Source organism: Streptomyces sp. NPDC059895 (genome assembly GCF_042731035.1).
GTDB lineage: Bacteria > Actinomycetota > Actinomycetes > Streptomycetales > Streptomycetaceae > Streptomyces.
Window position 1 is genome coordinate 146,809 of the sequence record NZ_JBHWKO010000005.1, and the last position, 57,671, is coordinate 204,479.

Below are 57,671 nucleotides of genomic sequence, written 5' to 3' on the forward strand. Positions count from 1 at the left end.
GGATGGCGTAGTTGAGGGCGGCCAGACTTGCCTCGTCCGTCTTGGCGACGGGTTCCGTGCCCAACAGCTCGTCGAGCGTGAGCCCCATGGCCTGCGCGAGGGAGGCGGCGATGCCCTGCGTGAGGGCGCGGTCGCCGATCTCGATCTTACTGAGCAGGGAAACCGACACACCCGCCCGCCGGGCAAGGGCGACCTGGCTGAGGCCGCGCGCCTTGCGGCAGACGGCCACGTTCGTACCGGGTCCGGGAATCCTGATCGCGCTCATCCTGTGCGTCTTCCCCGCTCGACGTCCGTTGTGTCCCATCGTCTCACCCCACCCCTCTGGCATCCGGCCCTTGTGCAAGAGCTGTGCAAGTTGGCTTCCCTCGGCGGCAGTTGTCTTGGGTGACATACCTATGCCCAGCTGGGACGAGGGAGCATGACACAGATCGAGAAGCCCGCAACGATGCTCAGTCACGGCGAGCTGCCCTATCCGCAGGGCACGCTCGTCGAAGACAGGATCTCGGGACGCACCGGTGAACTCCAGGATGTGATCGAGGAACGCCTGAAGGACACCGGACGGGTCATCAGCCGGACCGCGTACATCCGTCCCAAAGGGGGTGGCATCGAATGGGACACCCCTTTGAAGCACGTCCACCTCGTAGAGCTCGACTGAGCGTCCCGACGAAGCGCGCCGCCCTCATCGCCCCCGGTGACGTGGTCGGTTACGAGGGCAAGTGGCGCACGGTCGAGACCACGAAGTCCGATCGGGGACCGATGGGTGGATTGGCCATCGTGGTCACCTGGGAGGAGGGCGGCTCTGCCCGCTTCCCCGCAGGCGACGACCTCCTTGTGGGCGAGCCGGACTCCGGCTGACGCAGCCTTTCGTCGGTGAGCGGTGCACGTGGGCACGTCGCCGGCCGAAGAGACTTTGGGCAGTAGCTGCCATGGGGCGAGTGAACAGGGGGCCTTACGCTCGCCCGGCGAATCGGGCAGGTACTGGACCTGCCCGCTGGTGTGCCCGATCGGCCCCCTGTTCTTCGAGGCTCGCCCCATGGGAGCTGCGTAAAGTCTCGGAGGCCGTCGACCCCCAGCCCACCCGCCTCGGGCCCGCTGCGGCCCGGGGTCATCCGGCGCCCGGACGGGACCGGCGGTCACGCCGCACGCCCGGCCGGGGCGGCCGGGTGGCCCGGCGCGCCGCAGGCGCGCCCTTGAGTAAGTGAAGACTGTTTCGACCGATGCGGCTTGCCGCGCTGCGGCACCGTGGACTGTCAGACCCCGCTGCCATCATGTAAGGACGAGTGACAACCACACGGAAAGGAGCACGCCCATGGACTGCCGCGACCCACCAGCACCCCTGACTTCGGAGGCTTACACAGGTTGCGCGCACAGCGTTCCCAAGATGATCAACGCACACGTGCCGTCAGACGACAGGCGGCAAAGTTCCCCACACGGATAGGGCCGAAGAGCGCGGCACGGCTGGCCCGGCCCCTCGGCCCTCACAGCGACGACTAGCCGAGCCGGATAGGCTCGCGGAATGCCGGACACCGCACTGCTCATCATCGACATGCAGAGTGCCTTGTTGACCGATGCCTACGACGTCGAGGCTTGCTTAGGCAGGGTCGCTAACCTTGCCGAGCAAGCTCGCTCCGCTGGCATGCCGATCATCTACCTGCGACAACGGCTCCATGACGTGCCCACTGACCTGGTCGACGTCCATCCAGCGGTGGCGCCTCGGCCAGGCGATGTCGTACTGGACAAGGACAGCGCTGACTCCTTCCTCGATACCGGGCTCGGTGATCTGCTGCACGAGCTGACGGTTCGCCATGTGATCGTCACCGGATTTGCCACCGAGTACTGCGTTGACTCCACCAGCCGCAGCGCGCTCTCACGCGGCTACGACCTCGTGCTTGTTTCAGACGCACATACCACGCCGGAACGCCCGCCTGGTGCTGCGCCGTCCGCCGCTCAGGTCATCGCCCACCACAACACGACCTTGTCAGCCATCCAGTATGCCGGGCGCTCAATCACGGTCACACCGGCTGCGCAGATCCGCTTCGACACCGTACTGGCGAGTTGAGGAACCCTCCCCCTAGTCCAGCGGATTGGGCTCGATGTCGATGCGGTCGTAGTCCACCCCCGGCCCCCGCCTCTGAGCGGGATGGATGATCACGGCCGCGAACAGGAAGCGGAAGACAGCGTTCATGCGGGCGTGGTCCTTCTCCTCCTCCAGCTTCCGCCAGCGCTCCTGGGCGTCCAGCCCTGCGATGCCCTCCAGCACCGCCACAGGGCGCTGTATGGTCCTGCGCTGCCGCTCCTTCATCCGGTCCTCGATCCTGCGCCGCATCGCCCGGTACTCGGCCGTGGGCATCTCCTTGGCGAGCCACATCTCGTTCAGCTCCGCCAACTGCGCCGCGTCGTCCACGTCGGCCTGGATGTCGGCCTCCGGGCGGGCGGTGGCTGCGGGTGGACGGCCGGAGATGTCCAGGTTGACCAAGACATTCAGGGCGACGTCCCTGGCGAACTCCTCCAGCGGCTCAGCAGCGATCGTGCTCCCGCACCTGCGGCCGTTCCGCTGCGCTCTGGTGCACTGGTAGTAGGGCCTGCGACCACTGCCCATGGCACCCGCCATCCGGGTACCGCACCTGCACGTCACGACGCCGCGCAGCAAGTAGAACCTGCCGCTCCGCCCCACCTTGTACTGGACCGAACGGTAGGCGCGCATCTGCTGCACCTCCTCCCACTGGCCCACGTCGATGATCGCGGGCCAGTCCCCGGTACCCACCCGCTCGCCCTTGTGCATCTGGAGCGCGGCCACATGCGTGCTCGCGAGAAGCTTGCGCACGGTGTGCACCTCCCAGGACGCGTCTTCGGCCGTCGTGAGCCCCCGCCCGTGCGGGTCCTTCACTATGGCGCTCGGTGACTCGCCGTCCAGGAACCGCCGAAACACCTCCCTGACGATCTCCGCCTCTGCCTCGACGATCGTCCGCCCGTCCGGGCCGTACCCGAACCGGCGCCTCCCTCCATGCGGCTGACCCGCCCGGCGCCTGTCCTCCAGGGCGGAGACGACCCGCCGCGACGTGTCGTCGGAGGAGCGGCAGGCGTGCGCCACCTCTATCCGCAGGATGAACCGGTCGTCGGGGTCGGAAAGATCCTTCCGGTTGGCCTGACCGTGCAGGACCACTCGGTGATCGTCAGCAATGGTCAGCAGTTCACCTGCCCGTTCACCTCAGTCCGCGTCATGGGCATGACTGTATGAGCAACCGATGACATTCCCGGTCGGCACCTGTGTGACCGGCGCCGCCGCCCTGGCCCGGCACACCGGCCTGGTCGCCTACGAGGCGCTCGCGACGGGGCTGTACGTCGTCCTGGTCGCCGCCTGGGCGGTCGTCGCCGCGCTGACCCTGCGGGGGGTGGTCGGCGGCACGCTGCTCGCGGCGCCCCGGCCGGTGCTGCCGGCGCCCCGGCCGACGGCCGATGCGCCCCGGCACGCGGCGGAGCGGACCACGTCCGGCGCCGTCCGCTGACCGACGCGCGGGCCGGCCGGGGAAGGCCTGCGGGCCGCCGTCCCCCGCGAAGGTGTTCCCGCCCGGGCCGCCGCCAGGTCCGCGCTACCGCCTGCGGTCCCGGACCGCCTCGATGTGCTCGGCGACCGCGACGACGACCACCCGGGTGTCCGGGACGGTCGCCCGCCAGCGGTGGCGCACCCCGCCGGTCAGGTACAGCGTGTCGCCGCGGCCGAGGCGGTAGGCGCGGCCCTCCGCCTCGATCTCCACGGCGCCGTCGGCGACGTACATCAACTGGTCGTTGCGGTACTGGAACTCGCGGCCCGCCTCGTGGTCGCCGGTGAACTCCGAGGCGTGCATCTGGTGGTGGCCGCGGACCAGGGAGCGGGAACGGGGTCCGGGGCCGGGCTCGGCGAGCTCGGCGCGCACGACGTCGACGCTGCACGCCGGGTCGGCGGCGGCGAGGAGCTCGACGGCCGTGGTGCGCAGCGCGTCGGCCACCTTCTCCAGGGAGCTGGTGCTGGGCCGGGCCCGGTCGTTCTCGATCTGGCTCAGGAAGGGCACGGACAGGCCGCTGCGCTCGGCCACGACGGCGAGCGTGAGCTCCAGGGACCGGCGCCGCCGCCGGACGGCCGCGCCCACCCGAAGGGGCTGTTCTTTGTGGTCGCCCATCGCTCCGGCTCCCTCCTTCGCTCGTCGCTCCGACTCACCGAGTGCCCCGCTCGGACGCCCGTCCTCTGATGAGTTCTCTGCACCCTACGCATGTTCGGCAAACCGTTTCATGTGCCCGTCACATCGAGGACACACGGCGTCATCAGCGACCTCACGGATCGCGCCAGTCGATCATCCCCGGGGAATCACCGGGCGGGGACGTCGCGCCCGTTCTCCTCTTCAATGCCCGGGCGGGCCGTGGTGTTCCCGTGTCGTCGGGGTCCACGATCGCCGCTGGTGGAGCGGTCGGCACGCCCGGTCGGCACATGGCCGAGTCCGGGCATGGGCGTGGCTCTGCGTGGTTGGCCGGATCGTTGCCGTGCCCAACGGCGCGAGGGGCGGGCCCCTCCGTACGCGTCGGACGTGTACGGCGGGCCCGCCCCTCGCCGGGCGGTCGCGGGGCTGTCAGGTCACCCGGCCGCCCTGCTCTCAGCCCCGGCGCCGGCCACCGGCGCCCACTGGTCCAGCAGACCGGGGTTGTCCTTCAGCCAGGTGCGGACGGCGTCCTGCTCCTTGCCCTTGCCGGACTTCTGGATCTGCGCCTCCAGCTCGGTGAGCTGCTCCTCGGTCATCGAGAAGTCCTCGAGCCACTTGCCCACCTCGGGGTTGTCCCCGGCGAAACCCTTGCGGGCCAGGGTGTGCACGCCGTCGCCCTCGCCCCAGGCGCCCTCGGGGTCCTCCAGCTTCTTCAGGTCGTACTCGCTGTACGCCCAGTGCGGGGACCACAGGGTGACGAGGATCGGCTCCTTCTTGGCGTAAGCGCGCTTGAGCTCGGCGAGCATGGCCGGGGTGGAGCCGTCGACGACCTCGTAGGTGCCGTCGAGACCGTACTGCTTGAGGACCTTGTCCTTGAGCAGGCCCGTCATCCCGGCGCTGGGCTCGATGCCGGTGATCTTCCCGTCGAACCGGGAGGCCTTGCTCTTGAGGTCCGCCAGCGAGTTCACGTCCTTCACGTACGAGGGGACGGTGAGCTCGAGGGAGGTGGGGCCGTACCACTGCCCGAGGTCGTCGAGCTGCTTGCCGTACTTCTTCCAGTACTCGGCGTGGGTGGTAGGCAGCCAGGAGTCGGTCTGGAAGTCGATCTGCCCGGTGGCCAGGCCCGTGTAGAGGGGGCCGGCGGCGTACTGGGTGGTCTTCACCTCGAAGCCGCGCTGCTCCAGCAGTTCCTTCCAGAGGAAGGTGGAGGCGATGCCCTCGTCCCAGGGGATGTAGCCGATGGTGATCTCCTTGCCCCGGCCGACGTTCGTGGCCGAGGCCTCGGCGGTGCCGGAGCCGGAGCCGAAGACGCCCATGCCGCCGGCGACGAGGGCGAGGACGACCACGCCGACTGCGGCGACGGAGGCGCGCGGGCGGTACGACCACACCGTGGTGCGGGCCTTCGCGGCGGCCCGGCGGCCGAGCGGGGAGATACGGGTGCCCAGGGCGCCGGTCATCCGGTCCAGGTAGATGGCGAGGACGACGATGCCCAGGCCCGCCTCGAAGCCGAGGCCGATGTCGAGCTGGCCGATGGCCTCGTTGACGGCGCCGCCGAGACCGCCGGTGCCGACCATGCCGGCGATGACGACCATCGACAGGCCGAGCATGATCACCTGGTTGACGCCCGCCATGATCGTCGGCAGGGCGAGGGGCAGCTGGACCCGCAGGAGCGTGTCGCGCGGTGTCGTGCCGAAGGCCTCGGCCGCCTCGACGAGCTCGGCGTCGACCTGGCGGATGCCGAGTTCGGTCATGCGCACGCCGGGTGCGAGGGCGAAGATCAGGGTGGCGACGACACCGGCGGGCACGCCCATGCCGAAGAACAGGATCGCCGGGATCAGCAGGACCATCGACGGCATCGTCTGAAGCAGGTCCAGGACCGGCCGCACGGCCGCGCTGACGGTCTTGGAGCGGGCCGCCCAGATGCCCAGCGGCACCGAGATCACCAGGGCGATCACCGTGGCCACGAGCACCAGGGACAGCGTCGACATGGCCTCCTCCCACAGATCGAGGGAGACGATGAGGGCGAACCCGGCGAAGCCGAGGACACCCGCGACCAGGCCGCGCAGCCACCAGGCGAACACCGCGAGGATGCCCGCGAGCAGCAGGGGCTCGGGGGCGGTCAGGAGGCCGTCGAGACCGTCGTACATGCCTTCGACGACCGCCTTGAGCGCGTCGAAGAGCCAGGACATGTGGGTGACGAGCCAGTCGACGCCGGAGTCGACCCAGTCACCGAGGTGCAGCCTAGGCACGGGCCGCCTCCTTCCCGCGGGGGCGCGGACTGTCGCAGCGGGCCTCCGCGGCCCGCTCGTCGCCGAGGAAGCCGACCAGACGGCGGCGGGGGACGACGCCGACGAGGCCGCGGCCGGAGTCGAGCACGGCGACCGGGTGCGGCACCCGGGCGCTGAGCGCGCACAGGACGGTGAACGGCGTGTCGGGGGTGGCGGTCGCGCAGTCGCAGTCGGCCTCGTCGCCGCGGACGCCGGTGTCCATGACCGCGGAGGCGGTCAGCACGCGGGAGCGGTCGACGTCCTGGATGAAGGAGGCGACGTAGTCGTCGGCCGGGCGCACGAGGATGTCCTCGGCGGTGCCGTTCTGCACGACGCGGCCGTCGCGCATGACGGCGATGCGGTCGCCCAGGCGCATGGCCTCGTTGAGGTCGTGGGTGATGAACACGATCGTCTTCTTCAGCGTCTTCTGGAGCGTGAGGAGCTGGTCCTGCATGTCGCGGCGGATCAGCGGGTCCAGCGCGCTGAAGGACTCGTCCATCAGCAGCAGGTCGGCGTCGGTGGCCAGGGCGCGGGCGAGGCCCACGCGCTGCTGCATGCCGCCGGAGAGCTCGTCCGGCCAGGACTTCTCCCAGCCGGCCAGGCCGCACAGCCGCAGCGCCTCGGCGGCCCGCCGCTCGCGCTCGGCCCGCGGCACGCCCTGGACGGCGAGGCCGTAGGCGGCGTTGTCGAGGACGCTGCGGTGCGGGAAGAGGGCGAAGTGCTGGAAGACCATGCTGATCTTCTTCGCGCGGACCTCGCGCAGGTCCCGATCGCTGAGCGCGGTCAGGTCCTGACCGTCGAAGAGGACGCGCCCGGAGGTGGGCTCCAGCAGTCCGTTGAGCATGCGCAGCAGCGTCGACTTGCCGGAGCCGGACAGGCCCATGACGACGAAGATCTGGCCAGGGTCCACGGTGAAGGAGGCGTCGATGACGGCGGCGGTGGTGCCGTCGGCGCGCAGCTCCTCCCGGCCGGCTCCGTCACGGAGCCGTTCGACTGCCTCGTCCGGTCGTCTGCCGAACACCTTGTAAAGATGTTCGGCCTCAAGCCTGGAGGACACACAAACCTTCTCTGGTAGGGGACAGGGACGGAGGGACACCGGGCGTGAAGGCCCTGTGCCACACGGCCGGAACCGCACGAGTCTCGTGAGGACCGCTAACTGTTGAAAGCACAACCGGCACCGCTCCGAGGCGGCGCCTGCCCGGACCGAACCGGGGCAAACGCACGAGTGGGCCAGTTCACACGGCTCTCACAAGGTCCACGGGAGTGAGCACGGACGCCGTTCGGGGGTGCCGGTGCGGCATGATGCGTGACGTGACCGGACGACTGATGCTCCTCGACACCGCCTCGCTCTACTTCCGCGCCTACTTCGGCGTCCCGGACTCCGTGAGGGCACCGGACGGCACACCGGTGAACGCCGTGCGCGGTCTGCTCGACTTCATCGACCGCCTGGTCAAGGACCACCGGCCCGACGAGCTGGTCGCGTGCATGGACGCCGACTGGCGGCCTCGGTGGCGGGTCGACCTGATCCCCTCCTACAAGGCGCACCGGGTCGCGCGGGAGCAGGAGGCGGGCCCCGACGAGGAAGTGGTCCCGGACACGCTCTCGCCGCAGGTGCCGGTCATCGAGGACGTGCTGGACGCCCTCGGCATCGCCCGGGTGGGCGTCGCGGGGTACGAGGCGGACGACGTCATCGGCACGTTCACCGCGCGGGCGAAGGGACCGGTGGACATCGTCACCGGCGACCGCGACCTGTACCAGCTGGTGGACGACGCGCGCGGGGTGCGGGTGCTGTACCCGCTGAAGGGCGTCGGGACGCTCCAGGTGACGGACGAGGCCTGGCTGCGCGAGAAGTACGGCGTCGACGGCCGCGGGTACGCGGATCTGGCGCTGCTGCGCGGCGATCCCAGCGACGGCCTGCCGGGCGTCGCCGGCGTCGGGGAGAAGACCGCGGCCAAGCTGCTGGCCGAGTTCGGCGACCTGGCCGGGATCATGGCGGCGGTCGACGACCCCGCGGCGAAGCTCACACCCACGCAGCGCCGGCGGCTCACCGAGGCGCGGCCGTACCTCGCCGTCGCGCCGAAGGTGGTCCGGGTCGCCGACGACGTGCCACTGCCGGGGGTGGACACCGCGCTGCCCCGCGCGCCACGGGAACCGGCGACACTGGAGGGGCTGGCGGAGCGCTGGGGACTCGGCGGATCGTTGCAGCGCCTGCTGACCACGCTCGCCGCGTAACCATTGTTCTCGCGGGGACGGGTGGTTATTCCTGTGGCCGAAAGTCACCCTCGGTCGGAGGGGCGACGAACACCACCATGAGCACCACCGGGGGGCGGATGCTAACTTAGGTAAACCTAACCAAACGCACTGGGAGGCCGTCATGGCAGAACGTCCGGCACGGAAGCCGCGGAAGCCCCATTCCGCGCAGGTCGTCCGCACCGAACGGCTCACCCCCCACATGCAGCGCGTGGTCCTCGGTGGCGAGGGGCTGTCCGAGTTCACCGCCGGCACCTGCACCGACCACTACGTCAAACTGCTGTTCGCCCCCGAGGGCGTGACCTACCCGGAGCCCTTCGACATGGAGCGCATCCGGGCCGAGTTCCCCCGCGAGCAATGGCCGGTGACCCGGACCTACACCGTGCGCCACTGGGACGCCGAGCACCGCCAGCTCACCCTTGACTTCGTCATCCACGGCGACGAGGGCCTGGCCGGGCCCTGGGCGGCGCGCGTCCAGCCGGGCGAGACCGTCCGCTTCATGGGACCCGGCGGCGCCTACACCCCCGACCCGGCCGCCGACTGGCACCTGCTCGCCGGCGACGAGAGCGCCCTGCCCGCCATCGCGGCGGCGCTGGAGGCCCTGCCCGCCGGTGCCGTGGCCCACGCGTTCGTCGAGGTGTCCGGCCCCGAGGAGGAGCAGAAGATCGACTCCGACGTGGAGGTCGTCTGGCTGCACCGCGGCGACCGGCCCGTCGGCGAGAAGCTCGTCGAGGCCGTCCGGGCGCTCACCTTCCCCGAGGGCCGCCTGCACGCCTTCGTGCACGGCGAGGCGGCGGCGGTGAAGGAGCTGCGCCGGCTGCTCCGCGTCGAGCACCAGGTCCCGCGCGAGGACCTGTCCGTCTCCGGCTACTGGCGGCTCGGCCACAACGAGGACGGCTGGCAGGCCTCCAAGCGCGAGTGGAACGCGAGCGTCGAGCAGGAGCAGGAAGGGTCGGCGCCGGCGGCCTGAGCCGACCGCGAGCGGCCCGCACACGGGAGGCGGGCCGCGCCGTCACCGACGGCCCCGCGCGTGCGGACACCTCGCGTGCCGGCCGACCGGTCGCGGCGGGACGCGCCGGTCGGCGCCCTCCGGGCCGTGGCCGTCCCCGGCGACTCCCGGCCGGTGCACGCCGGCCCCGTGGCGGGCCCGCCGGCCGACGGCGCTCGCGACACGGGCGACCGTGACGCGGCAGCGACCGCTTCCGGCACCGCCCCACCTCACCCGGCTCTGCCCCGAGGCGCCGCGCCGAGGCACCGACCGCTGTCGTACGGCGGTGCCCCTGAACCCGGCCGCCGCCGTCGTCGCACCGACCGCCGCCGTACCCACCGGCCATCGCCGTCGCACCCGGCCGCCGCCGTACGGGCCATCCCCGTCAGCCCGGCCGTCGCGGTCGCACCGGCCGCTGCGGTACCGGCGCCTTCGCACCGGTCACCGCAGCCGTACCGGCGCGCCTTCCCGCCGTCCAACCCGTGGCCTCGCTCGCCGTCCGGCCCGTGGCCTCGCTCGCCGTACGCTTGATCCCGATGAGACGCCGCCGTACCCCTCCCCCGCCTTCCCCCCTCCCCCAGTGCGACGGGGTCGACGCGGTGCGGGTGCGGCTGCCGGGCGTGGGGCAGTGGGCGACGGTGCGGGAGCATCTGCGGGAGCGGTTCGGCGCGGCGCGGGCCGGGCTCGTCGAGGAGATGTTCGCGGCGGGGCGGATCGTCGGGGCCGACGGACGGGCGGTGGCACCGGACGCGGCGTACGTGCCCGGCCTGTTCGTGTGGTTCCACCGGGAGCTGCCCGCCGAGGAGCCGGTGCCGTTCCCCCTGGAGATCGTGTACCGCGACGATCACGTCGTCGTCGCCGACAAGCCGCACTTCCTCGCCACCACCCCGCGCGGCAGCCATGTCACCGAGACCGCGCTGGCACGGCTGCGGCGCGAACTGGATCTGCCGGCGCTCGGCGCCGCCCACCGCCTCGACCGGCTCACCGCCGGGCTGGTGCTGTTCACCGTGCGCCCCGAGGAGCGCGGCGCCTACCAGACCCTGTTCCGCGACCGGCGGGTGCGCAAGGTGTACGAGGCCGTCGCCCCGTACGATCCCGCGCTCGCCCTGCCGGTGACCGTACGCAGCCGGATCGTGAAGGAGCGCGGCACGCTGACCGCCCGCGAGGTGCCGGGCGAGCCGAACGCGGTCAGCCGTGTCGAGCTGGTCGAACACCGGCCGGACGGTCTGGCCCGCTACCGGCTGACACCGCGGACCGGGCAGACCCACCAGCTGCGGGTGCACATGAGCGCGCTGGGCGTCCCGATCCTCGGCGATCCCCTCTACCCCGAGGTGGCCGCCCCCTCACCGGCCGGCGACTTCCGGCGCCCGCTGCAACTGCTGGCGCGGGAGCTGGAGTTCACCGATCCGGTCACGGGGACGGCCCACCGGTTGCGGAGCGGGCGGACGCTGGCCGCCTGGTCGTCGTACGACGGCTGGGACGGCGGTCAGTAGCCGCGCCACCAGGCCAGGAAGCGGCGCCAGACGTTCGGCCCGCGGACCGGTGCCGGTGCCGGTGCCGGTGCGGGCGCGGGCGCGGGCGCGGCGGCGGGCGCCGCCGCCGGGGCGGCCCCGGGGTGGGGTGCGGTGCCCGGCAGGGGCTGGGCGGCGCGCGGCGTACCGGCGGCGGAGCCGAAGGCGGCCGGTGCGGGAGCGGCCGCTCCGTCAGCCACCGGCCGAGGGGCCGGTGTTCCGGCGACGGCCGCCCCGGGCCCCGTCGCCACGGGTCCCGTCGCCACGGGTCCCGCGGGCGCGGGGCCGGCCGGCGCCGGCCGGGGTTCGAGGGTGATCGGGGGCAGGGCGGGGCGCGGCTGCGGCACCAGGCCGTGGCTCGGCTTGGCGACGATGTCCTGCTGGGACTTCGGCTCGAACCGGACCGGCAGCTCCACCAGGTGCCGTGAGGCGATCGACGTCGTCCAGCGCAGGTCCTCCTCCTCGCAGTCGAGCCGGATGTCCGGCAGCCGCATGAGCAGCGCGTCGACGCCGACGTCGGCGATGGCCCGGCCGATGTCCTGGCCGGGGCACTCGTGCGGGCCGCCGCCGAAGGCGAGGTGGGACCGGTTGCCCTGCATGTTGGCCGCGAGGTCGGGGCGCACCCGCGGGTCGACGTTGGCCGGGGCGGGCGCGAAGAGGAGACCGTCGCCCTTGCGGATGCGCTGACCGCCCAGCTCGGTGTCCTGCTTGGCGAAGTAGCCGAGGATCGCGCTGAACGGCGGCTCGTCCCACAGGGACTGCTCGACCGCCTCCGGCACCGTCATCTGCCCGCCGTTGAGCTGGGCGACGAACCGCGGGTCGGTGAGGACCATGCGCAGCGCGTTGGAGAGCAGGTTGACGGAGGCCTCGTAGGCGGCGAACAGCACCAGGCGCAGGTGTTCGCGCACCTCGTCGTCGGTGAGTCCCGCCGGGTCGGTGATGAGGTGGCTGGCGAAGTCCTCGTCGGGCCGGGCGCGGCGGCGGGTGGCGAGGCGGCTCACCGCCTCCATGACGTGGGAGTGGCTGGCGATCGCGGTGTCGGTGCCCTTGAGCGCGTCGCGGGCGGCCTGCACCATCCGGTCGTCGTACTCCTCGGGCATGCCGAGGATGTGGCACATGACGGCCATCGGGAGGTGTTCGGCGAACTGGCCGACCAGCTCGGCCCGGCCCTCCTCGCAGAAGCGGTTGACCAGGCGCTGGCTGGATCGGTAGATGTACCGGCGCAGGCTGCGGTCGTCGATGGTGGCCATGGCCGCGGTGACGGCGCCGCGCAGCCGCTTGTGCTCGTCGCCCTCGGCGTGGGAGCAGATCGGCTGCCAGGCGATGTGCGGCATCAGCGGGTGGTCGGGCTTGACCATGCCCTCCAGCAGCGGGGTCCAGACGCGGCTGTCGCGGGTGAACTGCGAGGGCGCGCGCACCATGTGCAGGTTCTCGGCGTGGCCGAGGACCACCCACACGGGTACGTCGTCGTGCAGGAGCACGGGAGCCACCGGGCCGTGCTGCTCGCGGAGCCGCTCGTAGAGGTCGTTCAGGTCTTCGGCGCCGGGGCCGTAGAGGCGCTGCAGTCCGCCGGGGCCGCTGCCGTGCGCGGGGCAGCCGGGAGGCGGGTCGAGGGCGAGGTCGTGCGGGCCGGTCGTCGGGGGGTGTTCAGGCGTCACAGGGGGTCGCTCCGAAACTGTGGGCGAACGGGGTGGGGGGTGGGTCAGGTCAGGTCAGGCTGCGGGTGAGCGCCAGGGAGTGCAGGAAGCGCATCAGGGTCATCAGCACGTCACGGCTGGAGGCCCGGCGGCGTACGTCGCACTCGACGATCGGGACCTCGGGCGGCAGGTCGAGCGCGGAGCGCAGGTCGTCGACGGGGTAGCGGGGCCCGTCGGGGAAGGTGTTGACGGCGACGACGAACGGCACGCCCCGCTCCTCCAGCCGCCCCATGACCTCGTAGCTGACCTCGAGGCGGCGGGTGTCGACCAGGACGACGGCGCCCAGCGCGCCTTCGAACAGTCCGTGCCACAGGAACCAGAACCGCTCCTGGCCGGGCGTGCCGAACAGGTAGAGCACGACCTGGTCCGTGATCCGGATGCGGCCGAAGTCCATCGCCACGGTGGTGGCGGTCTTGGACTCGGAGCCGTGGTCGTCGTCGACGCCGATGCCGGCCTGCGTCATGGTCTCCTCGGTGGTCAGCGGTCTGATCTCGCTGACGGAACCGACCATGGTCGTCTTGCCGACGCCGAAACCGCCCACGATGACGATCTTGGCTGCCGCCGTGGTGGTGTGCGGCAGGTGATCCTCGGCCCGTGGACCGGGGAGCGTGTCAGAGCCTTTGAAGTCCATGCATCACCGCTTCGAGAAGGGAACGGTCGGCAACCTGCTGCCGGGCGATCGGGGCGCGCGCCTGTACGAGGTCGGCCGCCAGCATCTCGGTGAGCAGTACCGTCACCACGCTGAACGGCAGGCCGAGATAGGCCGATACCTCGGCCACCGACAGCGGGGCCTGGCACATCCTCAGCACCGCCGTCTGTTCCGGGGTGGCGGAGGAGGGCGGTTCGGCGTGCGCCACGACTAACGTGACCAGGTCGAGGGGAGCGCGTTCGCCGTCCGCGCCCGAGATGACGTACAGCCGCTCGACGTTCTTGCGCTCCCCTTCCTGCGAGGCCGGGGCGGGGGGTTCCGGCAGGGGGTGCCGCCGCTGGCGTTGCGGAGGCGTCATACGTTCTGCCCGTTGTACCGGGGCGGGGTGGTCAGATGGGCGCCGATGCGCACCACGAGGTCGCGCATCATGCCGCTCATCCGGCCCGCCTCGCAGCGCACGTCGGCGAGGACGGCGAGGTAGGCGTTGGCGCCGGCGGACATCAGGTAGAAGTAGCCGCCGTTCAGTTCGATGACGACCAGTTGCATCTCGCCGTCGCTGGAGTGGATCTCCTGGCCGACGGCGCCGGCCAGGCTCTGCAGGCCCGCGCAGGCGGCGGCGACGCGGTCGGCGGCGTCGGGGTCGCCGGCGTAGCGGGCGATGCGCAGTCCGTCGGCCGACAGCACGACGATCATCTCGATGCCCGGAACTCCGTCGTAGAGCTCCTTGAGCAGCCAGTCGAAGTTGGCGCGCTGCTGGATCACGTGAGGTCCCCCTCGTCGTCGGCCCCGGTCGTGGCCTGGTCGTCGATCAGGTGCAGGTATGCGGTGGGATTGCGGGTGAAGTCGGTGGGGTGGACGTCCGACGGGATGTCCTTCTTCAGGCCCTCCCAGAACGCCTCGAAATGCACGCCGGGTTCGGCCCCGTCCTTCTTGGCCGCGGGTTCCGGCCGGGCCTGGGCGAAGGGGTCGGGCCTGCCCTCGCGCGCGGCGGCCTCGGCCGCGTCCTTGGCGGCGTACGCCTCGCGGTAGATCTCGCTGATGGGGACCGTGGCCTTGCTGCGGCGCTGGGGCAGGCCCTTGTCGGTCCACTCGGTGATGACCGGGATCTCGTCGTCGTCCAGGGAGACTCCGGCCGGGATGCGCGGGTTGGTGGGGCGGCGCTTCTTGGGCGGCCGCTTGGGGCCCTCGATGTTGCCCAGGTCGATCTGGGGCACGGCGGTGGCGCCGATGCCGTGGGCGAACCCGGGGGCGGGGTCGGTGGTGAGCATCTCGCTGGGCACGACCAGCACGGCGCGGACGCCGCCGTAGGCCGAGGTGCGCAGCGACACCTGCATGTTGAACGACGTGCACAGGCGGCCGACGACGGCCAGGCCCAGGCGCGGGGTGCCGCCGACGTCCTGGATGTCGACGCCGGCCTTGGCCAGTTCCAGCATGCGTTCGGCCTTGGCGCGGGCCTCCTCGCTGAGGCTGACGCCGGCGTCCTCGATCTCGATCGCGATGCCGGTCTGCACCTCGACGGCGTTGACGTGCACCTTGCTCTGCGGGGGCGAGTAGCGGGTGGCGTTGTCGAGGAGTTCGGCGGCCGCGTGGATGAGCGGTTCGACGGAGAGGCCGCGGATGTTGACCTTGGCGATGGAGTCGAGCTGGATGCGCCGGTACTCCAGGATCCGGGACATGGCGCCGCGCAGCACACTGTAGAGGGGTACCGGTCCGGGCCAGTTGCGGCCGGGGCGGCCACCGCCGAGCACGCCGACGGAGTCGGCGAGGCGGCCGATCAGCGCGTTGCCGTGGTCGATGCGCAGGAGGTCGTCGAAGACCTCGGGGTTGCGGCCGTGGTCCTCCTCCATCTCCCTGAGTTCCGCGGCCTGTTGGTGGACGATGGCCTGGACGCGCCGGGCGACGCTGACGAAGGAGCGCTGGGCGGAGTCGCGCAGGGCTTCCTCGTGGTCGACGATGTCGAGGATCTTTTTGATGACCTGGTGCTGGCCGTCGCCGAGTTCGTTGAAGGCGGGGTCGACCTCGGCGAAGTGCAGCATCACCTCTCTGGGAGAACTGCCCTTGCGCAGCCACTCCACCGCCTGCGGCACGAAGTACTGGGCGATGCGGACGTTCTGCTCGTCGTGGGCGGCGGCCCGCCGCTCCAGGTAGGCGACGCGCCGGTCCTTCTCGGCGCGCAGCTCCCGCATGTGCCGGCCCCGGCGGGCCGACTGGGCCCCGGTCGTGATCACCAGGAGGGTCGCGACGGCTCCGCAGACGCCGACGGCGAGCCGGGCCGACGGCGCCACGAGGGCGGCGGCCGCTCCGGTCGCCGCGGCCATCAGTATCGCCGGCAGTACCAGCACACGGGCGGGGGCCGGTTCACGGCGACCGGGTGGGGACTGAACACTCACCATATGGGCACCCTCTGTAGGGACATGTCGGCATCTTCGGAATGATGGGGAACAGGCGCACGAATTCACCCCAACTCGGTGCGCCGCGGGCGAGCTTAGTCCGACAGGATCATCGCCGTGTCATATTCGGCGACCGCCTGAAATCAGGCAGGTGCGTGGAGTAACCTCGACCGTTTCACACGCTCCGATTGCATCCGAACACGCTCGGTGACGGCGAACGGGCGTGCGGAAGGGCTCACCGGGACGGATGAACCGAGTGGTGCGTGGGGCCGTCGAGGGCCGTCGCGAGCGGTCGACGTGCTGGACCGGACCGCCGGTGGAACGGGTGAACTCGGGGACGGATGCTCGACCTCCGGGCGAGGGACGGGGGCGACCGTCTCGACGGGTCGCCCCGCCCGACGGCGGTCCTCACCGCTGCCTGTCACGGCCGGCCATGGGGGTGGGGGTCGCGAGAGCAACGCCGGGTACTGCTGCCCGGCGACCACTCGCCCTGCGCTGCTCCCCCGACTCGCGCTTCCCACCCGAGTCGCGCTGCATGCCCGCCTGAGCCGTCCCCCGACCCGCGCTTCACGCCCGCCCTGCGCTGTTCCCGCCGACCCGCGCTTCACGCCCGAGTCCGCGCTTCACGCCCGCCCCTGCGCTCCCCGCCCGCCCCGCGCTTCCCGCCCGTCCGCACGAGCGCCGGCGTGCAGGCGCGCGCTACCCGGCGCGCCAGCGCTGAGGCGCCGGGCGGCACCCCGCCTCGCTCGGCCCGGCCCTGTCTGTCCGCCCTGCGGGCGCTTGTGCGCCGGTGGTGGGTGCGGACGCGAAGAGGGTGTGACGGACCGGGTCAGCCGGTCCCGGACGCCGCCTCGAAAAGGCGGTCCGGGACCCGGCCTCGATCCGGAACGCTGCGCCGATCCGGGACCCTGCTCCGGTTCGGGACCCGGCCGCAGTCCGGGACCCGGCCGCAGTCAAGACGGCCGGGGTCCGGACGGCCGGGGTCCGGACGGCCGCGGTCCGGACGGCCGCGGTCCGGACGGCCGGGGTTCAGCCCACCGAGGAGTAGGCCACGACCCCGCGCAGCAGCGCGTCGACGGCCTTGCGGGCGGCCTTGGCCACGCCGGAGCCCTCCGCGGGGGCCGCCGCCGCGATCTGTCCCAGCACGTCGATCACCTGCTTGCACCAGCGCACGAAGTCCCCGGCCGGCATCTCAGCCTCCCGCAGCACCTCGTCGAGCCCCTTGCCGGAGGCCCACATGTACGCGGCCCAGGCGAAGCCGAGATCGGGCTCGCGCTGCCCGACGCCCTCCGTCTGGTTGATCCGGAAGTCCTCCTCCAGGGCATCCAGCCGGCCCCAGATCCGCACCATCTCCCCCATCGCGGCCTTCGCCTTGCCGGAGGGCAGCTTGGGGGCCATCGCGTCGTCGCCGACCCGCGCCTCGTACACCAACGCCGAGACACAGGCGGCGAGTTCGGCCGGGGCCAGTCCCTCCCAGACGCCGGCCCGCAGGCATTCGCTCGCCAGGAGGTCCAGCTCGCCGTACAACCGGGCCAGCCGCCTGCCGTGTTCGGTGACGTCGTCGCCGCGCAGGTAGTCCAGTTCGGTCAGCAGTGCCACGATCCGGTCGAAGGTACGGGCGATGGTGTTCGTCCGGCCCTCGATGCGCCGCTCCAGCTGCGAGGTGTCGCGCAGCAGCCGGTGGTAGCGCTCGGCCCAGCGGGCATGGTCCTCGCGGTCGTCGCAGCCATGGCAGGGATGCGCGCGCAGGGTGGTGCGCAGCCGGGCGATCTCCCGGTCGTCCGCGGCCTGGGACCGCTTCTTGCGGGCCCGCTCCGGCGGGATGTGACCGGCCTTGCTGCGCAGCGCGGAGGCCAGGTCCCGGCGGGACTGCGGCGAGCGCGGGTTGAACGTCTTCGGGATCCGCATCCGCTCCAGCGGCTCGACCGGCACCGGGAAGTCTATCGAGGCCAGCCGCTTGACCTGCCGCTCGGCGGTCAGCACCAGCGGGCGCGGCCCGTCGTGGTGGTCGAAGCCGCGGTAGCCGTTGGCCCGCCCGGCGGGCAGGCCGGGGTCGAGGACCAGCGCCAGGCCGGCGTACTTGCCGGTGGGCACGTGGATGACGTCGCCCGGCTTCAGCTTCTCCAGCGCAACGGCCGCCTCGGCCCGCCGCTGGGCGGCGCCCTGCCGGGCCAGCTCCGTCTCGCGGTCCTTGAGTTCGCGGCGCAGCCGGGCGTACTCCTCGAAGTCGCCGAGGTGGCAGGTCATGGAGGCCTTGTAGCCCTCCAGGCCCTCCTCGTTGCGCTGTACCTGCCGGGAGATCCCGACCACCGACCGGTCGGCCTGGAACTGCGCGAACGACGTCTCCAGCAGCTCGCGCGAGCGGTGCCGCCCGAACTGCTCCACGAGGTTGACCGCCATGTTGTACGACGGCTTGAAGCTGGAGCGCAGCGGGTAGGTGCGGGTGCCCGCGAGGCCGGCCACCTGGTCGGGGTTCATGCCGCGCTGCCAGAGCACGACGGCATGGCCCTCGACGTCGATGCCGCGCCGGCCGGCCCGTCCGGTCAACTGGGTGTACTCGCCGGGGGTGATGTCGGCGTGCTGCTCGCCGTTCCACTTGACGAGCTTCTCCAGCACCACCGAGCGGGCGGGCATGTTGATGCCGAGCGCGAGGGTCTCGGTGGCGAAGACGGCCTTGACCAGGCCGCGTACGAAGAGTTCCTCGACGACCTCCTTGAAGGTCGGCAGCATGCCCGCGTGGTGGGCGGCGATGCCCCGCTCCAGGCCTTCGAGCCACTCGTAGTAGCCGAGGACGTGCAGGTCCTCGCGGGGGATGGCGGCGGTGCGCTCCTCGACCAGGGCGCGGACCCTTTCCCGCGCGTCCTCGTCGTTGAGCCGCAGGCCGGCGTAGAGGCACTGCTGGACGGCGGCCTCGCAGGCGGCGCGGCTGAAGATGAAGGTGATGGCGGGCAGCAGCCCCTCGGCGTCGAGGCGTTCGATCACCTCGGGCCGGCCCGGTGTCCACACCCGGGTGCGCTGCCGGCGCTCGCGCTCGCGGTCGGCCTCCCGCATCCGCCCGCGCCGGCGGTCCTGGTACGACGGCCTGCTCGCCTCCATGCGGGCCAGGCGCGCGAGGTCGGGGTTGACGGCCTTGCGGTGCCCCTCGCCCTCCTCGAACAGGTCGTACATCCGCCGCCCGGCGAGCACGTGCTGGAACAGCGGCACGGGCCGGTGCTCGGAGACGATCACCTCGGTGTCGCCGCGGACGGTGTCCAGCCAGTCGCCGAACTCCTCGGCGTTGGACACGGTCGCGGAGAGCGAGACCAGGGTGACCGACTCGGGGAGGTGGATGATCACTTCCTCCCAGACGGCGCCGCGGAAGCGGTCGGAGAGGTAGTGCACCTCGTCCATGACCACGTACCCGAGGCCGTAGAGGGTCTGCGAGCCGGCGTACAGCATGTTGCGCAGCACCTCGGTGGTCATCACGACCACCGGGGCGTCGGAGTTCACGCTGTTGTCGCCGGTGAGCAGGCCGACCTTGGCGGAGCCGTAGCGGCGGCACAGGTCGGAGTACTTCTGGTTGGACAGCGCCTTGATGGGTGTCGTGTAGAAGCACTTCTTGCCCTGCTGGAGGGCGAGGTGGACGGCGAACTCGCCCACGATCGTCTTGCCGGAGCCGGTGGGCGCGGCCACCAGGACGCCCTTGCCCGCCTCGAGCGCCTGACAGGCCTCGATCTGGAAGGGGTCGAGGCCGAAGTCGTACATCTCGCGGAAGGAGGCGAGCGCGGTGGCCTGCTCGGCAGCGCGCCTGCGCGCAGCCGCGTACCGCTCGGCCGGTGAGAGATCCTCTGTCATCGTGCTTTCGAGCGTACCGGGCCACACTGACAACAGGACGATCATTATCCGGATCCGGTGCCGTGAAACATCGATCCGCGCAGTTCAGGGGGTCGTGGGCGACGATCCGTGGCGCCTCTGGCACACAGCGCGCGGTCGGCAGGGGGAGCGGCCCCGGCGGCTCTGCGTCCGCCCGGGCGGGGTGCGGGTTCCCGCCCGGGGCAGGTCCCCGCCCGGTGCGGGTCTCCGCCCGGTGCGCGCCCCCGCCCGGTGCGCGCCCGGGTGCCGTTCGCGACGGCGGCACGCGCGGGTGTCCGGAGCTGGGGAGTCGGGCGCGCCCGGGTGCCGTGCCCGACGGCGGCACGCGCGGGTGTCCGGGGCAGGGGAGCCGCCGGCGGGTCTGCGGTGGCGGTGCGCACCCGGGGGCCGGCCGCCCGCGACGCGGAAGCGGCCGGCGGCGCCGCGCGGGCGCCCCGGCCGCGGCCCGCGGTGGGGTGGCAGGGCGGGTGATCAAGCGGTCACGCAGGTGACCGCACGAGCCCCGCCGTGGTTGTCAGGTCACGTCGTCGTAGCCGTTGACCCGTTCCGTGCTCGTCTGCTCCGGCAGGGCTCGGCTCGCGGCGACCGTCTCCACCTCGCCGATGTCCTCGGGGGTCAGGTCCAGCACCGAGGCCTCGTCGTCGGCGGGAGCCAGGGCGTCGCGGCGTCGCCTGCGGCGGTCGTTCAGCAGCGAGAAGGCGACCGCGCCGAAGTACAGGATCCAGATCGGTCCGGCGAGCGCCAGCATCGAGACGGGGTCGGTGCTGGGCGTGGCGATGGCGGCGAACACCGTGATGCCGATGATCATGGCGCGCCACCAGCCGAGCATGCGCCTGCCGGTGATGACACCGGTCAGGTTGAGCATGATCAGCAGCAGCGGCAGCTCGAAGGAGAGGCCGAAGACCACGACCATGCGCGTGACGAGCTGGAGCAGGTCGTCGAGCGGCAGGAAGTTGTCGACGCCGGACGGCGTGAACTCGATCAGCACCTTCGCGGTGGTCGGCAGCACCATGTAGGCGAAGTAGCCGCCGCCCAGGAAGAGCGGGACGCCGGTGCCGACGAAGCCGTAGGCGTACTTGCGCTCGTGCCGGTGCAGCCCCGGGGCGACGAAGGCCCACAGCTGGTAGAGCCAGACCGGCGAGGCGAAGACGATGCCGGCCATCAGGGAGACCTGGAGGGCCAGGGTGAAGGGGGCGAGCAGACCGTTGATGGTGATCCGCGCGCACTGCTTGCTGGTCTCGCCCGACGAGCTGAGCTCGTTCTGGATCTGCTCGAAGGTCTTCCCGCAGCCGACCGAGTCGAGGATCGGCTTGGTGAGGAAGTTGATGATGTCGTTGTAGTAGAAGGCGGCGACGACCGTCACGAGGACGATGGCGAGCAACGCCTTCGCGAGCCGGTTGCGAAGCTCACGGAGGTGTTCCGCGAGGGGCATCCGCCCCTCGGGATCCTTCTCCTTCTTGCGGGCAGGCTTGAGCAACCCACGTTCCCATCTCGTGCGGCAGGCCGGGGGGCACCGGCCCTGCGTCAGCGCTTGGTGGTGTCCGTCGGCTCGCCGACCGGGCGCGAGCTGGTCACGTCGCCGGGGGCGGCCTGGATGGTGCGCTGAGTGGGGGGCTGCTCACCGGTGTTCGGCGGGCCGGCCGGGGTGGTGTTGCTGCTGCCCTCCTCCTTCATCGCCTTGGCCTCGCTCTTGAGGATGCGCGCGGACTTGCCGAGCGAGCGGGCCATGTCCGGAAGCTTCTTCGCGCCGAACAGCAGGATGATGACGACGAGGATGAGAATGATCTCGGGGGCGCCGAGCCTTCCGAACATAAGTCTTTACCTTCTCACCGAGGCGGCTGGGTGGGATGCTGTCCGACCGGTCGGACATACGTCCGAACGATCGTGTTGGCAGCGATCGTAACGCCGGGGGGTGAACGTGAGGCAATCCCCGTGCGTACTCCCGGTCCGCGATCCGGGCCTCGTTTTCCGGACCGCGACCAGCAGCGTACCCGCCCGAACGGGCGTGACGGGAGGGCGAAGCCGCCCAAAACGCGTTCGGCGCCGGACTCACAGCCCTGCTACAGCAGGACTCACAGCGTGTCCACAGCCCGGCTCGCGCTCACGGCGGACCGCTCCAGTTCCTCGGCGGCCCTGTTGATACGGCGTGCGGAGTCCGCGACCTGCTGTCCCAGGCGCCGCGCCTCCAGGAAGACCCGGACGGCGAACACAGCGAGGACGGCGAGACCCAGGAAACCCACGGCTACCGCGAACATCGGCCAGAACATGACGCCGAGCCTAGACCCTCACGGCTTCGGCCCAGGACGCGTCCCGCGGATCGTCCCGCCCCGCGGCCGCGGCACCTCCTGGCGGCACCGGGCCCACGGCGGTGCGCCGGGGCAGTGGGGCACCGCGACGGCGTCGCGGTCACGTCCGGGCGCACGGAGCCGTCGGCCCCGCCCCCGGCGTCCCTGGGGGGACGATGTGCCGGAGACGTGCTCAGAGCGTCGAGTGCAGCCGCAGGGTCCGGACCCCGCCGCCGGTGAGCAGCTCGACGATCCGTTCACCGGCCGGCTTGCGCACGGCGGCCCCGCAGTCGGGGCAGGTGAACGAGTAGAAGGTGGTGCGGCTGGTGGCTCCGATGGTCAGCCGCAGCGCGCCGGCGGCGAGCTCGAACCGCCCCCGGCAGTCCGGGCACCCGGCCCGGAACACCATGGGAGTCACGCTCCGCATCCCCGCGAACGCGGAGGCCACCGAGACCTCCCGCACACCGGACAGCCCCGACTCGCTCACTGCCTCTGCTCCCGCCCGTCGCCCTGACCGACCCACTGCCCGCCACCGGCCCGCGTCCCGGCCGCCGCGTCGTCCTGCCCACCGCCCACTGCGCCGACCCAGCCGTCGGCCACGCCACCGGCCCGCGCCCGCACGGCCGTGCCGCCCGGCTCACCGGCCACGGCACCGGCCTGCCCGGCGAGCCGCTCACCGGGCCACCCGGCGGACGCTCCCCCGAGATCCCCGGCGGTCGGGCCGCCGGGTCCCGGGGCGGCGTCCCGGCGTACGGCGGGCGGAGCCTCGTCACGGCCTCCGGCGGCGAAAGGGGCGTCGTCCCCGCGTCCGCCGGACGCGACGCCGTCCCGGCGGGCCGCCTCGGCCTCGACCCCGTCGTACGCCGCGAGCGCCTCGCGGGCGGCGCGGCGGGCCCGGTCGGCGAGGTCCGGCGGCGACACGATCCGGCCGTCGGGTCCGAGGCGCAGGGCGAGGCGGCGCAGGGAGGCGGGGTCGGGGGTGCGCAGGGTGATGCGCAGACCGCCGTCGGGGAGCTCGTCGGCCTGGTCGTGCGGGTAGTACTCGGCGACCCAGCGGCCGCCGGGGCCGACCTCGACGACGACCTCCGGATCCTCGGCGGCCGGCTGGACCAGCCCCTCCGACAGGTCCCGCAGTTCGATCTCGGGCGGGGCGGACGGCTCGTCGAGGATCCGGATCTCGGCGACCCGGTCGAGGCGGAAGGTACGGCGCGCCTCGGAGCGGCGGCACCAGGCCTCGACGTAGGTGTGGCCGACGCTGACCAGGCGGATGGGGTCGATCTCCCGCTCGGTGACCTCGTCGCGGGCGGGTGAGTAGTAGCGGATCCACAGCCGGCGCCGCTCGGAGATCGCCCGGTCGACGTCGGCGAAGACGCCGCCCTCGGACTCGAAGGTCACCGACAGGCGTGAGCTGGCGCCCGCCGCCTCACCGGCCGCGGTCTCCACCTTGGCCGTCGCCCGCAGCAGCGCCTGGCGGTCGCTCTCGCGCAGGCCCGGCAGCGTGGCCACGGCCCGCGCGGCCACCAGCAGCGCGGTCGCCTCGTCGGCGGCCAGCCGCAGCGGCTCGGCGGCGTCCGCGCCGAGCGCGGCCGGGTTGTGCCACCAGATGCGCTCACCGTCGGTGTCGATGTCCAGCAGATCGCCGCCGCGGAAGCTGGTGCCGCACATGGGCAGCACGTCGAGGTCGGAGACCAGCTCGTCCTCGGTGATGCCGAAGGCGCGCGCCACGTCCTCGATCCGCGCCCCGGGCCGCTCCCGCAGGTAGGTCACCAGGGAGAGCATCCGCCGCGTCTGGTCGATCGCGTTCGCCGGCCTGACCGGTTTGCCTGCCACTGTGTCGCTCGCTCTCCCTCAGCCCTTGGCCACGGCGCGCAGCCGGTCCACCACGTCGGCCCGCAGCTCCGCGGGCTCCAGGACCACCACGTCCGGCCCGAACTCCACCAGCCAGGCGTCCAGCCCGTGCCCGTACGGAATCTCCAACTCGTCCCACCCGTTCCCGAGTTCCCGCACCGCCGTCGCCTTCGCCCGCAGGGGGTACCCGGCGTCCGTGCGCAGCCGGATCAGGGCGCTGCGGTCGGCGCTCTCCCCCGCCCAGCCCGCGACGGTCTCCCGGACGGTGACCACGTCCGGGACGGCGGCGGTGAAGCGGCCGCCCCGGGAGCGCACCTTGCCGGTGATCCGGGACAGCCGGAAGACGCGTTCGGCGCCCCGGTCGCGGTCCCAGCCCGCGAGGTACCAGTGGCCGCGCCAGCACTCCAGCGCCCACGGCTCGACGTTGCGGGGCTCGGGGCGGGCGGCGGTGGCCTTGCGGTAGTCGAAGGTGACCGCGCGGCGGTCGCGGCAGGCCAGCATCAGCGGCTCGAACGCGGCCTCGTGCACCGGGATGCGCGGCTCGAGGGCGCCGTGCGCCTCGTAGGGGTCGACGCCCTCGGGCAGCCCGGCCGCGCGCAGCTTCTGCAGCGCGCCGCTGGCCGCGCCGGCGAGCCGGGCCTGCTGCCACACCTTGGCGGCCAGCCCCAGCGCGGCGGCTTCCTCGGCGTCGAGCGTGATGGGCGGCAGGCGGTTGCTGTCGCGGCGGGCGAGGTAGCCGATCTCGCCGTCGATGCTCTCCACGGTCTCGATGACCAGGCCGAGCTCGCGCAGATCGTCCTTGTCCCGCTCGAACATGCGGTTGAAGGAGTCGTCGTTGCCCGCTTCCAGGTAGGCCTCGATGGACTCGCGCAGCTCGCGCTTGCTGAGCGGCCGCCGCGTCCCGAGCAGACACAGCGCCAGGTTCATCAGCCGCTCGGCCTTGGCAATGGCCATCGACGCCCTTCGCCTTCCTCATGGTGCTTCCGACGGTTGACCGTACCGCTCCGCGGTGCCCCGGCAAAAGCCGAGGGCCCATGCCCGGACAGGCATGGACCCCAGGTGGTCGGGACCGGTCGCGTCCCGGTCGCCCGAACCGGTCGCACGATGATCGGACGGACCGTTCGTACGGCGATCGGACGGTCTTTCGGACGGCGGCCGGCCGGACGACGATCAGACCCCGAGCAGGTCCACCACGAAGATCAGCGTCTCACCGGGCTTGATCGCCGGGGTGGGGCTCTGGTTGCCGTAGGCGAGGTGGGCCGGGATGGTCAGCTGACGACGGCCGCCGACCTTCATGCCCTGCACGCCCTGGTCCCAGCCCTTGATGACACGGCCGCCACCGAGCGGGAAGCGGAACGGAGTGCCCCGGTTCCAGCTGGCGTCGAACTCCTCACCGGTGCTGAAGGCGACACCGACGTAGTGCACGGTGACGGTCTGGCCCGCCTGCGCCACCTCGCCGTCGCCCTCCCAGATGTCCTTGATCTCGAGGTCCGCCGGGGGCTCGCCGCCCGGGAAGTCGATCTCGGGCTTCTCGATGCTCACGTCTCTAGCTCCAGATTGTTCGCGGAAAGGCAACAAGCACAGTCTTACACCTCGGCGCCGTCACATCTTCGCGAGGATGTCCACCGTGAAGACCATCGTCGAGTCCTTCTCGATACCGCTGCCGGCCGGCGGCTCGTCCCCGTACCCCAGGTCCGGCGGAATGACGATGACGACCCGACTGCCGACCTTCTTGCCGGTCAGCCCCTGCGACCACCCCTTGACGACCTGCTGGAGCCCGAAGGACGTGAGCGCCTTGCGGGAGTACGTCGAGTCGAACTCCTTGCCCGTGTCCCACACGACGCCCTTGTACTGCACCAGGACGCTGTTGTCCGCGGCGACCACCTCACCGTCACCCTCGATGACGTAGTCCGCCACCAGCTTCTTCGGCGGGTCGGCCTTGGGGATCTCGATGGCGGGCGCCTTGCCGTCGGTGTTCGTGCCCACCTTCGGCACAGCCGCGTCGTCCTGCGGGACGTCCGTGCCCTGCGCCGAACTGCTCGCGTTGAACGTGGCCTCCAGATCCACCACGAACACCAGCGTGTCGGTGCCCTCGATACCCGCCTGCGAGTTGCCCTCCGTGCCGTACCCCCAGGTCGGCGGCACGGAGAACTCCACCCGGCTGCCGGTCTTCTTCCCCGACAGGGCGTAGCGCCAGCCGTCGATGATGCTCCCGGTGGCCAGCTGGATGACCAGCGGCGTCTTCCGGTCGTAGGAGTTGTCGAACACCTTCGCGGTGTCCCAGATCTGACCGAGGTAGTTCGCCTGGACGTAGTCGTTCTCCGCCACGGTCCGGCCGCCGCCCGCGATCACCGTCTTCACCGCGAGCTGGTCGGAAGGATCACCGCTGCCCTTGGCGACCGTCGGCTTCTCCCCGAACTTCGCACCGGCCGTGATACCCGGCAGCGGACCGTCCACGATCTTCGGCGCGGGCGCGGCGGACGCCTCCGAGGCGGAGGACGACGCACTGCCGTCCGCCGAGCTCGACGAGCCGGACGAGTCGTCACCGCACCCGGCGAGCGTGACCAGTCCTGCGGGAACGGCGGCGAGAATGAGTGAGCGTCGGCGCACGGTGAAGGCCTCGTAATCGGTCGATCTCGTGAAGGGCGTGCGCGCAACTCTACGGCGTGAGAAGGGCGCCGTACGGAAAACGTACGGCGCCCGCGTTGCGTTCCGAAACGGCACCCTCCCGCCCGGACGGAGCCGGACCCCAGGACACCCGAACGCCTCACTCACATGCCGGCGATCAGCTTCTCCACCCGGTCGTCCACCGAACGGAACGGGTCCTTGCACAGAACGGTGCGCTGCGCCTGGTCGTTCAGCTTCAGATGCACCCAGTCGACGGTGAAGTCCCGCCGCTGCTCCTGCGCCCGGCGGATGAAGTCACCGCGCAACCGGGCCCGAGTCGTCTGCGGCGGCACCGACTTGCCCTCGAAGATCTTCAAGTCGTTGCAGATCCGCGCGGCTTGGCCCTTCTTCTCCAGCAGGTAGTACAGACCACGACGACGGTGGATGTCGTGGTAGGCGAGGTCTATCTGCGCGACACGCGGATGCGACATCGTCATGTTGTGCTTGGCCCGGTACCGCTCGATGAGCTTGTACTTCATCACCCAGTCGATCTCGGTGCCGATACGGTCCAGATCCTCCGCCTCGATCGCGTCCAGCGTCCGGCCCCACAGCTCCAGGACCTGCTCGACGGTACCCGTCCGGATACCCCGGCGCTCGCAGAAGTCCACCGCCTTCTCGTAGTACTCCCGCTGCACCTCCAGCGCGGACGCCTCCCGGCCACTGGCCAGACGCACCTTGCGCCGGCCGGTGATGTCATGGCTGACCTCACGGATCGCCCGGATCGGGTTCTCCAGCGTGAGGTCACGCATCACCGTGCCCGCCTCGATCATGCGCAGCACCAGGTCGGTGGCACCCACCTTGAGCAGCATGGTCGTCTCGGACATGTTCGAGTCGCCCACGATCACATGCAGCCGGCGATACCGCTCCGCATCCGCGTGCGGCTCGTCCCGGGTGTTGATGATGGGCCGGGAACGGGTCGTCGCCGACGAGACGCCCTCCCAGATGTGCTCGGCCCGCTGACTGACGCAGTACACCGCCCCACGCGGCGTCTGGAGCACCTTCCCCGCCCCGCACAGCAACTGCCGGGTCACCAGGAACGGGATCAGGATGTCCGCGAGCCGGGAGAACTCCCCGTGCCGCGCCACCAGGTAGTTCTCGTGGCAACCGTAGGAGTTGCCCGCCGAGTCGGTGTTGTTCTTGAAAAGGTAGACGTCGCCCGCGATTCCCTCCTCGTGCAGGCGTCGCTCCGCGTCCACCAGGAGTCCCTCGAGAATGCGCTCGCCGGCCTTGTCGTGGGTGACCAGTTCGGTCACGTTGTCACATTCGGGTGTCGCGTATTCCGGATGCGATCCCACGTCGAGATACAGGCGGGCGCCGTTCCGCAGAAAGACATTGCTGCTACGGCCCCATGACACGACACGCCGGAAGAGGTACCGCGCCACCTCGTCAGGCGACAGGCGGCGCTGTCCCCTGAACGTGCACGTGACACCGTACTCGTTCTCCAGCCCGAAAATGCGGCGGTCCATGACTGAACATTACGCCCGATCTCCGGAACTGAAACGGGGTTCGACGGCACGGTTCGGATCATTTTCCGATACGGCCGCAACGACCCCGCTCCCCGCGGGAGCTGCGAGTACCCGCCCCGTCGCCAGCAAAACCAGCAAAGACACCCCGCCCGCGGCACCCGGCACCACGAAACCCCACAACGCGCCACCCGCCTCGACCACCGGCCCCGCCAGGCCCGTTCCGACCGACGAACCGACCGTGAACGTCGTCACCAGCCACGAGAACGCCTCCGTCACCGTACCGGCCGGCGCATGCCGGTCCACCAGCACGAACGCACACGCGATGGCCGGCGCGAGGAACACACCGGCGAGCGCCGTCAACGCCACCATCGCCACAGCGCCCGGCATCAGCATCAATGGCAGGTAACACACCGCCAGAAACCCCACCAGCACCCGCAACCGCCGCTCCGGCACCCCCCGCCACCGCCGGGCCCCGTACCCCAGACCCCCGACCAGCGCCCCCAGCCCCAGCGCCGCCATCAGCCACCCGTACACCACGTCCCCACCGTGCTCGTCCGCATACGGCACCGAAGCGACCGTGATCGACCCCAGCGCCACACCGACGAACAGGAACGCCGCCAGCATCACCAGCAACCCCGGCGACCGCAGCGCCCCCAGCCAGTGCGCCTCACGCGGAGCCGACCGCCACGCACGCGACGGCGCCGACACCACCACCGACAGCGCCCCCATCACCCCCACCACGTTCAGCACCAGCAGCGCCGCCTGCGCCGACCACAGCGACACGCACAGCGTCACCAGCAGCGGCCCCACGGTGAACATCACCTCCTGCGCCACCGCGTCCATCGCGTACGCGGTGTGCACCTGGTCCTCCCGGCGCAGCACCGACGGCCACAACGCCCGCAGACCCCCCTCCAGAGGCGGCGTGAACAGCCCGGCCGCCGCCACCGCCACGTACGCCAGCGGCAGCGGACCGACACCCGCGAACGCGAACACCGCCATCGCCACAGCGGAGGCGAGCGCCGCAGGCAACTGGACCCGCGGCTGGCCGTGCAGGTCGACCAGACGCCCGAGCAGCGGCTGACCGACGGCGTTGGCGACCCCGTACACAGCCGCCAGAGCGCCCGCGAGACTGTAGCCGCCGCCCTCCGCCCGCACGAACAGCACGATCGCGATGGCAGCCGTGGCATTGGGCAGCCGGCCGACCAGCGTGCCCGCGAGCAGCCGCGCCACATGCCTCACCCCGAGGATCTCCAGGTATCCCGCGGCCAATGTCCCGCCTCCGTCAGCTCGCCCGGAGCCACCCACCCCTCCGGGTTTTACGTATAACGCATTCCGCCATACGTACCATGACGCTGTTCACCAGTCCAGAGCACACCCCCGCACACCCCCCACACGCCCCCAGCACGACCACACCCGCCAGACCAGAGAGCAGGCCCACGGTGGCACCAGGCAGCACCCGCCCCACCAGCCGTGACGTCGCCCAGGCCGCAGGAGTCTCCCAAGCCGCCGTCTCCCTCGTCCTCGGCGACAAATGGCGCGGCCGCGTCTCCGAAACCACCGCCGAACGCGTCCGCCAAGCCGCACGCCGACTCAACTACCGACCCAACCTCGCCGCCCGCCACCTCCGCCTCGGCCGCACCCGCACCGTCCTCCTCGTCGTCCCCGCCCTCACCACCGAATTCTTCGCCGGCGTCTACACCGGCGCCGCCCGCATCGCCGCCCACCACGGCTTCGGCGTCGTCCTCTACCCCTCCCCCGAAGGCATCGGCCCCGCCCGCGACCCCTTCGCCTCCGCCCCCGCCGCCCTCGACGGCATCATCGCCTCCTCCATGGCCGCCGACGCCCTCACCGCCCTCCACGGCGACCAACTCCCCCTCGTCATGCTCGACAGCGACCCCACCGGCAACCTCGGCACCGCCACCGTCAACCTCGACATCACCGACGGCACCCACCAGACCGCCGACCACCTCCTCACCCTCGGCCACCGCCACTTCCTGCACCTCGCCGCGGACGTCCCCTCCTGGACCTTCGACATCCGCGCCCGCGCACTCGCCGCACGACTGCGCACCGTGCCCGGAACCTCACTCACCACGGCCCACACCCCCCTCACCATCGACGGCGCCCTCACCGCCACCGACACCGCCCTCGCCACACCAGGCCCCCGCCCCACCGCCGTCGTCTGCGACGACGACAAACTCGCAGCCGGCGTCTACAAAGCAGCACGCCGCCGCGGCCTGCGCATCCCCGACGACCTCTCCGTCACCGGCGTCGACGACATCGCCCTCGCCACCGCCCTCGACCCCGAACTCACCACCGTCCGACTGGACGCCGAACTCTTCGGAGAACGAGGCATGCAAGCCCTCCTCGCCGTCCTGGACGGCCAAACACCGGACGACACAGACATCCCCGTCCACCTCGTCGTCCGAGGCTCCACAGCACCCCCAGGCGCCCCCTGAACACACCCGTGCCCCCGACCACCACCACCGGCCGGGGGCACACACAACACCAACCGAGACCTACTCCTCCTCCTCGGAACTCTCCGCCTCCGTAGCCGCACCACCGGCCTCCAACAACCGCGCCAACTGCCGGCCCACGATCCGCTTGAACTTCCGCGACTGCGGCCGCGTACGATCCAGGACCGCCACCTCCAGCCGCTCCGCCGGGATCTCCCGCTGCGTACCGTTCGTGTCACGCGACAAGGCCTGCACGGCCAGCTTCAACGCCTCCGACAGACTCATCCCGTCCTGATGACGCTGATCCAGATAACTACCGATCTGCTCGGCATTACCACCCACCGCCACCGAACCGTGCTCATCCACGATCGACCCGTCATGCGGCAGCCGATAGATCTGGTCACCGTCCGGCGTCTCACCGACCTCGGCCACCACCAGCTCCACCTCGTACGGCTTCTCCCCCGCCGACGAGAAGATCGTCCCGAGCGTCTGGGCATACACATTCGCCAGACCCCGAGCGGTCACATCACCCCGGTCGTACGTGTAACCCCGCAGATCCGCATAGCGCACCCCACCGATGCGCAGGTTCTCGTACTCGTTGTACTTACCCGCCGCCGCGAAACCGATCCGGTCATAGATCTCACTGAACTTGTGCAGCGCACGAGACGGATTCTCGCCGACGAAGACGATCCCATCGGCATACTGCAGCACCACCAGACTGCGACCACGAGCGATACCCTTCCGCGCGTACTCCGCACGATCGGCCATCGCCTGCTGAGGCGAAACATAGAACGGCGTCGACACCGGTTATCCGTCCCTTTCAGTAGAAGTCACTCGATCACCCGCCACACCGACGGCCCACTACAGCAGCGCGGCCCGCGGACCGTCCGGCTGCTCCAGCCGGCGCGCCAGCACCGACCGGGCGACCTCGGACGACTCCTCCTCCGTCAGCCGGCGGAACCCGTCCTCGGTGATCACAGTGACGATGGGGTAGATCCGGCGCGCGACATCGGGACCACCGGTCGCCGAGTCGTCGTCCGCCGCGTCGTACAACGCCTGCACCACCAACGTCGTGGCCTGCTCCTCGGTCAGATCACCACGGAACAACTTCTTCATCGCACCCCGCGCGAAGATCGAACCCGAACCCGTCGCCGCGAAGTTGTGCTCCTCGGAACGACCACCCGTGACGTCGTAGGAGAAGATCCGACCCCTGCCCCGGTCCACATCGAACCCCGCGAACAACGGCACCACCGCCAACCCCTGCATGGCCATGCCCAGATTCGACCGGATCATCGTCGACAACCGGTTTGCCTTGCCCTCCAACGAGAGCTGCGCACCCTCCACCTTCTCGAAGTGCTCCAGCTCCAACTGGAACAGCTTCACCATCTCCACCGCCAGACCGGCGGTACCGGCGATACCGACGGCCGAGTACTCGTCCGCCGGGAACACCTTCTCGATGTCCCGCTGCGCGATGACGTTGCCCATCGTCGCCCGCCGGTCACCGGCGAGCACCACACCACCCGGGAACGTCACGGCCACGATCGTGGTGCCGTGCGGCGCCTCGAGCACCCCCTGGGTCGGGGGCAGCTGACGCTTGCCGGGCAGCAGCTCCGGCTGGTGCTCGGAGAGGAAGTCCATGAAGGACGAGGACCCAGGCGTCAGGAAGGCAGCTGGTAGACGCCCGGTGCTACGAGTGTTGGCTTCCACGTGGTTCCTTCCAGGTAGGCAGCAGCCCGACGGACCGCGTCGGGATCGTCTCCCAACTTGCCGATGGCCGAATTGCAGTTGAAGCACAGTACGCCACGGACCTTACCCGTCTCGTGACAGTGATCCACATGTACCGCCGGAGCTTTCAGGCAGATCACGCAGAGCCCCATCTGTGAGGCGATCATCGTGGCTCGTTCAGCCTCTGTCATGCCGTACTGGCGCATCAGATGCCCCGCGCGCCCCTCGGCCGCCCGGCACGTCTTGCAGCGGGTCGACAAGCCGTCCGAGGCAGTGGCATTTCGATGCCACTCACTCCACGGCTTGATCTCCCCGCACTTCAAGCAGAGCTTGTGCCCCTCAGGGACCTCGACCTTGGGACAGACCTTCTTGCCGAGGCTCTGCTGACGCGCTCTGTGGTAGTCCGACGCGCAGTCGCGGCAATGCCTCTGGAGACCGTCAAGGTTCGATCGCCTGCGAGCGAAGGCCGCGTGCGGCTTGACTTCTCCGCACCGCACGCAGCGCTTCACGCCATCTTCGATTTCCATTCGGCAAGCCCCCCGCAACCTTCAATTCGAAGGCTACTCGCCACCTTTCTGAACGAATGACCTCACGAAGTCCTCTGCGTTCTCCTCCAGGACATCGTCAATCTCGTCAAGAACCGAGTCCACGTCGTCGCTCAGCTTCTCGTGCCGTTCCTTGAGGTCCTCGGAGGCCTGCGTCTCCGCCGCCTGCTCCTCGACCTCCTCGGTGGACCGCGTGGCCTTCTGCTGCCCGCCGCCGGTGTCCTTGGTCGCCATAACCCTCACCCCGCTCTGTTGCCCGACATGGTCGACAGGTCGGCATTCCTGCCGATCGGTGATGATCAGACCCTACAAGCCCGGTCCGACATCGGCCCCGCAGTTGTGGGAACGTACGGGTGCCACTTCGATGATTCCCTGGCGCCGGGGTTTCCACCCCGGCGCCGGGGGCGGTCCGAGTACCCGCTCAGTTGCCCGACAAGACCCTGACCAGGTCTTCTGCCGTGCGACAGCGGTCCAGGAGCTCCTTGACGTGATTTCGCGTTCCGCGAAGCGGTTCGAGGGTTGGGACACGCTGGAGGGAGTCCCGGCCGGGCAGGTCGAAGATGACCGAGTCCCAGGAGGCGGCGGCGACGTCGTCGGCGTACTGCTCCAGGCAGCGGCCGCGGAAGTAGGCGCGGGTGTCCTCCGGGGGCTTGGACCTCGCCCGTTCGACCTCCGCCTCGGTCAGTAGCCGCTGCATGCGGCCGCGGGCCGCCAGGCGGTTGTAGAGGCCCTTCTCGGGGCGTACGTCGGCGTACTGGAGGTCGACGAGGTGGAGGCGGGCGGCGTCCCAGTCGACGCCGTCGCGGCGCCGGTAGCCCTCCATGAGTTCGCGTTTGGCGACCCAGTCGAGTTCGCCGGAGAGGCTCATGGGGTCGTTCTCCAGGCGGGTGAGGGTGTCCTCCCAGCGTGCGAGGACGTCCTTGGTCTGGTCGTCGGCGTCGGCGCCGTAGCGTTCCTCCACGTATTTGCGCGAGAGCTCGTAGTACTCCATCTGGAGTTGGACGGCGGTGAGTGTGCGGCCGCTGCGGAGCGTGATCAGGCGCTTGAGGGTGGGGTCGTGGGAGACCTGGTGGAGGGTGCGTACGGGCTGGTCGACGGCGAGGTCGACGGCGATGAAGCCGTCTTCGATCATGGACAGGACCAGGGCGGTCGTGCCCAGCTTGAGGTAGGTGGAGATCTCGGAGAGGTTCGCGTCGCCGATGATCACGTGGAGGCGGCGGTACTTCTCGGCGTCGGCGTGGGGTTCGTCGCGGGTGTTGATGATGGGCCGTTTGAGGGTTGTCTCCAGGCCGACCTCGACCTCGAAGTAGTCGGCGCGCTGGCTGAGCTGGAAGCCGTGTTCGTGGCCGTCCTGGCCGATGCCCACGCGGCCGGCTCCGGCGAAGACCTGGCGGGAGACGAAGAAGGGCGTGAGGTGGCGCACGATGTCGGAGAAAGCGGTTTCCCGCTTCATGAGGTAGTTCTCGTGCGTGCCGTAGGAGGCGCCCTTGTTGTCGGTGTTGTTCTTGTAGAGGTGGATGGGCTGGGCGCCGGGGAGTGCGGCGGCCCGTTCGGCGGCTTCGGCCATGATGCGTTCGCCGGCCTTGTCCCAGAGGACGGCGTCGCGGGGGTTGGTGACCTCGGGGGCGCTGTATTCGGGGTGGGCGTGGTCGACGTAGAGGCGGGCGCCGTTGGTGAGGATCACGTTGGCGAGGCCGATGTCCTCGTCGGTGAGCTGGCTGGCGTCGGCGGCCTCACGGGCGAGGTCGAAGCCTCGGGCGTCCCGCAGGGGGTTCTCCTCCTCGAAGTCCCAGCGGGCCCGGCGGGCCCGGTGCATCGCCGCCGCGTAGGCGTTGACGATCTGGGATGAGGTGAGCATGGCATTGGCGTTCGGGTGGCCGGGGACGGAGATCCCGTACTCCGTCTCGATGCCCATTACTCGCCGTACGGTCATGCGGCCCTCCTTGCCCGGCGGCATCCTCGGTCGTGGGTGCCGCTCAAGTACCGCTGGTGCTCCGGTGCGTGTGCGGTGCCCGTCCCCGCACTGCGCCCGGCGGTACGGAAGAGCCTAGAACGCCTCTGCGCTGGTGGGGAGATCATTTGCGTCATTGCCTGCTCCAGCAGTGGCCCGAAAAGCAGTCGGCTGCGGGTACCCCGGATTGGGTACCCGCAGCCGTTCCGGTTTTACAGGTACTGTCCGGTGTTCGCCACCGTGTCGATGGAGCGTCCGGTGTCGGAGCCCTGCTTTCCGGTGATCAGGGTGCGGATGTAGACGATCCGCTCGCCCTTCTTTCCGGAGATCCGGGCCCAGTCGTCAGGGTTGGTGGTGTTGGGCAGGTCCTCGTTCTCCTTGAACTCGTCCACGCAGGCCTGGAGGAGGTGGGAGACGCGGAGGCCTTTCTGGTTCTTCTCGAGGAAGTCCTTGATCGCCATTTTCTTGGCGCGGCCCACGATGTTCTCGATCATGGCGCCGGAGTTGAAGTCCTTGAAGTAGAGGACTTCCTTGTCGCCGTTGGCGTAGGTGACCTCCAGGAAGCGGTTCTCCTCGGTTTCGGCGTACATGTGTTCCACTGCCGTCTGGATCATGCTCTGGACGGTGGTGGTCTTGTCGCCGCCGTGTTCGCCGAGGTCGTCGGAGTGGAGGGGGAGGCGCTCGGTGAGGTACTTGCCGAAGATGTCCTTGGCCGCTTCGGCGTCCGGGCGCTCGATCTTGATCTTCACGTCGAGCCGGCCGGGTCGCAGGATGGCGGGGTCGATCATGTCCTCGCGGTTGGAGGCGCCGATGACGACCACGTTCTGCAGGCCTTCCACGCCGTCGATCTCGGCGAGCAGCTGCGGGACGATGGTGTTCTCCACGTCGGAGCTGACGCCGGAGCCGCGGGTGCGGAAGAGGGATTCCATCTCGTCGAAGAAGACGATGACGGGGGTTCCTTCGCTGGCCTTCTCCCGGGCTCGCTGGAAGACGAGGCGGATCTGCCGTTCGGTCTCGCCGACGTACTTGTTGAGGAGCTCGGGGCCCTTGATGTTGAGGAAGAAGCTCTTGCCGGCGGCCTGGCCGGTGACCTCGGCGACCTTTTTGGCCAGTGAGTTGGCGACGGCCTTGGCGATGAGTGTCTTGCCGCATCCGGGGGGCCCGTACAGCAGGACGCCCTTGGGCGGCCGCAGTTCGTGCTCCTTGAACAGGTCGGGGTAGAGGTAGGGGAGCTCGACGGCGTCGCGGATGGCTTCGATCTGTCCGCCGAGGCCGCCGATCTGCTCGTAGCCGATGTCGGGGACCTCTTCGAGGACGAGTTCCTCGACCTCGCTCTTGGGGACGATCTCGTAGACGTAGCCGGAGCGGGGTTCGAGCAGCAGGGCGTCGCCGGGGCGGATGGTGACGTCGAGCAGGGGTTCGGCGAGCCGTACCACCCGTTCCTCGTCGGTGTGCCCGAGCACCAGGGCGCGCTCGCCGTCCTCGAGGATCTCCTTGAGGGTGACGATGTCGCCGACGCGCTCGAATTCCATGGCGTCGACCACGTTGAGCGCTTCGTTGAGCATTACTTCCTGGCCGCGTCGGAGCTCGTCGAGCTCGACGCTGGGGCTGACGTTCACGCGGAGTTTGCGGCCTCCGGTGAAGATGTCGGCCGTGCCGTCCTCGTTCGCCACGAGGAAGACGCCGAAGCCGGCCGGCGGCTGGGCGAGCCGGTCGACTTCCTCCTTGAGGGCCACGATCTGGTCGCGGGCTTCGCGGAGTGTGTTGGCGAGTCGCTCGTTCTGGGCGGACACGCCGGCCAGGTTGGTCTGCAGCTCGACGATCCGCTCTTCGAGAATCCTCGTGTGTCGCGGAGAGTCGGCGAGCTTACGTCGCAGGACGGCGATCTCCTGCTCAAGGTAGGCGATCTGCCCGGCCGGGTCGTCGGACCCTCGTCCCGGGCGGATGCCGCGGTTCATGTCGTCGTCGTGGGCTGCCACGGTCCTCACCTCCTCCAAGGGGAGCTGGACGCTTCCAGACCCTACCTGGGTGGGTGTCGATTGAAACCCCTAGATCACAAAGACTGTCGGGGTGTGTCCGATCTTCACCCTTGCGCTCTCCCTCACGCCAGGGGAATACCCACCGAACATGATTGGAAAGCTGCCGACGGTAGGGTCGAAGTGTTCAACACCCGTCAGAGCCTGCATCGTTCCCGGGCGGCTCGGCGCTAAACGACAGGAGATATGGGCGTGCAGCAGGAGGCCGGTGTCGGCGGCGAGGCGCTGGAGGTCTGGATCGATCAGGATCTCTGTACCGGCGACGGTATCTGTGCGCAGTACGCGCCGGAGGTGTTTGAGCTGGACATCGATGGTCTGGCGTATGTGAAGAGCGCTGAGGACGAGCTTTTGCAGGGGCGGGGGGCGACGACGCCGGTGCCGCTTCCGTTGTTGGCGGATGTGGTGGACTCGGCGCGGGAGTGTCCGGGCGAGTGCATCCATGTGCGAAGGGTTTCGGACAGGGTGGAGGTGTTCGGTCCGGACGCGGAGTGAGCGTTCGCGTACGGTCCGTCACGGCTGTCTGGTTTCTCACAGCGTGGGGTGGTGCGGGTCAGACGCTGTGGGTACCGGAGGGTGTCGTGCGGACGAACGTGTCGTCCTTCCACTGCCACTTGGCGCTGTCCTTGACGTCGGGGCAGCAACTGGGCACGTCGGCCGAGGAGTAGCCGAGGAGTGAGGCGAGGACGGTGCCGTCGGTGATGGAGATGCTGGTGACGGTGGTGCGGGTCTGGGGGTCGACGAGGGTGGCGACCACGCGCGCGTGGGGGGCGTCGTCGGCCTGGGTGAGGACGTAGAGGCCGTCGGGCGGGGTGCCCATGGGGGCGTCGCAGTGGACGACGGCGACGGTTTCGGGGCGGCCGTCGCCGTCGAGGTCTCCGGAAGCCTGTTTCTGGACGAGGGCTTTGACCGGGCCGCAGTCGATCGGGAAGTCGACGCCGGTGGTGGTGGGGGCGGTGGCGGGTGTGGACCGGGTGTCCGGGGCGGTGGGCTGGGCGGCTGTGGCCGGGTGGGGCTGGAGGACCGAGGAGAGGGCGACGACGCCGGCCACGGCGGTGGCGGTCGCGACCCAGTGGATCGGTCGGGTGTGGGTGTGTGCCAGTTCCGGGACGGCGGGTTGCACTAGGAGCGTCTCCTGTGAGGGCTGTGCCGCTGGGGGTGGCCAGCATCGTGCCACACGTCACAGTGCGGGGGAACGGCGGGGTGCGGGGTGCCGGGTGTGGGGGCTCAACATGAGGGCGCCGTGTCCGAGTTCCGGGGGTGTCGGGGGAACTCGGGCACGGCGCTGGTGCGTTGACCTGGTGTGCGGCGGCTTCAGCGGCCGCTGCCTCCGTCGGCGTTGGGGCCGGCGTAATCCTCGCCGTAGGCGCCCTTGGCGGGGCGGCGGCGGCGCATGGGCGGTTCGACGCCGTCGGCGAGGCGGCGTGCGGTGAGGAGGAAGCCGGTGTGGCCGATCATGCGGTGGTCCGGGCGGACGGCGAGGCCTTCGATGTGCCAGTTGCGGATCATCGTCTCCCAGGCGGTCGGCTCGTTGAAGGAGCCGATCTCGCGGATGGACTCGACGGTCCGGGCGAGCTGGGTGGTGGTCGCGACGTAGCAGCAGAGGATGCCGCCGGGGACGAGGGCCTTGGAGACGGCTTCGAGGCATTCCCAGGGGGCGAGCATGTCGAGGATGACGCGGTCGACGTCGGTGTCGCTCAGGTTGTCCTGGAGGTCGCCGACGGTGAGCTGCCAGGCGGGGTGCGGGCCGCCGAAGTAGCGTTCCACGTTCTGCTGGGCGATCTCGGCGAAGTCCTCGCGGCGCTCGTAGGAGTGCAGCATGCCCTGGTCGCCGATGGCGCGCAGCAGGAAGCTGCTGAGGGAGCCGGAGCCGACGCCGGCTTCGACGACGCGTGCGCCGGGGAAGATGTCGGCGAAGGCGAGGATCTGCCCCGCGTCCTTGGGGTAGACCACGGCGGCGCCGCGGGGCATGGACAGGACGTAGTCGGGGAGCAGGGGGCGCAGCGCGAGGTAGGCGACGTTCCCGGTGGTGCGGACAACGCTGCCCTCGGGAGCGCCGATCAGTTCGTCGTGCGGGAAGGAACCCTTGTGGGTGTGGAAGTTCTTTCCGGCTTCGAGCGTGAACGTGTAGTGGCGGCCCTTGGGGTCGGTCAGCTGTACCTGGTCCCCGACCTTGAAGGGCCCGCGCCTGCGGGCGGCACCGGTCGGTTCGGACATGTGAACAGCCTACCGGCCTTTGTGGGGGGTGCCGACCACGCGGGTGTGGGCTGTGGGGGGCCGTGGGGGGTGGGCCGGTGTGGGGTGGGGTGGGTTTCAGGAGGTGGCCGGTCTGGCCATGGCCTTGACGAAGGCGCGTTCCACGTCGGCCGCGGAGAGGACGCCGTAGATCTCGCCGGTTTCCTCGACGACGAGGTATTCGGTGGCGGGTGTGGCGCGCAGGGCGTCCAGCAGGTCTTCTCCGGCGAGTTCGGCGGAGACGCGCATGCCGTCGGTGAGGTCCTGGGCGAGGCCGCTGACGGCGACCCAGGGGCGGCGGTGTTCGGGGACGCCGACGATGGCGGCTTCGCGGACCAAGGAGAGGGGTTCGCCGTGGGCGTCGACGATGACGAGGGCGCGGGCTCCGGCGTCGTTGGCGCGGCGGAGGGCTTCGGAGAGGGGGGTGTCGGATTCGACGGGGACGGCTCGGCGGGTGAGGGTGCGGGCGCGCAGTTCGGGGAGGTGTTCGCGCAGGCGGGCCATGCGCAGGCTGTTGCCGGCGCCGGTCCAGATGATGGCGGCGAGGATGGCGGCGAGCAGGGCGTCGAGGACGGTGTCCATGCCGACGCTGTCCTCGGCGGACTCTCCGAGGGCTCCGGACTGGGTGAGCAGGGGCAGCCCGATGAGGACGGAGACGGCGAGGACGCGGCCGACCCAGGCGGCGGCGACGGTGCCGCTCATGGGTCTGCCGGTGATCTTCCAGACGACGGCGCGGAGCATGCGGCCGCCGTCGAGGGGGAGGCCGGGCAGGAGGTTGAAGATCGCCACGATGAGGTTGGAGATCATCAGTCCGGCGAGGAGGACGCCGGGGACGGTGCCGGGTTCGACGGGCTGGAGGGCGAGGTAGAAGAGGCCGGCGAGGGCGAGGGAGAGGAGGGGGCCGACGAAGGCCAGCCAGAATTCGCGGCCGGGGGTCTCGGCCTCCTTCTCGATCTCGGAGACGCCGCCGAAGAACTGGAGCTGGATGCGGCGGACGGGGAGTTTGAAGCGGAGGGCGGCGACCGTGTGGGCGAGCTCGTGGACGAGGACGGAGGCGTAGAAGGCGACCGCGAAGAAGAGGGAGACGAGGTAGCGGGCGGCGCCGAGTTCGGGCAGGACGCGTTCGAGCTGGCCGCCGAAGACCCAGGTGATGAGGGCGGCGACGAGGAACCAGCTGGGGGCGACGTAGACGGGGACGCCGAAGGGGCGTCCCATGAGCAGGCCGCCGCGGGACTCCGGGGGGCGCTGGGGCGGTCGGCCCTTGGCGGGGTGCTCGCCGAGGGCGGGCGCGGGGGTGGGGGTGGGGGTGGGGTTGGGGGTGTGGGCCCGGGGGTGGTGGGGGTGGCGGTCGGTGGGGGTGGTGGGGGTGGCCGTGGCGGCTGTGTCCGTCTCGGCGTCGCCCGTCCCTGCTGTGGCGGTCTCGGCCGTGCCCGACTCGGCGTCGCCCGTGCCCGTGGCGGCCGTGCCCGACTCGGCGTCGCCCGTCCCGGCCCTGCCCGTGGACGCCGTCTCCGTGGCCGCCGTGCCCGACTCGGCGTCGCCCGGGGCGGCCGTGTCCGTCTCGGTCGTCCCCGTCTCGGTGCCGTCCGGGGTGTCCTGGTCCGTGGTGTTCCGGGGGGTGGGCTGGGTGGGCGGTGCCTCGGGCGGGGGTGGTTCGATGGTCTGGGGCGCAGGTGTCACGGGGCGCTCGGCCGACTCGTCGCTGTCCGGCCGCGGCCGCCCGCTCCCGCCGCTTTCCACCACGGTGTCCCCTCGATCGAAGCGTCTTCCGCTCCTGCCGGGCGGAAGGGTCTCGCCACCGATGGTATGCGGCCGTCGGGACGCGTTCCGCCCCGGCACCCCCGTGTTCCACGGCCGTCGCCGGGTCCGGCGGCCGCGGGCTGGGTGGCTGTCGGTGGCGGGCCGTAAGGTCTGTGGGCATGGAGAGCAGCAGCGAGGGTGTCGCCGAGGCGGGCGACGGCGGTGTCGTGCAGGCCCCACCGCGGGTGGAGGGGGCTCGGGCGGTGGCGGACGACGGCCGGAAGCCGTATGTCGCCATACCGCCCGCCTCGCTCTCGCCGTCGCGGGCGGGGGACTTCATGCAGTGCCCGCTGCTGTACCGGTTCCGGGTGATCGACCGGTTGCCGGAGAAGCCGAGTCCTGCGGCGACGCGGGGGACGCTGGTGCACGCGGTCCTAGAGCGTTTGTTCGATTCCCCGGCGGCCGAGCGGACCGCGCCGCGTGCCAAGGCCCTCGTTCCGGGGCAGTGGGACCGGCTGCGCGAGTCCCGGCCGGAGGTGGTGGAGCTGTTCGCCGACGATCCTCAGGGCGAGCGGCTGGCCGGCTGGCTCGCGGAGGCCGAGCGGCTGGTCGAGCGCTGGTTCACGCTGGAGGATCCGACGCGGCTGGAGCCCGCCGAGCGGGAGCTCTTCGTCGAGGCGGAGCTGGAGTCGGGGCTGACGCTGCGCGGGATCATCGACCGGGTGGATGTGGCGCCCACCGGGGAGGTCCGGATCGTCGACTACAAGACGGGCAAGGCGCCGCGGCCGGAGTACGCCGAGGGCGCGCTGTTCCAGATGAAGTTCTACGCCCTGGTGGTCTGGCGGCTGAAGAAGGTGATCCCGCGCCGGCTGCAACTGGTGTACCTGGGCAGCGGGGACGTGCTGACGTACGACCCGGTCCGTGCCGACCTGGAGCGGGTGGAGCACAAGCTGCTCGCGTTGTGGGAGGCGATCCGGCTGGCGACGGAGACGGGTGAGTGGCGGCCACGGCCGACGAAGCTGTGCGGCTGGTGCGATCACCGGGAGCGCTGTCCGGAGTTCGGGGGCACTCCCCCGCCGTATCCGCTGCCGGTGAGGGCGCCCGAGTCAGGCGGTGTCACGCAGGGCAGAATGGGGCCGGACTAGCGAAGGAGACTCTCGTGGCCATCCGCGTCCTACTGGTCGACGACCAGCCGCTGCTGCGTACCGGCTTCCGGATGATTCTGGAGGCCGAGCAGGACATCGCGGTGGTCGGCGAGGCCGGCGACGGCCTCCAGGCCCTCGACCAGGTGCGGGCCCTGCAGCCCGACGTGGTTCTGATGGACATCCGCATGCCCCGGATGGACGGGGTCGAGGCGACGCGGCAGATCACCGGGCCGGGGCGGGACGGTCCGGCGAAGGTGCTGGTGCTGACGACGTTCGACCTCGACGAGTACGTGGTGGAGGCGCTGCGTGCGGGCGCCAGCGGTTTCCTGCTGAAGGACGCCCCGGCGAACGAGCTGGTGCAGGCGATCCGGGTGGTGGCCGCCGGTGAGGCGTTGCTGGCGCCGAGCATCACGCGCCGGCTGCTGGACAAGTACGCCACGCATCTGCCGTCCGGTGACGAGCCGGTGCCGGACACGCTGCACACGCTGACCGACCGTGAGGTCGAGGTGCTGAAGCTGGTGGCGCGGGGGTTGTCGAACGCCGAGATCGCCGCCGACCTGTTCGTCAGCGAGACCACGGTGAAGACGCATGTGGGGCATGTGCTGACCAAGCTGGGGCTGCGTGACCGGGTGCAGGCCGCGGTGTACGCGTACGAGAGCGGGCTGGTGCGCCCGGGCGCGCAGTAGAGGCCCGCGGGTACGGCGAAGGGCGCCTCTCCGGGAGGAGGGGCGCCCTTCGTGTGTGCGTGCCGGGATCAGCCGCTGACGCCGCGGGCGAGCTCCCACAGCTGGAGGGTGGCGGAGGAGTTGAGGACGTACGCGGTGCCGGTGATGTCGTCACGGGAGGCGACGTACTGCTTGCCCTGCCACAGGGGGATGATCGGGACGTCCTCGGCCACGATGTCCTGAATCGCCGTCAGGTTGGCGGCCGCGGTGAGGCGGTCGGCCTCGCGGCGGGACTCGGGGATCAGGGTGTCGGTGATCTCGCTGTTGGTGTACGGGGACTTGAGGAAGTTGTCCTTGTCGAGGAACGGCGCGAGGAAGTTGTCGGCGTCGGGAAAGTCGGGGAACCAGCCCATGCCGTAGACCGCGTACTCGCCCTTGCGCTCGGCGGGGATGAAGGTGTCCCAGGCGGCGCCCTCGATGGAGACGTCGAAGAGGCCGCTGTCGTTGAGCTGCTTCTGGAGCTGCTCGAACTCCTCCTTGGTGGCCGTGCCGTAGTGGTCGGTCGTGTAGTTCAGCGTCAGCTTCACCGGGGTGCTGACGTCGGCTTCCTCCAGCAGATCCTTGGCCTTGGCGGTGCTCGGGTCGCCGTAGGTGTTGAAGAAGGAGTTGGAGTGGCCGGTGACGCTGGCCGGGACCAGGGAGTACAGCGGTTCGGCCTGGGTGCCGTAGACCTCGGAGACGAGTTCGCTGCGGTCGATGAGCTGGGCCATGGCCTGGCGGACGGCCTTGCTCTTCACCACGGGGGCGGAGGTGTTGAAGGCGAGGTAGCGGATCTCCAGGCCGGCCACTTCGACGAGGTCCTCGTCGTTGTCCGCGGCGGCGTCGGAGAGGGTGTCGATCTGCTCCGGCGACATGGTGCGGGTCATCACGTCGATGTCGCCGTCGTCGAGGGCGGTGCCCATGGCGTCGGCGTCCTCGAAGGACAGGATCTCGACCTTGTCGTTCTTCACGTCCAAGGTCCCCTTGTAGTTGGGGTTCTTGGTGAAGACGGCGCGGGTCATCTCGTCGCCGTCGGTCTCCGCCGAGAGGGTGTAGGGGCCCGAGCCGTCGACGGAGAAGCCCTCGCGCAGCTTGCCCTTGTCGTAGTCGTCGGGGTTGACGATGCCGGCGACCGGGGTGGAGAGCTTGAAGGGGAAGGTGGCGTCGGCGGTCTTGAGGTGGAAGATGACCTTGTCGTCGCCCTGGGTCTCGACCGTGTCGATGGTGGACAGCAGGGCGAACACGCCGGAGTCCGCCTTGATGGCGCGGGCGCGGTCGATGGAGAACTTCACGTCCTCGGCGGTGATGGCGTCTCCGTTGGAGAACTTCAGGCCGCTGCGCAGCGTGCAGGCGTAGCGCTCGTTGCCGCTGTCGGTGAAGCCGCAGCTCTCGGCGGCCTCCGGGACGGGGTCGCCGTCGCCCTTGGGCTGGATCATCAGGGTCTGCACGGTCTGGCGCAGGATGTTCCAGGTACCGACGTCGTAGGAGTACGCCGGGTCGAGCGGCGCCGGGGCGTCCTTGGTGGCGCTGAACCGGTCGGTGGTGCCCACGACGATGGCGTCGCCGCCGCTCCCGCTGTCGGTCCCGCCGCACGCGGCGAGCACGGGCGCGAGCAGACCGACCACGGCCGGCAGCACCAAAGTCTTGCGGTTCATGCTCGATTTTCTCCAGAACTGTCAAGTCCGTGTATCCGGCATGCAGGGGTGTGGCAGCGGATCACGGGGTGGGGGCGATGTTCTCGCGATGAGATTAGTCCGCGCTCGCAGGACGGTTCGCGGCCACCGGAGTTGAATGCCCATCACGCAGCGGAACCGGGTGTGGACGCACGGGAAAGCCGCCTGGGGAATGATTCGTGCAGCGTTCCATCAATCGGGACACAAGGGCACGCCCACTCCGCCCGAACGAGGGTGAACAGCACGGCGAGGGCGTCCTGTCGACCCCGTTCGGCGTGGGGAACGTCACACGTTCGACGAGGTGCGGGAGGTGTGGAATTCGGCTGTCGGTGATGATCCGAATTCACCGCGCACACGCGCCGAATTTCCACTGCTATCAGTGATGCACGCTGGGTGAACGGCTATCGCATTTGCGTCATCGCGGGATCACCGATGATCGCCGGTTCGATCATCGGAGCGGCATCAGATCGCGCAGGAATGTCAGGTCGATCTCTTCCAGCGAGGTCACGACGGTACGGCGGGCGGCCGGGGCGATGGGGGCGACGGAGGGCACGGCGACGACGTGGCAGCCCGCCGCCTCGGCCGCGGCCACGCCGGTGGCGGTGTCCTCGATCACGGCGCACCGGGCCGGGTCCACGCCGAGCCCGGCGGCGGCGAACAGATAGGGGTCGGGGTGCGGCTTGGTGCGCGCGACCTCGTCGCCGGCCACGGTGAGGGCGAAGTGCTGAGCGCCCAGTGAGGTGAGGACGCGGTCGATGATGCGCCGGTGCGAGGCGGAGACGAGGGCCGTGGGGACCTCGTGCTCGGACAGTTCGGCCAGCAGCCGGGCGGCCCCCGGCATCAGCGGCAGGGCGCGTCCGATGCGCTCCTCGAACCCCTTGTTGAGCAGGACGGTGAGGTCGTCGAGCGTGATGTCGGCGCCGGTCGCCTCGATCAGGAATCCCGCGCTGCGGGCCATGGGGCCGCCGACCACGACGTGGCGCCAGGAGTCGTCCAGGGCGTGTCCGAGCCCCGCGAAGACCTCGGCCTCGACGTCCCACCAGAACCCCTCGGTGTCCACCAGGGTGCCGTCCATGTCGAGGAGCACGGCCTGGAGGGCGGAGCCTTCGGCCGTACGGGTTCCTGGGGCGGGAACCGTGCTGGTCATCCGCGTACCTCCTTGAGGGACGAGCAGGCCGGTTCCCGCGGGGGGAACCGGCCTGCAGTGGACCGACAAGTGTACGACGTGCCGGTCCGGTGTGCTGGGTGGGGCGGGCTTCACCGTGTGTGATGCCCCGCGGGGATCACCGTGTGGGAGACCCGGCGGGAGGCACCGTGTGGGAGACCCGGCGGGAGGCACCGTGTGGGAGACCCGGCGGGAGGCACCGTGTGGGAGACCCCCCGGGAGGCACCGTGTGGGAGACCCGGCGGGCGCCATTGTGAGATGCCCGGCGGGGTCACCGTGGGATGCCCGGCGGGGTCACCGTGCGTTGAAGTACTTCGCCTCGGGGTGGTGGATGACGATGGCGTCGGTGGACTGCTCGGGGTGGAGCTGGAACTCCTCCGACAGCCGGACCCCGATCCGCTCCGGCCGGAGCAGCTCGGCGATCTTGGCGCGGTCCTCCAGGTCGGGGCAGGCGCCGTAGCCGAGGGAGAAGCGGGCGCCCCGGTACTTCAGGGCGAACATGTCCTGGATGTCGGCGGGGTCCTCGCCGGCGAAGCCCAGTTCGGAACGCACGCGCGCGTGCCAGTACTCGGCGAGGGCCTCGGCCAGCTGCACGGACAGTCCGTGCAGTTCGAGGTAGTCGCGGTAGGAGTTCGACTCGAAGAGCTTGGCGGTCTCCTCGCCGATGCGGGAGCCGACGGTGACGACCTGGAGGCCGACGACGTCGGTCTCGCCGGACTCCTGCGGGCGGAAGAAGTCGGCGAGGCACAGGCGGCGGCCGCGGCGCTGGCGGGGGAAGGTGAAGCGGGTGCGCTCGTTGCCGTGCTCGTCCAGGAGGATCAGGTCGTCGTCCTTGGACACGCAGGGGAAGTAGCCGTAGACGACGGCGGCCTCGAGGAGGTTGTCGGTCTGGAGCCGGTCCAGCAGGCCGCGCAGGCGCGGCCGGCCCTCGGTCTCGGCGAGTTCCTCGTACGTCGGTCCGTCGCCGGTGCGGGCCTGCTTCAGGCCCCACTGGCCCTTGAAGAGGGCGCCCTCGTCGAGCCAGGAGGCGTACTCCTTGAGCTGGATGCCCTTGATGACGCGGGTGCCCCAGAACGGAGGCTCGGGGACGGGGTTGTCGGTGGCGACGTCGGAGCGGACGTGGCCCTCCTCCGGGCGCTCCTCCACCTCGACCGCGGCGCTCGGGCGGACCCGGCGCTGCTTCAGTTCCGGCAGCTTGGCGCCGGGCACGCCGCGCTTGACGCCGATGAGGGCGTCCATCAGGCGCAGGCCCTCGAAGGCGTCGCGGGCGTAGCGGACCTCGCCCTCGTAGACCTCGTGGAGGTCCTGTTCGACGTAGGCGCGGGTCAGGGCGGCGCCGCCGAGGATGACCGGGTAGTCGGTGGCCATGCCGCGCTGGTTGAGCTCCTCCAGGTTCTCCTTCATGATCACCGTGGACTTGACCAGGAGCCCGGACATGCCGATGACGTCGGCGCGGTGCTCCTCGGCGGCTTCGAGGATCGCGGCGACCGGTTGCTTGATGCCGAGGTTGACGACGTTGTAGCCGTTGTTGGACAGGATGATGTCGACGAGGTTCTTGCCGATGTCGTGGACGTCGCCGCGGACGGTGGCCAGGACGATGGTGCCCTTGCCCTCGGTGTCGGACTTCTCCATGTGCGGTTCGAGGTGGGCGACCGCGGCCTTCATGACCTCGGCGGACTGCAGGACGAACGGCAACTGCATCTGGCCGGAGCCGAAGAGCTCGCCGACGACCTTCATGCCGTCCAGGAGGGTCTCGTTGACGATGTCGAGTGCCGGGCGGCTCAGCAGGGCCTCGTCGAGGTCGGCCTCCAGGCCGTTGCGCTCGCCGTCGATGATGCGGCGCTTGAGGCGCTCCTCCAGCGGCAGGGCGGCGAGTTCCTCGGCCTTGCCGGCCTTCAGGGACTTGGCGGTGGCGCCCTCGAAGAGCTGCATGAGCTTCTGGAGGGGGTCGTAGCCCTCGGCGCGGCGGTCATGGATCAGGTCCAGGGCGGTCTGGACCTCCTCCTCGCTGAAGCGGGCGATGGGCAGGATCTTCGACGCGTGGACGATCGCCGAGTCCAGGCCCGCCTTGACGCATTCGTCGAGGAAGACGGAGTTGAGCAGGATGCGGGCGGCCGGGTTGAGGCCGAAGGAGATGTTCGACAGACCGAGGGTGGTCTGGACGTCGGGATGGCGGCGCTTGAGCTCGCGGATCGCCTCGATGGTGGCGACGCCGTCCTTGCGGGACTCCTCCTGACCGGTGCAGATGGTGAAGGTCAGGGTGTCGATGAGGATGTCCTCCTCGCGGATGCCCCAGTTCCCGGTGAGGTCGTCGATGAGCCGTTCGGCGATCTCGACCTTCTTCTCGGGGGTGCGGGCCTGGCCCTCCTCGTCGATGGTGAGGGCGATCAGCGCGGCGCCGTGCTCCCGGGCCAGCCGGGTGACCTTGGCGAACCGCGAGTCGGGCCCGTCGCCGTCCTCGTAGTTGACGGAGTTGATGACGGCGCGGCCGCCGAGCTTCTCCAGGCCCGCCTCGATGACGTCGACCTCGGTGGAGTCCAGCACGATCGGCAGGGTGGAGGCGGTGGCGAGGCGGCCGGCGAGTTCCTCCATGTCGGTGACGCCGTCGCGGCCGACGTAGTCGACGCAGAGGTCGAGCATGTGCGCGCCCTCGCGGATCTGCTCGCGGGCCATCTCCACGCAGTCGTCCCAGCGGGCCTCCAGCATGGCCTCGCGGAACTTCTTGGAGCCGTTGGCGTTGGTGCGCTCGCCGATGGCCAGGTAGGAGGTGTCCTGGCGGAAGGGGACGGTCTGGTAGAGGGAGGCGGCGCCCGCTTCGGGGCGCGGGCTGCGCTCGACGGGGGCGAGGCCGCGGACGCGCTCGACGACCTGGCGCAGGTGCTCGGGGGTGGTGCCGCAGCAGCCGCCGACCAGGGACAGGCCGTAGTCGCGGACGAAGTTCTCCTGGGCGTCGGCCAGCTCCGGGGCGCTCAGCGGGTAGCTGGCGCCGTCCTTGCCGAGGACCGGCAGGCCCGCGTTGGGCATGCAGGCGAGCGGGATGCGGGCGTTGCGGGCCAGGTAGCGCAGGTGCTCGCTCATCTCGGCGGGGCCGGTGGCGCAGTTCATGCCGATCATGTCGATGCCGAGCGGCTCCAGGGCCGTCAGGGCGGCGCCGATCTCGGAGCCGAGCAGCATGGTGCCGGTCGTCTCGACGGTGACGGAGACGATCAGCGGCACGTCCAGGCCGGCGATCTCGCGGGCGCGGTGGGCGCCGAGCACGGCGGCCTTCGTCTGGAGCAGGTCCTGGGTGGTCTCGACGATGAGCGCGTCGGCGCCGCCGGCGATGAGTCCCTCGGCGTTCTGCTGGTAGGCGTCGCGCAGGGTGCGGTAGGCGACGTGGCCGAGGGTGGGCAGCTTGGTGCCCGGGCCGATCGAGCCCAGCACCCAGCGGGTGCGGCCGTCGCGGCCGGCGAAGGCGTCGGCGGTCTCGCGGGCGATGCGGGCGCCGGCCTCGGACAGCTCGTACACCCGCTCGGGGATGTCGTACTCGGCCATGGCCGCGAAGTTGGCGCCGAAGGTGTTGGTCTCGACGCAGTCCACGCCGGCGTCGTAGTACGCCTCGTGGACGGAGCGGACGATGTCCGGCCGGGTGACGTTGAGGATCTCGTTGCAGCCCTCGAGGTTCTCGAAGTCCTCGAGGGTGGGCTCCTGGGCCTGGAGCATGGTGCCCATGGCTCCGTCGGCCACCACCACCCGGGTGGCGAGGGCCTCGCGGAGCGCGGACACACGGGCCCGGCTGTCGGCGGAAAGGGTCGGCGGCACTGAGGCCATGGAGGGGCTCCCTTGGATGCGACGGCTGTCGGCTTTGCGTCACCTCGGAAAATGCGCGCGGCAAGGCTTCCCGAGGACGGCGCACGCCGCCAGGGTATCCGGGACCGTGGGCTTATGGTTCGGGGCGTCCACGGGACGGACCGGGACGGCGGTCCGGGCCGCCGTGGGACGCACGTGGCGTGAAGAGGTATCGACCGACCGTTGGCGGGAGGTCGGCTTGGACCGGTAGTGTTCGACATTGCCGAACGACGGTGGCGCATGCCGCTCGTGGACAGGCGATGGGGACGGAGGCAGGACGGCGATGGCACGGAACATCCAGTCGCTCGAACGGGCGGCCGCGATGCTGCGGCTGCTCGCGGGCGGCGAGCGACGGCTCGGTCTGTCGGACATCGCCTCGGCTCTGGGCCTGGCCAAGGGCACCGCCCACGGCATCCTGCGCACCCTCCAGCAGGAGGGGTTCGTCGAGCAGGACGAGGCCTCCGGGCGCTACCAGCTGGGCGCGGAGCTGCTGCGCCTGGGCACCACCTACCTCGACGTGCACGAGCTGCGGGCGCGCGCGCTGGTGTGGACGGACGACCTGGCCCGCTCCAGCGGCGAGAGCGTCCATCTGGGGGTGCTGCACCAGCAGGGCGTGCTGGTCGTGCACCACGTCTTCCGGCCCGACGACAGCCGGCAGGTCCTGGAGATCGGGGCCATGCAGCCGCTGCACTCCACGGCCCTGGGCAAGGTGCTGTCCGCCTACGACCCGGTCGCGCACAGCGAGGCACTGGAGGCCGACCGCAAGCCGTTCACCGAGCGCACGGTGTGCGAGCTGGAGGACTTCGAGCAGCTCCTCGACGTCACGCGCGCGCGGGGCTACGCGGCGGACGTGGAGGAGACCTGGGAAGGGGTCGCCTCCATCGCCGCGCCGATCCACGACCGGCGGCGGATGCCGGTGGGCGCGGTGGGCATCACCGGCGCGGTGGAGCGGGTGTGCCGGGAGGGCGAGCTGCGGCCCGAGCTGGTCGCGGCGGTGCGCGACTGCGCCCGCGCGGTGTCGCGGGATCTGGGCGCGGCACGGTTCTGAGCGGCGGGCCGGCGCCGCGGGGCGGATCAGCGCCGCGGGGTGGACCGGCACCGTAGGGCGGACCGGCACCGTAGGGCGGACCGGCACCGTAGGGCGGCCTGCACCGTAGGGCGGCCCGGCGGCCGCCGGTTCACGCGGATGAGCGGACCGGGACGACGGAGGTCGTCCCGGCTTTCGTCATGCCCGGGAGGGCGGGACAGCGAGCCCAGGCGCGGGCGCGGCGGCGGGCACGAGGGATCGCGGCGCATCCCGCCCGGCCCCGGACACCGGCCCCGGACACCGGCCGAGGACCGGCCCAGGACCGACGGTCGACCGGCCGTGGACCGGCCGAGGACCGAGGGTCGACCGGCCGAGGACCGGCCGAGGACCGAGGGTCGACCGGCCGAGGTCCGCCGGTCGACCGGCCGTGCACCGACCCCCGACAGATAACCAATTCCGATCAATAACGATCCCGTTTTGGATAACAGAACTCTTGACGCGCTGTCGCGCCAGGACAAGACTCCCGTCCATCGGTCGGCATTGTCGAACAGCTACCGGCAATACGCGCTAGAGTGTGACAACGCCAAGGGCCGGCATCGCTCTCATCTCGAGGGCACCGGAAACCCCGGAGGGACCCGGGGTTCGGCTTCCCTGGACGAAGGACAAAGGAGTCGCGGGTGTCCAGCTCCGACATCTTCATCGGCGAGACCATCGGTACCGCCATACTCATCCTGCTCGGCGGTGGCGTCTGCGCCGCCGTGACCCTGAAGGCCTCCAAGGCCCGCAACGCCGGCTGGCTGGCCATCGCCTTCGGGTGGGGTTTCGCCGTCCTCACCGCGGTCTACACCTCGGCACCGCTCTCCGGCGCCCACCTGAACCCCGCGGTCACGCTCGGCATCGCGATCAAGGACGGCGACTGGAGCGACGTCCCGGTCTACTGGGCCGGTCAGCTCCTCGGCGCCATGATCGGCGCGGCCCTGGTGTGGGTCGCCTACTACGGCCAGTTCCACGCGCACCTCACCGACCGGGAGATCGTCGGCGGTCCGGGCGCGCAGACCACGGCGGCCAAAGCCGTCGAGGCCCAGGAGAAGGGCGCGGGCCCCGTGCTCGGCGTGTTCTCCACCGGCCCCGAGATCCGCAACGCGGTGCAGAACCTCGCCACGGAGATCATCGGCACCGTGGTGCTGGTGCTCGCCGTCCTCACCCAGGGCCTCAACGACGACGGCAACGGCCTCGGTCCCCTGGGTGCCCTGATCACCGCGCTCGTGGTGGTGTCCATCGGTCTGTCCCTGGGCGGCCCGACCGGCTACGCGATCAACCCGGCCCGTGACCTCGGTCCGCGCATCGTGCACGCCCTGCTCCCCCTGCCGCACAAGGGCGGCTCCGACTGGGGCTACGCCTGGATCCCGGTCGTCGGCCCGCTGGCCGGCGGGGCGATCGCCGCGGGAATCTACAACCTCGCGTTCGCCTAGGACACCCGGTAGGACATCCGGCTGCCGCCGCACGGCGGGCACACGCCGTACGTACCGCCCCTCACCCACGGAACCTTCAGGAGCACACTGTGACCGACGCCCACACCGCCGGCCCGTTCATCGCCGCCATCGACCAGGGCACCACCTCCTCCCGCTGCATCGTCTTCGACCGCGACGGCCGGATCGTCTCCGTCGACCAGAAGGAGCACGAGCAGATCTTCCCCAAGCCGGGCTGGGTGGAGCACGACGCCAACGAGATCTGGACCAACGTCCAGGAGGTCGTCGCCGGGGCCATCGCCAAGGCGGGCATCACCCGCGACGACATCAAGGCCATCGGCATCACCAACCAGCGCGAGACCACTCTGCTGTGGGACCGCCACACCGGTGAGCCCGTCCACCACGCCATCGTCTGGCAGGACACCCGCACCGACGCCCTGTGCAGGGAACTCGGCCGCAACGTCGGCCAGGACCGTTTCCGCCGCGAGACCGGCCTCCCCCTCGCCTCCTACTTCGCCGGCCCGAAGGCCCGCTGGCTGCTGGACAACGTCGAGGGCCTGCGCGAGCGCGCCGAGGCGGGCGACATCCTCTTCGGCACCATGGACAGCTGGGTCATCTGGAACCTGACCGGCGGCGTCGACGGCGGCCGGCACGTCACCGACGTCACCAACGCCTCCCGCACCATGCTGATGAACCTGCACACCCTGGAGTGGGACGCCAAGATAGCCGAGTCCATCGGCGTGCCGCTCGCGATGCTGCCGGAGATCCGCTCCTCCGCCGAGGTGTACGGCGAGGTCAAGGGCGGCAGGCTCGGTGACCTCCTGGGCGGCGTCCCCGTCGCGTCCGCGCTCGGCGACCAGCAGGCCGCCCTGTTCGGCCAGACCTGCTTCGCCGAGGGCGAGGCCAAGTCGACGTACGGCACCGGCACCTTCCTGCTGATGAACACCGGGGGCAAGCCGGTCAACTCCTACAACGGCCTGCTCACCACCGTCGGCTACCGCATCGGCGACGAGAAGCCGGTCTACGCCCTCGAGGGCTCCATCGCGGTCACCGGTTCGCTGGTGCAGTGGATGCGCGACCAGATGGGCCTGATCTCCACCGCCGCCGAGATCGAGACGCTCGCGCTCTCCGTCGAGGACAACGGCGGCGCCTACTTCGTGCCGGCCTTCTCCGGCCTGTTCGCCCCCTACTGGCGCTCCGACGCCCGTGGTGTGATCGCCGGCCTCACCCGGTACGTCACCAAGGCGCACCTCGCGCGCGCCGTCCTGGAGGCGACGGCCTGGCAGACCCGGGAGATCACCGACGCCATGACGAAGGACTCCGGCGTCGAGCTCGCGGCCCTCAAGGTCGACGGCGGCATGACCTCCAACAACCTGTTGATGCAGACCCTCTCGGACTTCCTGGACGCACCCGTGGTGCGTCCGATGGTCGCCGAGACCACCTGTCTCGGCGCCGCCTACGCCGCCGGTCTCGCCGTCGGCTTCTGGACCAGCACCGACGACCTGCGCGCCAACTGGCGCCGGGCCGCCGAGTGGACCCCCCGCATGGACGCGGAGACCCGCGACCGTGAGTACAAGAACTGGCTCAAGGCCGTCGAGCGGACCATGGGCTGGCTCGACGACGAGAGCTGACCGCCGCCGGCTCCAAGGTCCGCGGCCCGCACCCGGCCTCACGGCCGGCAACCGGTTCCCCGGCCGGCTCCGACGAGAGCTCTGATGAGGAGTAAGAACCCGATATGACCAGTCAGTCCACCCTGCAGTCCGTGCCTGCCCTGGGGACGCACCCGGCCTCCGGCTCGAACCCGAGCCGAGCCGAGACCCGGGAGCAGCTCGCCAAGGCGTCGTACGACCTCCTCGTGATCGGCGGCGGCATCCTGGGCATCTCCACCGCCTGGCACGCCGCGCAGTCCGGCCTCAGGGTGGCGCTGGTCGACGCCGGCGACTTCGCCGGCGCCACCTCCTCCGCCTCCTCCAAGCTGCTCCACGGCGGTCTGCGCTACCTGCAGACCGGCGCGGTGAAGCTGGTGGCGGAGAACCACTTCGAGCGCCGTGCGGTCTCCCGCCAGGTGGCCCCCCACCTGGCCAACCCGCTCACGTTCTACCTCCCCGTGTACAAGGGCGGGCCGCACGGCGCGGCGAAACTCGGGGCGGGCGTCTTCGCCTACTCCGCGCTGTCGGCCTTCGGTGACGGCGTGGGGCACCTGCTCTCCCCCGCCAGGGCGCAGCAGGACGTGCCGGAGCTGCGCACCGAGAACCTCAAGGCCGTGGCCGTCTACGGCGACGACCAGATGAACGACGCCCGCATGGCGCTGATGACGGTCCGCGCGGCCGTCGAGGCGGGCGCGGTCGTCCTGAACCACGCCGAGGTCACCGGACTGCGCTTCACCCGGGGCCGGGTCACCGGTGCCGAGCTGCGCGACCGGCTCTCCGGCGACGAGTTCGGCGTCGGTGCCCGGCTCGTGCTCAACGCGACCGGCCCGTGGGTGGACCACCTGCGCAGGATGGAGGACCCGAACGCGGCCCCGTCGATCCGCCTGTCGAAGGGCGCGCACCTCGTCCTGAAGCGCACCTCGCCCTGGAAGGCCGCGCTCGCGACCCCGATCGACAAGTACCGCATCACGTTCGCCCTGCCCTGGGAGGACATGCTGCTGCTGGGCACCACGGACGAGGAGTTCGAGGGCGACCCGGCGGACGTCGCGGTCACCGACAAGGACACGGCGCAGATCCTCGACGAGGCCGCGTTCTCCATCCGTGACCAGCAGCTCGACCGCGACCTGATCACGTACGCCTTCGCGGGTCTGCGGGTGCTGCCGGGCGGCCCCGGCGACACGGCGAAGGCCAAGCGCGAGACCGTGGTGACCGAGGGCAGGGGCGGGATGCTGTCGGTCGCGGGCGGCAAGTGGACGACGTTCCGGCACATCGGCCGGACGGTCATGCAGAAGCTGGAGGCGCTGCCGGGGCATCCGCTCGGTGAGGACTTCGAACCGATCTCCTCCCTGCCGAAGAAGCTGCCGCTGCCGGGGGTCGCCAACCCGCGCGCGGTCGCGCACCGCCTGCTGGTGGACCACCCCGCGCCCGGCCCGCGCATGGCCGCCGACACCGCCCGGCACCTGGCCACGCACTACGGCTCGCTGGCCTTCGACATAGCCCGCCTGGCCAACGAGAACCCGGAGCTGGGCGAGCGCGTCCACCCCGACGCCCCCGAGATCTGGGCGCAGGTCGTGTACGCCCGGGACCACGAGTGGGCCGAGACCGCGGACGACGTGCTGCGCCGCCGGACGACGCTGACGATCCGCGGCCTGGCCACGGACGACGTCCGCGCCAGGGTCCAGGGTCTGCTCGACGAGAAGTGAACGGCTTCGGTGCCGGCCCGCTCCTCCCGACCGGGGCCGGCACCGAGGACCGCCCTCCCCGCACCGGGGCCGGCTCCACGAGCGGCTCGGCTCCACGAGCGGCTCGCTCGCATCCACGAGCGGCTGGGCTCCACGAACGGGCCGGCTCACGAGCGGGACGGTGATCGCAGAACCGGAGGCACTTGCGTGCTCAGCCCCCATAATGACGCCTAGACATCCGATGTCTGGGCGATGAACGACAGGGAGGCCGGTCATGGCAGTCACCGACGAGGCGATCGAGAAGATCAAAGGCATGATCGTCTCCGGTGCGCTGCGTCCCGGGGACCGGCTGCCCAGGGAGAGTGAGCTCGCCGCCGAACTGGGCCTGTCCCGCAACTCCCTGCGGGAGGCGGTGCGGGCGCTGTCGCTGATCCGGATCCTGGACGTGCGGCAGGGCGACGGCACGTACGTGACCAGCCTCGACCCGCAACTGCTGCTGGAGGCGCTGAGCTTCGTCGTCGACTTCCACCGCGACGACACGGTCCTGGAGTTCCTGGCCGTGCGCCGCATCCTGGAGCCGGCCGCGACGGCGATGGCGGCGCTGCGCATCGGCGAGGAGGAACTCGACGCTCTGGGCGCGCAGTTGGACCGGCTCGGCGCCCGGCCGTCGGTGGAGGAACTCGTCGCCTGCGACCTGGAGTTCCACCGGGGCATCGTGTACGGCGCGGGCAACTCGGTGCTGTGTTCCCTGCTCGACGGCCTGTCGGGGCCCACCACCCGGGCCCGGATCTGGCGCGGGCTGACCCAGGAGGACGCGGTCGCCCGCACCCTGCACGAGCACCGGGCGATCCTCGCGGCGCTGCGCGACCGGGACGCGGAGGCGGCGCGGTCGTGGGCGACGGTGCACATCGCGAGTGTGGAGCAGTGGCTGAGGTCGAGCCTGTGAGCGGCTTCGGCAGGGGGGGTGTCCGGGGGTGGGAAGCGGGGCAGTGATCCGTTCACTCCCCCGTGCAAGGGGGCTGCGGGCGCCCCCGCGGGACGCCGTAAGGTTGGGTGGTCAAGCGAGGGCACGTCGGAAGGAGGCACTGGGTGATCGAGCTCGAGGGGGTTCCCGAGCTGATCGACCCGGTCATGGTGGCCGCGTTCGAGGGCTGGAACGATGCCGGCGACGCCGCCTCCACCGCGGTCGCGCATCTGGAGCGGGAGTGGAAGGGCGAGGTCTTCGCGGCGCTGGACGCCGAGGACTACTACGACTTCCAGGTGAACCGCCCCACGGTGTTCATGGAGGCCGGCGTCCGCAAGATCACGTGGCCGACGACAAGGTTGTCGGTGGTACGGGTCGGCGGCGAGAAACCGCGCGACCTGGTGTTGGTCCGCGGCATCGAACCGTCCATGCGCTGGCGCTCGTTCTGCAACGAGCTGCTCGGCTTCGCCCACGAACTGGGCGTGGAGCTGGTGGTCATCCTGGGCGCCCTGCTCGGCGACACCCCGCACACGCGTCCGGTGCCGATCAGCGGGACCACGTCCGACGCGGACCTGGCCCGCCGGATGGACCTGGAGGAGACCAAGTACGAGGGCCCCACGGGCATCGTCGGTGTCCTGCAGGAGGCGTGCACGCACGCGGGGGTGCCAGCGGTCAGCCTCTGGGCGGCCGTACCGCACTACGTCTCGCAGCCGCCCAACCCCAAGGCGACGCTGGCGCTCCTCAACCGTCTGGAGGACCTGATCGACGTGCGCATCCCGCTGGGCGAGCTGCCCGAGGACGCGCGCGCGTGGCAGGTGGGCGTGGACCAGCTGGCCGCCGAGGACAGCGAGGTCGCCGAGTACGTCCAGACGCTGGAGGAGGCGCGGGACACCGCGGAGCTGCCGGAGGCGTCGGGTGAGGCGATCGCCCGGGAGTTCGAGCGGTATCTGCGGCGCCGGGACGGCGGCGGTCCGCCCGCCCCGGGCGAGCGGACCCGGCCGCCGAAGCCGCCGAAGCCGAGCGGGGAGTCCTCCGACGACGACGAATCGTCGGAGGACTAGAGGACTGGCGGAGGACCGGCGGAAGACTGGCGGAGGACTGGACAGGGGCGGTGCGCTTGACGGCGCACCGCCCCTTTTCCTTGCGGCCGCTGCCTCCCGGGACGGGGGTACCCGTCCCGGGACGCGGTCCGACGCGCTAGAGCGCCACGCCCAGCAGTGCGTCCACCGCGCGGGAGACCACACCGGGGGCCGCGGTGTCCGTGCCGCCCCGTTCCTGCTGGAGCGCGGCCCAGCGGTCGACGGCGGCCAGCGCGGCCGGGGCGTCGAGGTCGTCGGCGAGGGCGTCGCGGATCTCCTCCACCAGGGCGTCGGCGGGCGGGCCGTCGGGCCGGGAGACGGCCGCGCGCCAGCGTCCGAGCCGGTCCACGGCGTCCTGGAGCACCTGGTCGGTCCACTCCCAGTCGCTGCGGTAGTGGTGGGCGAGGAGGGTGAGCCGGATCGCCGCGGGGTCGACCCCCTCTCGCCGCAGCCGGGAGACGAAGACGAGGTTGCCCTTGGACTTGGACATCTTCTCGCCGTCCAGGGCGACCATGCCGGCGTGGACGTACGCCTTGGCCATGGGGAACTCGCCGGTGAGGAC

The 57,671-nt window shown here is 70.9% G+C and carries 48 protein-coding genes and 2 pseudogenes (2 of these 50 only partly in view); 16 read left to right on the forward strand and 34 right to left on the reverse strand.

Going from position 1 to position 57,671, the window contains the following annotated elements; translation table 11 throughout:
• Window positions 1–265, reverse strand: partial view of a helix-turn-helix domain-containing protein gene (locus ACFV9M_RS08125; protein ID WP_385075033.1) — the 5' end (the start) only. It extends 905 nt beyond the left edge of the window; the window shows 265 of its 1,170 coding nt (coding positions 1–265); the start codon lies at window positions 263–265; its stop codon lies off the left edge, out of view.
• 153 nt (window positions 266–418) lie between these two features.
• Here ACFV9M_RS08125 and ACFV9M_RS08130 point away from each other — a divergent pair, with 153 nt between their 5' ends.
• Both ACFV9M_RS08130 and ACFV9M_RS08135 read left to right on the forward strand, forming a co-directional pair.
• On the forward strand, window positions 419–655 hold the full coding sequence (locus ACFV9M_RS08130; protein ID WP_385075036.1) for a hypothetical protein: 237 nt from the start codon (window positions 419–421) through the stop codon (window positions 653–655).
• Window positions 656–1,516: 861 nt separating this feature from the next.
• Window positions 1,517–2,059, forward strand: coding sequence for an isochorismatase family protein (locus ACFV9M_RS08135; RefSeq protein ID WP_385075039.1), 543 nt, complete (start codon window positions 1,517–1,519; stop codon window positions 2,057–2,059).
• 12 nt (window positions 2,060–2,071) lie between these two features.
• Here the strand turns inward: ACFV9M_RS08135 and ACFV9M_RS08140 are convergent, their stop codons facing one another.
• The gene (locus ACFV9M_RS08140) at window positions 2,072–3,163 is read right to left on the reverse strand and encodes a recombinase family protein (RefSeq protein ID WP_385075041.1); all 1,092 of its coding nucleotides are present in this window, start codon (window positions 3,161–3,163) and stop codon (window positions 2,072–2,074) included.
• Window positions 3,164–3,248: 85 nt separating this feature from the next.
• Here ACFV9M_RS08140 and ACFV9M_RS08145 point away from each other — a divergent pair.
• Window positions 3,249–3,506 (forward strand): annotated as a pseudogene (locus ACFV9M_RS08145) (C4-dicarboxylate ABC transporter); the annotation flags it as partial.
• Window positions 3,507–3,590: 84 nt separating this feature from the next.
• Here ACFV9M_RS08145 and ACFV9M_RS08150 read toward each other — a convergent pair.
• The 3 genes from ACFV9M_RS08150 to ACFV9M_RS08160 all read right to left on the reverse strand — a co-directional run bounded on the left by ACFV9M_RS08150 (window position 3,591) and on the right by ACFV9M_RS08160 (window position 7,496).
• Window positions 3,591–4,157 carry a helix-turn-helix domain-containing protein gene (locus ACFV9M_RS08150; RefSeq protein WP_385075044.1) on the reverse strand — a complete coding sequence of 189 codons (567 nt, stop codon included), beginning with the start codon at window positions 4,155–4,157 and terminating at the stop codon, window positions 3,591–3,593.
• Between the two features lie 449 nt (window positions 4,158–4,606).
• Window positions 4,607–6,421 carry an ABC transporter permease/substrate binding protein gene (locus ACFV9M_RS08155; RefSeq protein WP_385075047.1) on the reverse strand — a complete coding sequence of 605 codons (1,815 nt, stop codon included), beginning with the start codon at window positions 6,419–6,421 and terminating at the stop codon, window positions 4,607–4,609.
• Window positions 6,414–7,496, reverse strand: a complete 1,083-nt coding sequence (locus ACFV9M_RS08160; protein ID WP_385075049.1) for a glycine betaine/L-proline ABC transporter ATP-binding protein — start codon at window positions 7,494–7,496, stop codon at window positions 6,414–6,416. The genes ACFV9M_RS08155 and ACFV9M_RS08160 overlap by 8 nt, the downstream gene beginning before the upstream one ends.
• A gap of 245 nt (window positions 7,497–7,741) precedes the next feature.
• On the opposite strand from ACFV9M_RS08160, the gene ACFV9M_RS08165 reads away from it, so the two are divergent.
• The 3 genes from ACFV9M_RS08165 (at window position 7,742) to ACFV9M_RS08175 (ending at window position 11,170) form a co-directional block, all read left to right on the forward strand.
• Window positions 7,742–8,671 carry a 5'-3' exonuclease H3TH domain-containing protein gene (locus ACFV9M_RS08165; RefSeq protein ID WP_385075066.1) on the forward strand — a complete coding sequence of 310 codons (930 nt, stop codon included), beginning with the start codon at window positions 7,742–7,744 and terminating at the stop codon, window positions 8,669–8,671.
• Window positions 8,672–8,813: 142 nt separating this feature from the next.
• A complete protein-coding gene (locus tag ACFV9M_RS08170) occupies window positions 8,814–9,659 on the forward strand; it encodes a siderophore-interacting protein (RefSeq protein ID WP_385075052.1) in 846 nt (281 codons plus the stop codon).
• A 554-nt stretch (window positions 9,660–10,213) separates the two neighbouring features.
• The gene (locus ACFV9M_RS08175) at window positions 10,214–11,170 is read left to right on the forward strand and encodes an RluA family pseudouridine synthase (RefSeq protein WP_385075055.1); all 957 of its coding nucleotides are present in this window, start codon (window positions 10,214–10,216) and stop codon (window positions 11,168–11,170) included.
• Here the strand turns inward: ACFV9M_RS08175 and ACFV9M_RS08180 are convergent.
• The 16 genes and pseudogenes from ACFV9M_RS08180 to ACFV9M_RS08255 form a co-directional block, all read right to left on the reverse strand.
• Complete coding sequence (locus tag ACFV9M_RS08180; protein WP_385102357.1) at window positions 11,164–12,846, reverse strand: cytochrome P450; 1,683 nt, start codon at window positions 12,844–12,846, stop codon at window positions 11,164–11,166. The two genes, ACFV9M_RS08175 and ACFV9M_RS08180, sit on opposite strands and share 7 nt — an antisense overlap.
• A 49-nt stretch (window positions 12,847–12,895) precedes the next feature.
• Complete coding sequence (locus tag ACFV9M_RS08185) at window positions 12,896–13,516, reverse strand: ATP/GTP-binding protein (protein ID WP_385067042.1); 621 nt, start codon at window positions 13,514–13,516, stop codon at window positions 12,896–12,898.
• Window positions 13,497–13,892: a DUF742 domain-containing protein gene (locus ACFV9M_RS08190; RefSeq protein ID WP_385067040.1), complete on the reverse strand. Its 396-nt coding sequence runs from the start codon at window positions 13,890–13,892 to the stop codon at window positions 13,497–13,499. Before ACFV9M_RS08190 ends, ACFV9M_RS08185 begins: the two co-directional genes overlap by 20 nt.
• Window positions 13,889–14,296 carry a roadblock/LC7 domain-containing protein gene (locus tag ACFV9M_RS08195; RefSeq protein ID WP_385067037.1) on the reverse strand — a complete coding sequence of 136 codons (408 nt, stop codon included), beginning with the start codon at window positions 14,294–14,296 and terminating at the stop codon, window positions 13,889–13,891. Before ACFV9M_RS08195 ends, ACFV9M_RS08190 begins: the two co-directional genes overlap by 4 nt.
• Window positions 14,293–15,876, reverse strand: coding sequence for an ATP-binding protein (locus tag ACFV9M_RS08200; protein ID WP_385067034.1), 1,584 nt, complete (start codon window positions 15,874–15,876; stop codon window positions 14,293–14,295). The genes ACFV9M_RS08195 and ACFV9M_RS08200 overlap by 4 nt, the downstream gene beginning before the upstream one ends.
• Window positions 15,877–16,953: 1,077 nt before the next feature.
• Entirely contained in the window at window positions 16,954–19,803 is a 2,850-nt protein-coding gene (locus ACFV9M_RS08205; protein WP_385067031.1) for a DEAD/DEAH box helicase, read from the reverse strand.
• 487 nt (window positions 19,804–20,290) lie between these two features.
• On the reverse strand, window positions 20,291–21,253 hold the full coding sequence (gene tatC, locus ACFV9M_RS08210; protein ID WP_385067028.1) for a twin-arginine translocase subunit TatC: 963 nt from the start codon (window positions 21,251–21,253) through the stop codon (window positions 20,291–20,293).
• Window positions 21,254–21,300: 47 nt separating this feature from the next.
• Window positions 21,301–21,588 (reverse strand): Sec-independent protein translocase subunit TatA, encoded by a 288-nt coding sequence (gene tatA / locus ACFV9M_RS08215; RefSeq protein WP_385067025.1) that lies wholly within the window; start codon window positions 21,586–21,588, stop codon window positions 21,301–21,303.
• Between the two features lie 260 nt (window positions 21,589–21,848).
• Entirely contained in the window at window positions 21,849–22,043 is a 195-nt protein-coding gene (locus tag ACFV9M_RS08220) for a hypothetical protein (protein ID WP_385067022.1), read from the reverse strand.
• A 211-nt stretch (window positions 22,044–22,254) separates the two neighbouring features.
• Window positions 22,255–22,548 carry a hypothetical protein gene (locus tag ACFV9M_RS08225; RefSeq protein WP_385067019.1) on the reverse strand — a complete coding sequence of 98 codons (294 nt, stop codon included), beginning with the start codon at window positions 22,546–22,548 and terminating at the stop codon, window positions 22,255–22,257.
• Between the two features lie 311 nt (window positions 22,549–22,859).
• Window positions 22,860–23,891 (reverse strand): annotated as a pseudogene (locus ACFV9M_RS08230) (helix-turn-helix transcriptional regulator); the annotation flags it as partial.
• An 18-nt stretch (window positions 23,892–23,909) separates the two neighbouring features.
• Window positions 23,910–24,863 (reverse strand): helix-turn-helix transcriptional regulator, encoded by a 954-nt coding sequence (locus ACFV9M_RS08235; RefSeq protein WP_385067016.1) that lies wholly within the window; start codon window positions 24,861–24,863, stop codon window positions 23,910–23,912.
• A 216-nt stretch (window positions 24,864–25,079) separates the two neighbouring features.
• Window positions 25,080–25,451: an FKBP-type peptidyl-prolyl cis-trans isomerase gene (locus ACFV9M_RS08240; protein ID WP_385067013.1), complete on the reverse strand. Its 372-nt coding sequence runs from the start codon at window positions 25,449–25,451 to the stop codon at window positions 25,080–25,082.
• Window positions 25,452–25,511: 60 nt separating this feature from the next.
• On the reverse strand, window positions 25,512–26,519 hold the full coding sequence (locus tag ACFV9M_RS08245) for an FKBP-type peptidyl-prolyl cis-trans isomerase (RefSeq protein WP_385067010.1): 1,008 nt from the start codon (window positions 26,517–26,519) through the stop codon (window positions 25,512–25,514).
• Window positions 26,520–26,680: 161 nt separating this feature from the next.
• Entirely contained in the window at window positions 26,681–28,042 is a 1,362-nt protein-coding gene (pafA, locus tag ACFV9M_RS08250) for a Pup--protein ligase (RefSeq protein WP_028801611.1), read from the reverse strand.
• Between the two features lie 9 nt (window positions 28,043–28,051).
• Entirely contained in the window at window positions 28,052–29,311 is a 1,260-nt protein-coding gene (locus ACFV9M_RS08255) for an MFS transporter (RefSeq protein WP_385067007.1), read from the reverse strand.
• A 170-nt stretch (window positions 29,312–29,481) separates the two neighbouring features.
• On the opposite strand from ACFV9M_RS08255, the gene ACFV9M_RS08260 reads away from it, so the two are divergent.
• Window positions 29,482–30,498, forward strand: a complete 1,017-nt coding sequence (locus ACFV9M_RS08260; protein ID WP_385067006.1) for a LacI family DNA-binding transcriptional regulator — start codon at window positions 29,482–29,484, stop codon at window positions 30,496–30,498.
• 60 nt (window positions 30,499–30,558) lie between these two features.
• On the opposite strand, the gene prcA is transcribed toward ACFV9M_RS08260, so the two are convergent.
• The 6 genes from prcA to arc all read right to left on the reverse strand — a co-directional run bounded on the left by prcA (window position 30,559) and on the right by arc (window position 36,695).
• Window positions 30,559–31,299: a proteasome subunit alpha gene (prcA, locus tag ACFV9M_RS08265; RefSeq protein WP_385067004.1), complete on the reverse strand. Its 741-nt coding sequence runs from the start codon at window positions 31,297–31,299 to the stop codon at window positions 30,559–30,561.
• Between the two features lie 57 nt (window positions 31,300–31,356).
• Window positions 31,357–32,202, reverse strand: coding sequence for a proteasome subunit beta (gene prcB, locus ACFV9M_RS08270; protein WP_385067002.1), 846 nt, complete (start codon window positions 32,200–32,202; stop codon window positions 31,357–31,359).
• Complete coding sequence (locus ACFV9M_RS08275; RefSeq protein ID WP_385066999.1) at window positions 32,154–32,747, reverse strand: endonuclease VII domain-containing protein; 594 nt, start codon at window positions 32,745–32,747, stop codon at window positions 32,154–32,156. Before ACFV9M_RS08275 ends, prcB begins: the two co-directional genes overlap by 49 nt.
• A 33-nt stretch (window positions 32,748–32,780) precedes the next feature.
• Complete coding sequence (locus ACFV9M_RS08280; RefSeq protein WP_385066997.1) at window positions 32,781–32,999, reverse strand: ubiquitin-like protein Pup; 219 nt, start codon at window positions 32,997–32,999, stop codon at window positions 32,781–32,783.
• 187 nt (window positions 33,000–33,186) lie between these two features.
• Entirely contained in the window at window positions 33,187–34,698 is a 1,512-nt protein-coding gene (gene dop, locus ACFV9M_RS08285) for a depupylase/deamidase Dop (protein WP_385066994.1), read from the reverse strand.
• A gap of 230 nt (window positions 34,699–34,928) precedes the next feature.
• On the reverse strand, window positions 34,929–36,695 hold the full coding sequence (gene arc / locus ACFV9M_RS08290; RefSeq protein WP_385066992.1) for a proteasome ATPase: 1,767 nt from the start codon (window positions 36,693–36,695) through the stop codon (window positions 34,929–34,931).
• A gap of 243 nt (window positions 36,696–36,938) precedes the next feature.
• On the opposite strand from arc, the gene ACFV9M_RS08295 reads away from it, so the two are divergent.
• Complete coding sequence (locus tag ACFV9M_RS08295) at window positions 36,939–37,244, forward strand: ferredoxin (RefSeq protein WP_385066989.1); 306 nt, start codon at window positions 36,939–36,941, stop codon at window positions 37,242–37,244.
• Window positions 37,245–37,302: 58 nt separating this feature from the next.
• Here ACFV9M_RS08295 and ACFV9M_RS08300 read toward each other — a convergent pair whose 3' ends face one another.
• The 3 genes from ACFV9M_RS08300 to ACFV9M_RS08310 all read right to left on the reverse strand — a co-directional run bounded on the left by ACFV9M_RS08300 (window position 37,303) and on the right by ACFV9M_RS08310 (window position 40,727).
• Window positions 37,303–37,872 (reverse strand): hypothetical protein, encoded by a 570-nt coding sequence (locus ACFV9M_RS08300; RefSeq protein WP_385066986.1) that lies wholly within the window; start codon window positions 37,870–37,872, stop codon window positions 37,303–37,305.
• A 191-nt stretch (window positions 37,873–38,063) separates the two neighbouring features.
• Complete coding sequence (locus tag ACFV9M_RS08305) at window positions 38,064–38,966, reverse strand: tRNA (adenine-N1)-methyltransferase (RefSeq protein WP_085208270.1); 903 nt, start codon at window positions 38,964–38,966, stop codon at window positions 38,064–38,066.
• A gap of 96 nt (window positions 38,967–39,062) precedes the next feature.
• Window positions 39,063–40,727, reverse strand: coding sequence for a site-2 protease family protein (locus ACFV9M_RS08310; protein ID WP_385066983.1), 1,665 nt, complete (start codon window positions 40,725–40,727; stop codon window positions 39,063–39,065).
• Between the two features lie 176 nt (window positions 40,728–40,903).
• Between ACFV9M_RS08310 and ACFV9M_RS08315 the strand changes: the two genes are divergently transcribed.
• The gene (locus tag ACFV9M_RS08315) at window positions 40,904–41,869 is read left to right on the forward strand and encodes a RecB family exonuclease (RefSeq protein ID WP_385066980.1); all 966 of its coding nucleotides are present in this window, start codon (window positions 40,904–40,906) and stop codon (window positions 41,867–41,869) included.
• Between the two features lie 14 nt (window positions 41,870–41,883).
• Window positions 41,884–42,555 (forward strand): response regulator transcription factor, encoded by a 672-nt coding sequence (locus ACFV9M_RS08320; protein ID WP_037670515.1) that lies wholly within the window; start codon window positions 41,884–41,886, stop codon window positions 42,553–42,555.
• A 68-nt stretch (window positions 42,556–42,623) separates the two neighbouring features.
• On the opposite strand, the gene ACFV9M_RS08325 is transcribed toward ACFV9M_RS08320, so the two are convergent.
• From ACFV9M_RS08325 to metH, 3 genes are all read right to left on the reverse strand, one after another.
• Entirely contained in the window at window positions 42,624–44,228 is a 1,605-nt protein-coding gene (locus ACFV9M_RS08325; RefSeq protein WP_385066977.1) for an ABC transporter substrate-binding protein, read from the reverse strand.
• A 466-nt stretch (window positions 44,229–44,694) separates the two neighbouring features.
• Window positions 44,695–45,393 (reverse strand): HAD family hydrolase, encoded by a 699-nt coding sequence (locus tag ACFV9M_RS08330; RefSeq protein WP_385066974.1) that lies wholly within the window; start codon window positions 45,391–45,393, stop codon window positions 44,695–44,697.
• A 312-nt stretch (window positions 45,394–45,705) separates the two neighbouring features.
• Window positions 45,706–49,221: a methionine synthase gene (metH, locus tag ACFV9M_RS08335; RefSeq protein WP_385066971.1), complete on the reverse strand. Its 3,516-nt coding sequence runs from the start codon at window positions 49,219–49,221 to the stop codon at window positions 45,706–45,708.
• A gap of 301 nt (window positions 49,222–49,522) precedes the next feature.
• Between metH and ACFV9M_RS08340 the strand changes: the two genes are divergently transcribed.
• The 6 genes from ACFV9M_RS08340 to ACFV9M_RS08365 all read left to right on the forward strand — a co-directional run bounded on the left by ACFV9M_RS08340 (window position 49,523) and on the right by ACFV9M_RS08365 (window position 57,091).
• On the forward strand, window positions 49,523–50,287 hold the full coding sequence (locus ACFV9M_RS08340; protein WP_385066968.1) for an IclR family transcriptional regulator: 765 nt from the start codon (window positions 49,523–49,525) through the stop codon (window positions 50,285–50,287).
• 656 nt (window positions 50,288–50,943) lie between these two features.
• Window positions 50,944–51,738, forward strand: coding sequence for an MIP/aquaporin family protein (locus ACFV9M_RS08345; protein WP_385066966.1), 795 nt, complete (start codon window positions 50,944–50,946; stop codon window positions 51,736–51,738).
• 89 nt (window positions 51,739–51,827) lie between these two features.
• Window positions 51,828–53,366, forward strand: coding sequence for a glycerol kinase GlpK (glpK, locus tag ACFV9M_RS08350; protein WP_385066963.1), 1,539 nt, complete (start codon window positions 51,828–51,830; stop codon window positions 53,364–53,366).
• A 104-nt stretch (window positions 53,367–53,470) separates the two neighbouring features.
• Window positions 53,471–55,087 carry an FAD-dependent oxidoreductase gene (locus tag ACFV9M_RS08355; RefSeq protein ID WP_385066960.1) on the forward strand — a complete coding sequence of 539 codons (1,617 nt, stop codon included), beginning with the start codon at window positions 53,471–53,473 and terminating at the stop codon, window positions 55,085–55,087.
• 253 nt (window positions 55,088–55,340) lie between these two features.
• A complete protein-coding gene (locus ACFV9M_RS08360) occupies window positions 55,341–56,012 on the forward strand; it encodes a FadR/GntR family transcriptional regulator (protein ID WP_385066957.1) in 672 nt (223 codons plus the stop codon).
• Between the two features lie 143 nt (window positions 56,013–56,155).
• Entirely contained in the window at window positions 56,156–57,091 is a 936-nt protein-coding gene (locus tag ACFV9M_RS08365; RefSeq protein WP_385066954.1) for a PAC2 family protein, read from the forward strand.
• 136 nt (window positions 57,092–57,227) lie between these two features.
• Here ACFV9M_RS08365 and mshC read toward each other — a convergent pair whose 3' ends face one another.
• Window positions 57,228–57,671, reverse strand: partial view of a cysteine--1-D-myo-inosityl 2-amino-2-deoxy-alpha-D-glucopyranoside ligase gene (gene mshC / locus ACFV9M_RS08370; protein WP_385066951.1) — the 3' portion only. 786 nt of this gene lie beyond the right edge of the window; 444 of the gene's 1,230 nt are visible here — the last part of the coding sequence; its start codon lies off the right edge, out of view; its stop codon occupies window positions 57,228–57,230.

Coding starts and splice junctions, on each gene's coding strand:
- ACFV9M_RS08130 (WP_385075036.1), top strand. CDS start 419: ATGACACAGATCGAGAAGCCCGCAACGATGCTCAGTCACGGCGAGCTG.
- ACFV9M_RS08135 (WP_385075039.1), top strand. CDS start 1,517: ATGCCGGACACCGCACTGCTCATCATCGACATGCAGAGTGCCTTGTTG.
- ACFV9M_RS08150 (WP_385075044.1), bottom strand. CDS start 4,157: ATGGGCGACCACAAAGAACAGCCCCTTCGGGTGGGCGCGGCCGTCCGG.
- ACFV9M_RS08165 (WP_385075066.1), top strand. CDS start 7,742: ATGCGTGACGTGACCGGACGACTGATGCTCCTCGACACCGCCTCGCTC.
- ACFV9M_RS08170 (WP_385075052.1), top strand. CDS start 8,814: ATGGCAGAACGTCCGGCACGGAAGCCGCGGAAGCCCCATTCCGCGCAG.
- ACFV9M_RS08175 (WP_385075055.1), top strand. CDS start 10,214: ATGAGACGCCGCCGTACCCCTCCCCCGCCTTCCCCCCTCCCCCAGTGC.
- ACFV9M_RS08185 (WP_385067042.1), bottom strand. CDS start 13,516: ATGGACTTCAAAGGCTCTGACACGCTCCCCGGTCCACGGGCCGAGGAT.
- ACFV9M_RS08190 (WP_385067040.1), bottom strand. CDS start 13,892: ATGACGCCTCCGCAACGCCAGCGGCGGCACCCCCTGCCGGAACCCCCC.
- ACFV9M_RS08205 (WP_385067031.1), bottom strand. CDS start 19,803: ATGATCGTCCTGTTGTCAGTGTGGCCCGGTACGCTCGAAAGCACGATG.
- tatA (WP_385067025.1), bottom strand. CDS start 21,588: ATGTTCGGAAGGCTCGGCGCCCCCGAGATCATTCTCATCCTCGTCGTC.
- ACFV9M_RS08220 (WP_385067022.1), bottom strand. CDS start 22,043: ATGTTCTGGCCGATGTTCGCGGTAGCCGTGGGTTTCCTGGGTCTCGCC.
- ACFV9M_RS08235 (WP_385067016.1), bottom strand. CDS start 24,863: ATGGCCATTGCCAAGGCCGAGCGGCTGATGAACCTGGCGCTGTGTCTG.
- pafA (WP_028801611.1), bottom strand. CDS start 28,042: ATGGACCGCCGCATTTTCGGGCTGGAGAACGAGTACGGTGTCACGTGC.
- ACFV9M_RS08275 (WP_385066999.1), bottom strand. CDS start 32,747: ATGGAAATCGAAGATGGCGTGAAGCGCTGCGTGCGGTGCGGAGAAGTC.
- ACFV9M_RS08280 (WP_385066997.1), bottom strand. CDS start 32,999: ATGGCGACCAAGGACACCGGCGGCGGGCAGCAGAAGGCCACGCGGTCC.
- dop (WP_385066994.1), bottom strand. CDS start 34,698: ATGACCGTACGGCGAGTAATGGGCATCGAGACGGAGTACGGGATCTCC.
- ACFV9M_RS08295 (WP_385066989.1), top strand. CDS start 36,939: ATGGGCGTGCAGCAGGAGGCCGGTGTCGGCGGCGAGGCGCTGGAGGTC.
- ACFV9M_RS08305 (WP_085208270.1), bottom strand. CDS start 38,966: ATGTCCGAACCGACCGGTGCCGCCCGCAGGCGCGGGCCCTTCAAGGTC.
- ACFV9M_RS08315 (WP_385066980.1), top strand. CDS start 40,904: ATGGAGAGCAGCAGCGAGGGTGTCGCCGAGGCGGGCGACGGCGGTGTC.
- ACFV9M_RS08325 (WP_385066977.1), bottom strand. CDS start 44,228: ATGAACCGCAAGACTTTGGTGCTGCCGGCCGTGGTCGGTCTGCTCGCG.
- ACFV9M_RS08330 (WP_385066974.1), bottom strand. CDS start 45,393: ATGACCAGCACGGTTCCCGCCCCAGGAACCCGTACGGCCGAAGGCTCC.
- metH (WP_385066971.1), bottom strand. CDS start 49,221: ATGGCCTCAGTGCCGCCGACCCTTTCCGCCGACAGCCGGGCCCGTGTG.
- ACFV9M_RS08340 (WP_385066968.1), top strand. CDS start 49,523: ATGGCACGGAACATCCAGTCGCTCGAACGGGCGGCCGCGATGCTGCGG.
- ACFV9M_RS08355 (WP_385066960.1), top strand. CDS start 53,471: ATGACCAGTCAGTCCACCCTGCAGTCCGTGCCTGCCCTGGGGACGCAC.
- ACFV9M_RS08360 (WP_385066957.1), top strand. CDS start 55,341: ATGGCAGTCACCGACGAGGCGATCGAGAAGATCAAAGGCATGATCGTC.